The organism is Nostoc sp. (assembly GCF_041747015.1).
In the GTDB taxonomy this organism is placed as follows: domain Bacteria; phylum Cyanobacteriota; class Cyanobacteriia; order Cyanobacteriales; family Nostocaceae; genus Nostoc.
The window spans coordinates 1-56,413 of the sequence record NZ_JBGTFY010000001.1; the positions used below are offsets into that span (position 1 = coordinate 1).

Annotated in this window: 52 protein-coding genes; 21 read left to right on the forward strand and 31 right to left on the reverse strand. The window is 41.2% G+C overall.

Annotated elements, in window-relative coordinates; all coding sequences use genetic code 11:
• Positions 1-381: 381 nt before the first annotated feature.
• Together ACEW80_RS00005 and ACEW80_RS00010 are read left to right on the forward strand one after the other, a co-directional pair.
• On the forward strand, positions 382-1,821 hold the full coding sequence (locus ACEW80_RS00005; protein ID WP_373524664.1) for a 16S rRNA (cytosine(967)-C(5))-methyltransferase: 1,440 nt from the start codon (positions 382-384) through the stop codon (positions 1,819-1,821).
• 57 nt (positions 1,822-1,878) lie between these two features.
• Complete coding sequence (locus ACEW80_RS00010; RefSeq protein WP_373524622.1) at positions 1,879-2,301, forward strand: TerB family tellurite resistance protein; 423 nt, start codon at positions 1,879-1,881, stop codon at positions 2,299-2,301.
• Between the two features lie 54 nt (positions 2,302-2,355).
• Here ACEW80_RS00010 and psb35 read toward each other — a convergent pair whose 3' ends face one another.
• Both psb35 and ACEW80_RS00020 read right to left on the reverse strand, forming a co-directional pair.
• The gene (gene psb35 / locus ACEW80_RS00015) at positions 2,356-2,583 is read right to left on the reverse strand and encodes a photosystem II assembly protein Psb35 (RefSeq protein WP_373524623.1); all 228 of its coding nucleotides are present in this window, start codon (positions 2,581-2,583) and stop codon (positions 2,356-2,358) included.
• A gap of 237 nt (positions 2,584-2,820) precedes the next feature.
• Complete coding sequence (locus ACEW80_RS00020) at positions 2,821-5,091, reverse strand: transglycosylase domain-containing protein (RefSeq protein ID WP_373524624.1); 2,271 nt, start codon at positions 5,089-5,091, stop codon at positions 2,821-2,823.
• A 432-nt stretch (positions 5,092-5,523) separates the two neighbouring features.
• On the opposite strand from ACEW80_RS00020, the gene folK reads away from it, so the two are divergent.
• The 3 genes from folK (at position 5,524) to ACEW80_RS00035 (ending at position 9,347) form a co-directional block, all read left to right on the forward strand.
• Complete coding sequence (gene folK, locus ACEW80_RS00025) at positions 5,524-6,057, forward strand: 2-amino-4-hydroxy-6-hydroxymethyldihydropteridine diphosphokinase (protein ID WP_373524665.1); 534 nt, start codon at positions 5,524-5,526, stop codon at positions 6,055-6,057.
• A 47-nt stretch (positions 6,058-6,104) separates the two neighbouring features.
• On the forward strand, positions 6,105-6,653 hold the full coding sequence (locus tag ACEW80_RS00030) for an NUDIX hydrolase (RefSeq protein ID WP_373524625.1): 549 nt from the start codon (positions 6,105-6,107) through the stop codon (positions 6,651-6,653).
• A 450-nt stretch (positions 6,654-7,103) separates the two neighbouring features.
• On the forward strand, positions 7,104-9,347 hold the full coding sequence (locus ACEW80_RS00035) for an HAD-IIB family hydrolase (protein ID WP_373524626.1): 2,244 nt from the start codon (positions 7,104-7,106) through the stop codon (positions 9,345-9,347).
• Positions 9,348-10,146: 799 nt separating this feature from the next.
• On the opposite strand, the gene ACEW80_RS00040 is transcribed toward ACEW80_RS00035, so the two are convergent.
• On the reverse strand, positions 10,147-10,986 hold the full coding sequence (locus ACEW80_RS00040; protein WP_373524666.1) for a prephenate/arogenate dehydrogenase: 840 nt from the start codon (positions 10,984-10,986) through the stop codon (positions 10,147-10,149).
• A 70-nt stretch (positions 10,987-11,056) separates the two neighbouring features.
• Between ACEW80_RS00040 and ACEW80_RS00045 the strand changes: the two genes are divergently transcribed.
• From ACEW80_RS00045 to ACEW80_RS00060, 4 genes are all read left to right on the forward strand, one after another.
• Complete coding sequence (locus ACEW80_RS00045; RefSeq protein ID WP_373524667.1) at positions 11,057-12,622, forward strand: pentapeptide repeat-containing protein; 1,566 nt, start codon at positions 11,057-11,059, stop codon at positions 12,620-12,622.
• Between the two features lie 53 nt (positions 12,623-12,675).
• A complete protein-coding gene (locus ACEW80_RS00050) occupies positions 12,676-13,269 on the forward strand; it encodes a DUF1517 domain-containing protein (RefSeq protein WP_373524627.1) in 594 nt (197 codons plus the stop codon).
• A gap of 70 nt (positions 13,270-13,339) precedes the next feature.
• A complete protein-coding gene (locus tag ACEW80_RS00055; protein ID WP_373524628.1) occupies positions 13,340-14,230 on the forward strand; it encodes a hypothetical protein in 891 nt (296 codons plus the stop codon).
• A 264-nt stretch (positions 14,231-14,494) separates the two neighbouring features.
• Positions 14,495-14,902 (forward strand): hypothetical protein, encoded by a 408-nt coding sequence (locus ACEW80_RS00060; protein WP_373524629.1) that lies wholly within the window; start codon positions 14,495-14,497, stop codon positions 14,900-14,902.
• 687 nt (positions 14,903-15,589) lie between these two features.
• On the opposite strand, the gene sppA is transcribed toward ACEW80_RS00060, so the two are convergent.
• The 9 genes from sppA to ACEW80_RS00105 all read right to left on the reverse strand — a co-directional run bounded on the left by sppA (position 15,590) and on the right by ACEW80_RS00105 (position 22,910).
• Positions 15,590-17,425, reverse strand: a complete 1,836-nt coding sequence (gene sppA, locus ACEW80_RS00065; protein ID WP_373524630.1) for a signal peptide peptidase SppA — start codon at positions 17,423-17,425, stop codon at positions 15,590-15,592.
• 96 nt (positions 17,426-17,521) lie between these two features.
• Positions 17,522-18,592, reverse strand: coding sequence for a type 2 isopentenyl-diphosphate Delta-isomerase (gene fni, locus ACEW80_RS00070; protein WP_373524631.1), 1,071 nt, complete (start codon positions 18,590-18,592; stop codon positions 17,522-17,524).
• A 53-nt stretch (positions 18,593-18,645) separates the two neighbouring features.
• Complete coding sequence (locus ACEW80_RS00075) at positions 18,646-20,103, reverse strand: glycoside hydrolase 100 family protein (RefSeq protein WP_373524668.1); 1,458 nt, start codon at positions 20,101-20,103, stop codon at positions 18,646-18,648.
• A gap of 518 nt (positions 20,104-20,621) precedes the next feature.
• The gene (locus tag ACEW80_RS00080) at positions 20,622-20,987 is read right to left on the reverse strand and encodes a hypothetical protein (protein ID WP_373524632.1); all 366 of its coding nucleotides are present in this window, start codon (positions 20,985-20,987) and stop codon (positions 20,622-20,624) included.
• A gap of 298 nt (positions 20,988-21,285) precedes the next feature.
• Entirely contained in the window at positions 21,286-21,513 is a 228-nt protein-coding gene (locus tag ACEW80_RS00085; protein WP_373524633.1) for a hypothetical protein, read from the reverse strand.
• Positions 21,514-21,701: 188 nt separating this feature from the next.
• Complete coding sequence (locus ACEW80_RS00090) at positions 21,702-21,914, reverse strand: type II toxin-antitoxin system HicA family toxin (protein WP_190911600.1); 213 nt, start codon at positions 21,912-21,914, stop codon at positions 21,702-21,704.
• On the reverse strand, positions 21,911-22,117 hold the full coding sequence (locus ACEW80_RS00095) for a type II toxin-antitoxin system HicB family antitoxin (RefSeq protein ID WP_292764672.1): 207 nt from the start codon (positions 22,115-22,117) through the stop codon (positions 21,911-21,913). Before ACEW80_RS00095 ends, ACEW80_RS00090 begins: the two co-directional genes overlap by 4 nt.
• 58 nt (positions 22,118-22,175) lie before the next feature.
• Positions 22,176-22,316, reverse strand: coding sequence for a hypothetical protein (locus ACEW80_RS00100; protein ID WP_373524634.1), 141 nt, complete (start codon positions 22,314-22,316; stop codon positions 22,176-22,178).
• A gap of 393 nt (positions 22,317-22,709) precedes the next feature.
• Positions 22,710-22,910, reverse strand: a complete 201-nt coding sequence (locus tag ACEW80_RS00105) for a hypothetical protein (RefSeq protein WP_373524635.1) — start codon at positions 22,908-22,910, stop codon at positions 22,710-22,712.
• 145 nt (positions 22,911-23,055) lie between these two features.
• Here ACEW80_RS00105 and ACEW80_RS00110 point away from each other — a divergent pair, with 145 nt between their 5' ends.
• Complete coding sequence (locus tag ACEW80_RS00110; RefSeq protein ID WP_373524636.1) at positions 23,056-24,255, forward strand: Coenzyme F420 hydrogenase/dehydrogenase, beta subunit C-terminal domain; 1,200 nt, start codon at positions 23,056-23,058, stop codon at positions 24,253-24,255.
• A 32-nt stretch (positions 24,256-24,287) separates the two neighbouring features.
• On the opposite strand, the gene ACEW80_RS00115 is transcribed toward ACEW80_RS00110, so the two are convergent.
• Positions 24,288-24,665, reverse strand: coding sequence for a GxxExxY protein (locus ACEW80_RS00115; protein ID WP_373524637.1), 378 nt, complete (start codon positions 24,663-24,665; stop codon positions 24,288-24,290).
• Positions 24,666-24,753: 88 nt separating this feature from the next.
• On the reverse strand, positions 24,754-25,983 hold the full coding sequence (locus ACEW80_RS00120) for an aminotransferase class I/II-fold pyridoxal phosphate-dependent enzyme (protein WP_373524669.1): 1,230 nt from the start codon (positions 25,981-25,983) through the stop codon (positions 24,754-24,756).
• Positions 25,984-26,068: 85 nt separating this feature from the next.
• Here ACEW80_RS00120 and ACEW80_RS00125 point away from each other — a divergent pair, with 85 nt between their 5' ends.
• From ACEW80_RS00125 to ACEW80_RS00140, 4 genes are all read left to right on the forward strand, one after another.
• The gene (locus tag ACEW80_RS00125) at positions 26,069-26,887 is read left to right on the forward strand and encodes an acyl-CoA desaturase (protein WP_373524638.1); all 819 of its coding nucleotides are present in this window, start codon (positions 26,069-26,071) and stop codon (positions 26,885-26,887) included.
• Between the two features lie 231 nt (positions 26,888-27,118).
• Positions 27,119-28,180 (forward strand): fatty acid desaturase, encoded by a 1,062-nt coding sequence (locus tag ACEW80_RS00130; protein WP_373524670.1) that lies wholly within the window; start codon positions 27,119-27,121, stop codon positions 28,178-28,180.
• A gap of 214 nt (positions 28,181-28,394) precedes the next feature.
• A complete protein-coding gene (locus ACEW80_RS00135) occupies positions 28,395-29,474 on the forward strand; it encodes a fatty acid desaturase (protein WP_373524639.1) in 1,080 nt (359 codons plus the stop codon).
• A gap of 246 nt (positions 29,475-29,720) precedes the next feature.
• Positions 29,721-30,416, forward strand: a complete 696-nt coding sequence (locus ACEW80_RS00140) for an NYN domain-containing protein (protein ID WP_373524640.1) — start codon at positions 29,721-29,723, stop codon at positions 30,414-30,416.
• Between the two features lie 93 nt (positions 30,417-30,509).
• Here ACEW80_RS00140 and ACEW80_RS00145 read toward each other — a convergent pair whose 3' ends face one another.
• The 6 genes from ACEW80_RS00145 to ACEW80_RS00170 all read right to left on the reverse strand — a co-directional run bounded on the left by ACEW80_RS00145 (position 30,510) and on the right by ACEW80_RS00170 (position 36,180).
• Positions 30,510-31,271, reverse strand: a complete 762-nt coding sequence (locus ACEW80_RS00145) for a phosphatase PAP2 family protein (RefSeq protein ID WP_373524641.1) — start codon at positions 31,269-31,271, stop codon at positions 30,510-30,512.
• Between the two features lie 36 nt (positions 31,272-31,307).
• Positions 31,308-32,549 carry a hypothetical protein gene (locus tag ACEW80_RS00150; RefSeq protein ID WP_373524671.1) on the reverse strand — a complete coding sequence of 414 codons (1,242 nt, stop codon included), beginning with the start codon at positions 32,547-32,549 and terminating at the stop codon, positions 31,308-31,310.
• Between the two features lie 475 nt (positions 32,550-33,024).
• Positions 33,025-33,759, reverse strand: coding sequence for a glutathione peroxidase (locus ACEW80_RS00155; protein ID WP_373524642.1), 735 nt, complete (start codon positions 33,757-33,759; stop codon positions 33,025-33,027).
• 69 nt (positions 33,760-33,828) lie between these two features.
• Positions 33,829-34,788 carry an alpha/beta fold hydrolase gene (locus tag ACEW80_RS00160; RefSeq protein ID WP_373524643.1) on the reverse strand — a complete coding sequence of 320 codons (960 nt, stop codon included), beginning with the start codon at positions 34,786-34,788 and terminating at the stop codon, positions 33,829-33,831.
• 22 nt (positions 34,789-34,810) lie between these two features.
• Positions 34,811-35,632 (reverse strand): SDR family oxidoreductase, encoded by an 822-nt coding sequence (locus ACEW80_RS00165; protein ID WP_373524644.1) that lies wholly within the window; start codon positions 35,630-35,632, stop codon positions 34,811-34,813.
• A gap of 62 nt (positions 35,633-35,694) precedes the next feature.
• A complete protein-coding gene (locus ACEW80_RS00170) occupies positions 35,695-36,180 on the reverse strand; it encodes a glutathione peroxidase (RefSeq protein ID WP_373524645.1) in 486 nt (161 codons plus the stop codon).
• Between the two features lie 314 nt (positions 36,181-36,494).
• On the opposite strand from ACEW80_RS00170, the gene ACEW80_RS00175 reads away from it, so the two are divergent.
• Positions 36,495-36,977, forward strand: a complete 483-nt coding sequence (locus ACEW80_RS00175) for a hypothetical protein (RefSeq protein ID WP_373524646.1) — start codon at positions 36,495-36,497, stop codon at positions 36,975-36,977.
• A 322-nt stretch (positions 36,978-37,299) separates the two neighbouring features.
• On the opposite strand, the gene cysK is transcribed toward ACEW80_RS00175, so the two are convergent.
• Positions 37,300-38,262 (reverse strand): cysteine synthase A, encoded by a 963-nt coding sequence (cysK, locus tag ACEW80_RS00180; protein WP_373524647.1) that lies wholly within the window; start codon positions 38,260-38,262, stop codon positions 37,300-37,302.
• Positions 38,263-38,280: 18 nt separating this feature from the next.
• Positions 38,281-38,751: an Rrf2 family transcriptional regulator gene (locus ACEW80_RS00185; protein ID WP_373524648.1), complete on the reverse strand. Its 471-nt coding sequence runs from the start codon at positions 38,749-38,751 to the stop codon at positions 38,281-38,283.
• 223 nt (positions 38,752-38,974) lie between these two features.
• Between ACEW80_RS00185 and cysE the strand changes: the two genes are divergently transcribed.
• Both cysE and ACEW80_RS00195 read left to right on the forward strand, forming a co-directional pair.
• Positions 38,975-39,703 (forward strand): serine O-acetyltransferase, encoded by a 729-nt coding sequence (cysE, locus tag ACEW80_RS00190; protein WP_373524649.1) that lies wholly within the window; start codon positions 38,975-38,977, stop codon positions 39,701-39,703.
• 129 nt (positions 39,704-39,832) lie between these two features.
• On the forward strand, positions 39,833-40,423 hold the full coding sequence (locus tag ACEW80_RS00195) for a Crp/Fnr family transcriptional regulator (RefSeq protein ID WP_373524650.1): 591 nt from the start codon (positions 39,833-39,835) through the stop codon (positions 40,421-40,423).
• 1 nt (position 40,424) lies between these two features.
• Here the strand turns inward: ACEW80_RS00195 and ACEW80_RS00200 are convergent, their stop codons facing one another.
• On the reverse strand, positions 40,425-40,829 hold the full coding sequence (locus ACEW80_RS00200) for an NIL domain-containing protein (RefSeq protein WP_373524651.1): 405 nt from the start codon (positions 40,827-40,829) through the stop codon (positions 40,425-40,427).
• 171 nt (positions 40,830-41,000) lie between these two features.
• Between ACEW80_RS00200 and ACEW80_RS00205 the strand changes: the two genes are divergently transcribed.
• The 3 genes from ACEW80_RS00205 to ACEW80_RS00215 all read left to right on the forward strand — a co-directional run bounded on the left by ACEW80_RS00205 (position 41,001) and on the right by ACEW80_RS00215 (position 45,784).
• The gene (locus ACEW80_RS00205; protein ID WP_373524652.1) at positions 41,001-42,992 is read left to right on the forward strand and encodes a hypothetical protein; all 1,992 of its coding nucleotides are present in this window, start codon (positions 41,001-41,003) and stop codon (positions 42,990-42,992) included.
• Between the two features lie 96 nt (positions 42,993-43,088).
• Complete coding sequence (locus ACEW80_RS00210; RefSeq protein ID WP_373524653.1) at positions 43,089-43,823, forward strand: type I restriction enzyme HsdR N-terminal domain-containing protein; 735 nt, start codon at positions 43,089-43,091, stop codon at positions 43,821-43,823.
• A 449-nt stretch (positions 43,824-44,272) separates the two neighbouring features.
• On the forward strand, positions 44,273-45,784 hold the full coding sequence (locus tag ACEW80_RS00215) for a hypothetical protein (RefSeq protein WP_373524654.1): 1,512 nt from the start codon (positions 44,273-44,275) through the stop codon (positions 45,782-45,784).
• A 148-nt stretch (positions 45,785-45,932) separates the two neighbouring features.
• Here ACEW80_RS00215 and ACEW80_RS00220 read toward each other — a convergent pair whose 3' ends face one another.
• The 6 genes from ACEW80_RS00220 to ACEW80_RS00245 all read right to left on the reverse strand — a co-directional run bounded on the left by ACEW80_RS00220 (position 45,933) and on the right by ACEW80_RS00245 (position 51,049).
• Positions 45,933-46,199, reverse strand: a complete 267-nt coding sequence (locus tag ACEW80_RS00220; protein ID WP_373524655.1) for an NIL domain-containing protein — start codon at positions 46,197-46,199, stop codon at positions 45,933-45,935.
• Between the two features lie 177 nt (positions 46,200-46,376).
• Positions 46,377-47,255: a sulfate ABC transporter permease subunit CysW gene (gene cysW, locus ACEW80_RS00225; protein WP_373524656.1), complete on the reverse strand. Its 879-nt coding sequence runs from the start codon at positions 47,253-47,255 to the stop codon at positions 46,377-46,379.
• Complete coding sequence (gene cysT / locus ACEW80_RS00230) at positions 47,242-48,099, reverse strand: sulfate ABC transporter permease subunit CysT (RefSeq protein ID WP_373524657.1); 858 nt, start codon at positions 48,097-48,099, stop codon at positions 47,242-47,244. Before cysT ends, cysW begins: the two co-directional genes overlap by 14 nt.
• A gap of 88 nt (positions 48,100-48,187) precedes the next feature.
• On the reverse strand, positions 48,188-49,351 hold the full coding sequence (locus ACEW80_RS00235; RefSeq protein ID WP_373524658.1) for a sulfate ABC transporter substrate-binding protein: 1,164 nt from the start codon (positions 49,349-49,351) through the stop codon (positions 48,188-48,190).
• A gap of 177 nt (positions 49,352-49,528) precedes the next feature.
• On the reverse strand, positions 49,529-49,738 hold the full coding sequence (locus ACEW80_RS00240) for a hypothetical protein (RefSeq protein WP_373524659.1): 210 nt from the start codon (positions 49,736-49,738) through the stop codon (positions 49,529-49,531).
• Positions 49,739-50,119: 381 nt separating this feature from the next.
• Positions 50,120-51,049 carry a carbohydrate ABC transporter permease gene (locus ACEW80_RS00245; protein WP_373524660.1) on the reverse strand — a complete coding sequence of 310 codons (930 nt, stop codon included), beginning with the start codon at positions 51,047-51,049 and terminating at the stop codon, positions 50,120-50,122.
• 142 nt (positions 51,050-51,191) lie between these two features.
• On the opposite strand from ACEW80_RS00245, the gene ACEW80_RS00250 reads away from it, so the two are divergent.
• The gene (locus tag ACEW80_RS00250; protein ID WP_373524661.1) at positions 51,192-51,854 is read left to right on the forward strand and encodes a GIY-YIG nuclease family protein; all 663 of its coding nucleotides are present in this window, start codon (positions 51,192-51,194) and stop codon (positions 51,852-51,854) included.
• Positions 51,855-52,287: 433 nt separating this feature from the next.
• Here ACEW80_RS00250 and ACEW80_RS00255 read toward each other — a convergent pair whose 3' ends face one another.
• Positions 52,288-54,642: a ComEC/Rec2 family competence protein gene (locus ACEW80_RS00255; protein ID WP_373524662.1), complete on the reverse strand. Its 2,355-nt coding sequence runs from the start codon at positions 54,640-54,642 to the stop codon at positions 52,288-52,290.
• A gap of 561 nt (positions 54,643-55,203) precedes the next feature.
• Positions 55,204-56,103, reverse strand: coding sequence for a glycine--tRNA ligase subunit alpha (gene glyQ, locus ACEW80_RS00260; RefSeq protein ID WP_373524663.1), 900 nt, complete (start codon positions 56,101-56,103; stop codon positions 55,204-55,206).
• Positions 56,104-56,413: the final 310 nt, after the last annotated feature.

Consider the following 56,413-nt stretch of genomic DNA (forward strand, 5'->3'; position numbering starts at 1 on the left):
TTAGGGGGGATCTATAAATGTGTAAAATCACAGCCTAATACTTTTCAAACATCCTCTAACGTTGTAGGGTTTGATTTAAGGTGTGCGATCGCTTTTTCAAAGTTGTCAGTCGATGCAACAGAGTTGTCAGTCAATGCAACAAAGTTGTCAGTCGATGCAACAGAGTTGTCAGTCGATGCAACAAAGTTGTCAGTCGATGCAACAAAGTTGTCAGTTGATGCAACAAAGTTGTCAGTTGATGCAACAAAGTTGTCACTCAATGCAACGAGTAATAAATTAGACTTGTTCATTCATCCTGTAAAGCGATCGCTTACAATTGTTATTGATTGTTTAAGCTTTGGTAAGATTACTTTGTCTGATATTGGCGTAAAAAACATCGATTTGACAAACCCCCGTCAAGTAGCATTTGTTGCCCTGCGAGATGTTCATAAGGGAGCTTATGCTGATGTTGCCCTAGACAGAGTGCTGCAAAAAGTTAATTTGCTTGATAGCGATCGCCGTTTAGTAACAGAATTGGTTTATGGCAGCGTCAGAAGGCAGCGTACCCTCGATGTTCTCATTGATCAATTTGCCAAAAAGAAATCTCACCAACAACCACAAGACCTCCGCACCATCTTGCATCTAGGCTTTTACCAACTGCGCTATCAACAGCGGATTCCCGCCTCGGCTGCTGTTAATACCACCGTCCAACTCGCTAAAGAAAATGGTTTTTCTGGACTTACGGGTTTTGTTAACGGTCTATTGCGCCAGTATCTGAGAACAGCAGAAGCGCAGGGGGACAAAGAGGCAGGGGGCAGGGGGCAGGGGGCAGAGGAGAAAAATTCATTGTTACTTCCCCAATGCCCAATCCCCAATCCCCAATTTGATCCGTTACAACTCCCAGAAAACCCGGTGGAACGCTTGGGTATTTTACACAGCTTTCCTGACTGGATTATTCAGGTGTGGTTAGAACAACTCGGTCTAGCTGAAACAGAGCAACTGTGTGAATGGATGAACCAATCTCCAACAATAGATTTGCGGATCAACCCACTTCGCACTTCAATCGAGGAAGTTGAGATGGCGTTGCAATCTGCTGGTATTTTGGTCAGGCGCGTTCCTTATTTACCCCAAGCTTTACGATTGATTGGTAGCGCTGGGTCAATTCAAAAACTACCTGGTTTTGGCGAAGGTTGGTGGACTGTACAAGATAGTAGCGCCCAATTGGTAAGTCATTTGCTCGACCCCCAACCAGGTGAAGTGGTAATTGATGCTTGTGCTGCACCAGGAGGTAAAACAACGCACATTGCCGAGTTAATGGCAGATAAGGGGAAAATTTGGGCATGCGATCACACTGCTTCTCGTCTTCGCAAACTTCAAGAAAATTATCAACGCTTAAGTTTACAATCTATTCAAATTTACACTGGCGACAGCCGCAACTTAGGTCAATTTAAAAACACCGCCGACCGCGTATTATTAGATGCTCCATGTTCTGGCTTGGGAACTATGCACCGTCATGCTGATGCACGGTGGCGACAAACACCAGAATCTGTCCGGGAACTTTCAAGGCTGCAAAAAGAATTGTTAACACATACATCAAGTTTTGTAAAACCTGGTGGTGTAATAGTTTATGCCACCTGTACATTGCATCCAGCAGAAAATGAACAAGTGATTGCGGCATTTTTAGCTGAGTCACCAGATTGGCAAGTTGAGTCTACCAGCAGCGTTGAGTTACCTGATTGCGCTCAGATCACACCTCAAGGTTGGTTTAAAGTTTGGCCTCATCGACAGGACATGGATGGCTTTTTTATGGTGCGCTTAAGAAAAACCAACAATTCCGAGTGAATACTGTTTAGGATTGTACGATTTGGTGGAGGTCTGAATCTACCAGAGGAGGCAGCAATGGTGACTGATTCAAATGTGAAAAACTTAATTAAAATATTGATTGGAGCAGCCTGGATCGATGGCAAAATCCAACCAGAAGAACGGCAATATCTACGTGAAATCGCTCAAGCAAAGGGTTTGGCTAGCGATCCAGAGATTAAACCTTGGTTGCAAGAATTAGTTCCTGTACAGCCAAAAGAGTGCTATGAGTGGGTGCGGGAGTATTTAGGCGATCGCCCCAGTATTGAAGATTGTGAAAATCTGATTGAAGCCATCAGTGGCTTAATTTATAGTGATGGTGATGTTGCGATCGAAGAAGCTAGACTTCTGACAAAGTTGCAGGATATAGCAAAGCCGAATGGTTCAACTCAACCACCTCACACTGTACTGCTTAAACAAATTCAAAAGCTTTACCGTCGTTGGGTTGAAGTGCAAAACTAATCATAGTCAAAAGTCTATAGTTTAATGACTAATGACTAATGACTAATGACTAAATTATGACTTCGGTTCACCCAGACCCGGAGTTTCTTCTTTATCAACTTTAGGCACAATATCAGGACGCTCTTTGCTTTCCCAACCTGCGGGGCGTTTCGAGTTGTACCAAGCTATTGAACCAATGGTTACAGCAGCAATAAAACCAACGACATACACCAAGGTAAAAGCCAAGGGAAAATGATTACCACCTGTTGCGACTGAATCTGCTGCCTGCATGAATATATGCATATTATCTTCTCCAATGTTAAGTAACACTACTTGACACACTATAAAATGAGCGTATCACTTAACATCCCCCTAGAGTTTAATTTAACAAAAGAGGCAGGGGGCATGGGACAAGAAGACAAGGGGGACAAGAGAGAATAACTAATGCCCTTCAGGAGTGCTGAGTAATGAGTGGGGAATCTCATTTCTTTACTCAGCACTCAAAACTGGGAACTCGGAACTGTTTTGCCCAATGCCCAATTACTGAGGAGGTCTAAGTCTATCCCGCCACGATGGCTGTGATGATGAAGAACCAGAAGAACCGGAACTATTTGCGGGAGGAGAAGAGCGCCGACTTCTTCGAGGCGGGGGAGAATCAGATTCTACTCTTCTTCTAGAGCGCCGCCGTGGACGAGATGATTCTGAAGAAGAGTTACTCGAACTTGATTCTTCGGTGCGTAGGCGTAGCCCGCCGTAGGCATCGCGCCTTCTCCGTCTTCGGGTATAATTTTCTGGTTGCTGTTCTTCTTGAGAATATCTTCTTCTCCGTCTCCTAGATGAACCGCTATCCTCAGAATTTCTAACACTTTCTGAGTCATCATCAGAAGAGATAGAACGATTGATCACTTGTTTGGGCTTAATAGCCTGGGCTTTAATGGTGCCTTTGCGACCTTCTAACTTGGGTCGTTTGGGAAACTTTTCTACAGGCATCCCCTTTACCGCTTTTTCCATAAACTCATGCCAAGTGTAAGCGGCACTGCTACTGCTGCCGTATGTGGGGCGATTATCATCGTTACCTAGCCAAACCCCTGTCACCATCTGGGGAATGTAGCCAATAAACCACAAATCGCGGGCTTCGTCGGAGGTGCCAGTCTTGCCGGCAACTTGTCTATTACCTAATTGGGCAGCAGCACCAGTCCCTCCTTCGACAACGTTGCGTAACATCCAAGTCATGATGGCGGCACTGTCAGCGTCAAGGGCGCGTTTAGACTGAAATTTAGCTGACCAGATCACGTTACCTTGACGGTTAATGATGCGGCGAATACCATAAGGCTCTCTGTGCAATCCAAGAGTTGCAAAGCTGCCGTAAGCGCTGGTCAATTCTAGAAGATTTACTTCATTTGATCCCAGAGCTAAGGAATAGGTGGGTTTGAGTTCAGATTTTATCCCCATATCATGGGCAAGTTTAATCGTTGGCTTAAATCCTACATCAATCAACACCTTTACCGCAATAATATTAACAGAGCGAGTAAGGGCATCTCGGATGTTCATTGAACCCCGGAAGTTTTCACTATAATTTTTCGGTTCGTAGCCATCTACAACAAAGGGTGTATCTTGGTAACTATCGTAGGGGCTTTTACCGCTAGCGATCGCAGTGGCATAGACAAACCCTTTAAATGTCGATCCTGGCTGCCGCTGTGCCTGGGTAACGCGATTAAACTGGTTTTTACCAAAGTCTTTTCCCCCAACCATTGCTTTAACTTCACCGTTGCGGGGGTCAACAGCGACTAAAGCTGCTTGCTTAAAGTTTTCCCAGCGTCCTTGATTTCGCAGTGTTTTAGCTACAGCCTCTTCTGCCACCTTCTGCCAAGTTGGATTCAACGTGGTTTCTACTACTAAACCCCCACTTGCTAGCACATCAGAGGAAACGTACTTCGGTAATTCCTTCTGGATGTAGCTAGTAAAGTAGGGTGATTGTACTTGCATTCGCTTGGGTAAACTGCTTTTGAGGGTTAGCGGTTCTTGGATTGCTTCTCGCCTTTGCTCTGGTGTAATTACTTTATCTTCTTGCATCCGTTGTAATACTAAGTCCCGCCGCCGTTTGGCAGATGCTGGATTCTTGTCTGGGGCGTACAAGCTGGGGGCGGGAGCTAGTCCGGCAATCGTTGCCATTTCTGCTAGGGAAAGTTGATTTGGCGATTTACTAAAATATACCCAGGCTGCATCTGCCACACCGTAAGCTCCAGCTCCCAAATAAACCAGATTTAGGTAACGCTCTAGAATCTGATCTTTGGTTAATTCTGACTCGATTTTTTGGGCGAGACGGACTTCCTTGAGTTTGCGCCAGACTGTCTGTTCTTGTTTTAAGAAGAGAATCCGCGCTAGCTGTTGGGTGATGGTACTACCACCTTCTACCACACCTTGCGATCGCAAATTATTCAAACTCGCTCTGGCAATCCCTTGAAGATCAACTCCGTTGTGTTGCTGAAATCTTCTATCTTCTGAGGCGATGAAAGCTTTTTTTAAATTATCTGGTATTTGCTCCAGCTTTAACTGTTCTCTAGTCGCTTCACCTTGTTGTTGTAATATGGTGCCATCAGCAGCTTTGATGGTCAGTGTTTGCTCTCTAATCACGGCTTTGAGTTCAGCTTTATCTGGCAAAGTGCGATCTATTAAACCAATGCCGTAAACCAAGGCAACTATCCCACCACCTACACCTACACCCAAGCTTGCCCACAACCATATGCGACGATAAAGTGGTTTATTATTATTTGCCAGATTGGCTGTCATCCTAGATGGTAAGATTTTCATTTTACTTAGTTAATTGCCTCGCCTATGCCAGATGTGCTGGTGGTAAGCTTTCATTTGTAAATTTCTTGTGTTGATGATGACCAGGCGGTTATCATCGTTTTTTCTTGTGAGAGTCAGTCAAATTAGTTGATCTTCCCTTGAACCACAAGGTAAGTTTTATCAAATCGGTTCTGCACTCAAAATAGTAATCACATAACCACTATAAGTTAGCTTTAAGGTTAGCGCAGCCCTGTGTGTTAGTATAATATCCTATAAATAATTAACTAAATTCTTCATCAAATAATGTTTTTTAGATTCAGTTAATTTAGTTTTGTAAAAACACTGCAATTTTGATAACTATTCGGAATATAAAGTCCATTGACATTTTCTGAAACAGGTGCGGCGAAGTATCCGCAAGAACAGCCTGAAAACGGTTTGCTGAGGACGGGTGTGATGCCCATCCTGAAAAGTTCAGAGTGGCGAGGGGCGGCAGACATAGCTGTAGCCAAGCCTGCAAGAAGCGCCCTTGCCCTTGGTAGTAATATAGGTGATTCAAGGACAATTTTAGAAGCAGCTATAGAGACTTTAGCCCAAACGCCAGGTATTTTCTTAGAAACCAGATCCAGTTGGTATCGAACAAAAGCCTTGGGACCACCGCAACCAGATTACTTAAATGGCTGCGTCATATTGCAAGTAGAAATTCTACCCCAGCAGTTATTAGCAGCTTTATTAGAAATTGAGGAGCAATTTGGGCGTGTTCGTCAGGAACGTTGGGGACCGCGAACCCTAGATTTAGATTTGTTATTATATCATGACTTAATCCTGGATACACCAAACCTCCAGATTCCCCATCCCAGAATGCGGGAGCGGGCTTTTGTGTTAGTGCCACTAGCAGAAATTGCCCCAGATTGGATAGAACCAGTTTCTAAGTGTGTTATTAAAGAACTGCTCAAAGAGGTAGACTGTTCTGACGTACATTTAACGTAGAAAAACACTGATTTCACCTCTGTAGTTACAGATAGTCAAATATTACTATGCCATTAGGTAGAGAATTACCACAACTGCTGAAACAACGCTTGTTTTATAAAGGACGCAAGTTTGATTTTGAAGTTAATCGCTTGCGTTTGCCCAATAAAGCAGAAGGCGAATGGGAGTGTATTCGTCATCCTGGTGGCGCTCTAGCTGTACCAGTGACACCAGAAGGAAAACTTGTACTCGTGCGCCAGTACCGTTTTGCAGTTCAGGGACGGCTATTAGAATTTCCGGCGGGAACTGTGGAACCAAATGAAGATCCCCTAGAGACAATACAGCGTGAAATTCAAGAAGAAACTGGCTATAGCGCCCAAAAATGGGATAAATTAGGTGAGTTTTTCCTAGCTCCAGGTTATTCTGATGAGATTATTTATGCTTTTCTCGCTCAAGATTTGTCAAAGCTGGAGACACCACCCGCCCAAGATGGAGATGAGGATATTGAAACTGTATTTATGACTCCCGAAGAACTGGAGAAAGCTATTCTTCAGGGAGAGCCAGTAGATGCTAAATCAATATCGAGCTTTTTTCTAGCGCGTCCGTTTTTAGTTTAATCGCAATATGCTGCTAGAGTTAGCGCGCACATACTTAGGTGCAGGCTTTGAATATGTTGATGAGATGTACTTTCTTTAATAAATAATTACTTGGAATATTCAGTTTTTCCGGGGCATTTGCCAAAGCAGAAATCCACAAAAAAACCCATAGTTTGTTTTTACTACAAGCTGCGATCGCTACGTCCATTACTGATAAAATGAGCCTATTTTATAATCTGGAGTTAACTTTGTTGCTGATGATGATAAATAATTAATTTTGGTCATTGAGATTGATTTAAACCTAACAAAGTATTGACACTGCCTTATTTTTTGATGTACTCAGATGTTTATTTGACAAGGATGTAGCACTGCTCCATATGTATGGATGTTGACCTGTAAAAATCAACGGTCATTCGGTGCAAGGAACATAGAAATCGCAAGTGTATACAGTAAATTACTGAGGAAGACACGATGTCACATAGTCCAGGGTTGTATATTTTACTGGTCAGTGTTCATGGCTTAATCAGGGGACAGAATATGGAGTTAGGAAAAGATGCTGACACAGGTGGACAAACCAAATATGTAGTCGAACTTGCTTGTACATTAGCCAAAAACCCACAAGTAGAACGAGTTGATTTGGTAACTCGTTTAGTGAACGATCCAAAAACCAGCCAAGACTACGCTCAACCGATAGAAATTCTCACAGACAAAGCTCAAATTATTCGCCTTCCCTGTGGCCCACGTCGCTACCTTCGCAAAGAAGTTCTCTGGTCGTATTTAGATACCTTTGCAGATGAATTGCTCAGATACATTCGCAAAGTTGGAAAAATCCCAAATGTTATTCACACACATTATGCCGACGCTGGATATGTAGGCTGTCGGGTTGCTGGCTGGTTAGGAACGCCGCTTGTCCATACTGGTCACTCCCTGGGACGCATTAAGCAGCAACGATTACTAGAACAGGGAACTAAACTGGAAGTTATTGAAGATCACTTTCACATTAGTACACGCATTGATGCCGAAGAAACCACACTTGCCAGTGCAGCACTAGTCATCGCCAGTACTAATCAAGAAGTTGAGCAGCAGTACAGCGTTTACGACCAATATCAACCTGAACGGATGGTAGTGATTCCTCCTGGTGTTACTCTAGAGCATTTTTACCCAGCACCAGAGGATTGGCAGAATCCACCCATTTACCAGCAATTGCAGCGGTTTCTCAAAGATCCTCAAAAGCCCATAATTATGGCGATTTCTCGCCCGGCTTTTCGTAAAAATGTGAGTAGTCTGATCAAAGCTTATGGCGAAGATCCTGAACTACGTAACCTGGCAAACCTGGTACTTGTGTTAGGAAAACGAGAAGACATTATGACGATGGAATCTGGCCCACGCCAGGTGTTTATAGAAATCTTGCAATTAATTGATCGCTATGACCTTTATGGTTACATTGCCTATCCCAAACATCATAACTCTGAAGATGTGCCTGACTTATATCGGCTGACAGCTAAAACACGAGGAGTTTTCATCAATCCAGCGCTAACAGAGCCATTTGGACTGACCTTGATTGAGGCTGCGGCATCTGGTGTACCAATCATTGCTACATCTGACGGCGGACCACAAGATATCATATCAGCTTGTAAGAATGGTCTGCTGATTGATCCTCTAAACATTAAACAAATCCAAGATGCACTGCGAACAACTTTGACAGATAAAGAACAATGGCAAACCTGGTCTAGCAATGGCATGGTTAACGTCTGCCAACATTTCTCTTGGGATAGTCATGTCGAGCAGTATCTAAAGAAAGTACGTCTATTTCCAAAACGACAAGTTCAATCTTTCCTCAGTCCTCTGCGCGAATCTCCAGCAGTCGAACATCCAGACTGGAACGTACCTGATACTAACCGCCTGCCAACAGCTGACCGCTTCCTTGTAGCTGAAATTGACAACACATTATTGGGGAACCAAGAAGCACTGCACAAGTTGATTCAGCGCATCCATGACGAAGGACACACAACCGGAGTTGGCATTGCCACAGGTCGAAGCCTAGAAAGTACCTTGAGTATGTTGGAAGAGTGGCGTTTCCCGATGCCGGACTTGCTAATTACATCAACAGGCAGTGAAATTTATTATGGGCCTCAGGTGGTAACAGACACAAGTTGGCAAAGACACATTAGAGCTAATTGGCAACCTGAGGCAATTCGGGAAGCGATGAAGGATATACCCGGAGTTGAATTGCAGCCACCAGAGACTCAAGGCAAGTTTAAGATCAGCTACTTTGTTGATACAGACAAATCGCCTACCTACCGGGAAATCATCCGCCATCTGCGTCAGCAGCAGCTATCCGTCAAAGGAATTTACAGCCATAGTAGATATCTTGATTTAGTGCCTATCCGGGCTTCTAAGGGAGATGCCATTCGTTATGTTGCTTTGAAATGGGGATTACCCGTGAAACGGTTTTTAGTGGCAGGGGCATCTGGTAATGATGAATCAATGTTGGCTGGCAATACACTGGCAGTTGTAGTTGGAAATTACAGCAAAGAAATCGAAAAGTTACGGGGCTGTCCACAAATTTATTTTGCTCAAGGACAAAATGCCTGGGGAATTTTGGAAGCGTTAGATTACTATGATTTTTTTGGCAATCTGTCTCAATCTCAGTCTGAGATATTGAACGAACCACAGAGGCAGAGAGAAGCTAGTGCATTGCGCGGGTTTCCCTAGTTGTAGCAACTGGCGCGACTCAGAGAGGAGGAAGAATAATTGAAGAAGAATTCAGAAGTCAGAAGCGGAGCCGGAGACGCTCCGCCTCCGGTCAGAATCAAGACGCTCTCTACGAGACGCTGCGCGAACGCGGACTCGTTAACGCTTCGCTATCAGTGGGGGATTGCGCAAAGTGCGGTCTTCTCCCAAGGGGAGAAGACCGCAGTGGCTCCCCTTAAAAAGGGGGAAATAGAGCTATTCTTAGTCCCCCCTTTTTAAGGGGGGTTGGGGGGATCAAGTCTTATCCAAACCGTATTGACTCCTGAATTCTGTTTCGATAGATCCAAAGCCTCTCATTGCGACTTCCACTACGGGAACGCCTGCCGTAGGATGCCCGTTCGCGTAGCGTCTCCCTTAGGAGAAGGGCTGTAGGGCGAATGCAATGACAATTAGCATTTTTTTACTTGGATTACTCTAACGGGAGCGGTATCTGTTGTACCGGGAGCGGTCTACCTCGTGACGGGAGCGGTATCTGTTGTAACGGGAGCGGTCTACCTTGTAACGGGAGCGGTATCTGTTGTAACGGGAGCGGTCTAAGTCAAAAAGAAGAGTTGCAGGTCTAGGGCAATACAGTTCAGTTAAGCATTTCTTCCTTACTGTATTGCTTTAAAACCTTGTTTACAGCTTTAGTCTGGAAATGCTGCTGATCAATCAGGGAAGCAGAGCCTCAATTAAGGCGTTCCCAGTCGGAGACTAGGAACGAGATAAAAGCTTGTTCTAGAGTGGCTTTTAGCTTAAAGTTGACACCAATATCATTTTTTTACTTAACAAAATTACGTCGTGCTTGGTGCGTTAATTTCAACTTCTCCTCTAAAACTGCCCAATTTTCCTGCTCAATTATGTTAGTCAACTCGTCGAGATGATGACGATACTGTTGAAGCGATCGCAGTAATGCTTGACGATTATACCGCGCCATCATCACGCCCAACTCGGAATTGCCACCACCTACACGACTGGTATCCCGAAAACCTGAACTAGCTAACTTTTGGGCTAATTGCAAAACATCGGGGTCAGTTTCACTCAAACAAGCAGCAATCAACGAGGAACTAACCATCACCGGTAAATGGGAAATCCAACTAACAGCGTAGTCATGTTGCTCAGGTTGACAATGATAGATAGTCGCCCCAAGCGATCGCACAATATCTTCGACAATTGTAATTGCAGTGGTTGGTGTTGTAGTTATTGGTGTTAATACATAAGGCTTACCAACAAATAAATGCCGTTGTGCTGCTTCTATCCCACTCTCTGTTCTTCCCGCCATTGGATGACCGCCGATAAAATTCCTCCATTGAGGCGAAATCGCCTTGACTATCTCTGCTTTTGCCGAGCCCACATCAGTCACCACCGTAGTCACAGGCAAATGAGCGATCAACTGCTCCAATTGGGGCACAATAAGGGCTAGGGGTGTACAAATAAATACAACCTCTGCGGTTGCCAATAAGCTTAGATCAACTGATGCTTGATCAACGCTGCCGAGGGCAACTGCCTTTTCACAAGTAGATTCACGGCGACTGACTCCTAAGATATGATGTCCTTGCGATCGCAAATCAAAACCCAAAGATCCGCCTATCAGTCCCAATCCTAAAATCCCAATATTCATTTTTGATTTTGACATTCCGTTTTTTATGACTTTACCAACTATTAAAGTTGGCATCCAAGGGGTAGCATCGATGACTGTAGAGGAATTACTGGAACAATATGCGGCAGGAATCTTGGACTTTAGTGGTATTGACCTCGCGGAAGCTAACCTTAGTGGGGTTAAATTAAGTGGCGTAAATCTTAGCAATGCCAATTTGAGTATAGTTAACCTAAGTGGCGCGAATCTGAGTGAAGCCAACTTAAGCAATGCCAAGCTGAATGTAGCTAGACTCAGTGGGGCAAATTTATCTAACGCCATCTTGAACAACGCTAGTCTCAACGTTGCTAATTTGATTCGAGCGGATCTTAGTCACGCTCAACTTAGAGGAGCTACTTTGATCCGCGCCGAGTTAATTCGCGCTGACCTCAGTAGCGCCGACTTATTGGAGGCTGACCTCACCGGTGCCGATCTGCGAGAGGCGACACTCCGCCAAGCGAATCTTCGTCATGCTAACTTGAGTGAGGCTGTCTTGAGAGGCAGTTTTCTCACGGGAGCTAACTTAGAGATGGCTAACTTAAACGCCACTGACCTCAGTCGTTCTGACATTAGCGGTGCAAATTTGCGAAATGCCGAACTCAGACAAGCGAATCTCAGCCATGCTAACTTGAGCGGAGCAGATTTGAGCGGGGCGAACCTCCGTTGGGCAGATTTGAGCGGCGCAAATCTCCAGTGGACAGATTTGAGTAACGCAAAATTAAGCGGGGCTAATTTAACTGGCGCAGATTTAAGCAATGCCAATTTAACAAATACAATTTTAATTCACGCCGATTTAACTCAGGCAAAATTAATTAAAGCAGAATGGATTGGTGCTGACCTAACAGGAGCAACTTTAACTGGGGCAAAAGTTTATGCCACCTCCAGATTTGGTTTAAAAACCGAAGGCATGATTTGTGAATGGGTTGATCTTAGCCCGACAGGCGATCGCTCCATTATCCAAAAGTTCCATTCAGAAGACTCACGAGATTTTTTTAACGAAACACCACCAACAATCCGGATTATTGTTGATTCAGCCATAGAACATGATGCTAACTTTGCCCTTGCTGGCGCTTACTACCAAATTGCTCAGGAATGGCGGGGACTAAAACAACCCCCAAGTATAGAAAGTGGTCGTCGTCGAACTGTTTTCACCTTTTATGTAGATAGCGATGAAGCATTATTTCCCACTGCTTATATTACGATTCTGCCTTTTTTAGATGCGGCATCTACCCAAAAGAATATTTCCAATATGCTGGAAATGATTAATAGTGAAGTTGTGGCAAACCAAGATTTAAAATCGCCCCAGATGGTGAAACAATTAAATATTCTTGTAGAGCAAGCCATCAGTCAGGTTACAAGAATTAAACAGATGAAGAAAAACATCGAAGTAGCTGCAAAGTTAAATTTTTGTAAAGCCCCAACTCAAATAGTTTTAACGAATTCTAGCACCCGCACCTTGATTGTGCATGACAATCCCAATTTTGGTAAAAGATTTATTAATCGCTCTGCTATAAAAGCTTCAGCTTATGATGATATATCCAGTGAATCAACAAAATATAGATTGCCTTCGTTAAATATGGTTATGGATTTTATTAAAGGTTTTCATTATATTAGTCATTAGGTATTGGGCATTGGTTATTATACAAATGACAAAAATGAAATTTTGGAGGAAAAATGCGCGATACCTTTAATAAAATGATCGGTCGAACTCGCTATGTGGTCTTTCGGCTATTTCTGCATTTAGGGGGAGGTGAAGTAGCACCAATTTTGGGAGTATTAAATAGTGCTGGACGAGATGCGATCGATGCCGATGGCGACTTAGAAGTTTTGGGAGAAAAATTAGTAGAAATTAGCCAAACCCTGCTTCAATACGATGAATACTGGCTTTCATCTGCCAACGAAGGTGATGTATTTTGGGAAGAAGGCGAGGCGGGAGACTACGTAAATGAATTATTTACTGACTCTGCCCAAAGATATCTCAGTGAACCAGATTACAGTTCTGCCTCTGGATTGAATGAACCTTTATCTATTCCTGTAACCCGTAACGTCATTGTGATGCTTACAGTAGCTTATGAAGGAGAAGTACCAGAGTTAGAAACTGACCTTTCTAACATTCAGGCACTCAAGGAAGGATTGAAAGCATTGATAAATTTGCATTATAAACATAGATTAAAGGCAATCCAAGTGCATTTCTCGCCAGCACAGTTAGGCGATGAACTCACTAGCGATCAGCTCTTGCAATATTACCCAGAATTGATTCCTTTGTAATGTGTTGGGTAGTCCCTACTTACTACTTACCTCGATAAATTGTTAAGCTCAAAGATAGGACAATAATCCAATGATCATGACCATAGTGCGTAAATTTACAGCCGTTTTTTTAGCTATGAGTTTGTGCCTGACAACTGTAGCCTGTGGGGCAGGAGAGCAAAATACCACTACCCCTCCAGCTAAGAATGTTAGCCAAACCTCTACTAACACCAAATTAAGTGACGGTCAGTATCAAATACAACAAGCTACTTATGACGATGCAAGTGGTGAGTACAGCCTGTTTTTACTGAACAATAATCCCCCAACCTTTGCAACAGAAAAGTTGCAAATGGCCCGGTTAACTGATGCTGAAATCAAGGAAGGTAAGAAGACTTATCTGAAAGTAGAAAATGGACAGCCGATTTTATATCTGACGGAAGACTTTAAAATTGAGTATGTCCACAACGTTACTGAGAATAAAACCAATCCTCAAACAGGACAACAAGAGACGGTTGTAGTGCGTCAACAAAATAGCTTTTGGGCACCGTTTGCTGGGTCTGTGGCTGGTAGCTTGGCGGGTCAAGCAATTGGTAGTATGTTATTTAGACCGCAATACTACGTACCCCCTGCTTATCAACAAGGAGGACTAATGACTGGCTACGGTGGATATGGCGGAAGCTATGGTCAAGCAGTTCAAAACTATCAAACTCGCTACAATGCGCCACCCGCAGCCGTGACAAATCGCACTGCGTTCCGCAATACAGGGACAATTAGAAGGTCATATCCTGGTAACTCAACTGTACGCACTACACCCCGTAACACTACAACTAATAACCGTCCTTCTGGTTCTGGTTTTGGTAGTAGTCAACTTAGACCTTCTGGGAACTCCAGCACTACCAGACGCAATTCTGGTAGTAGTTTTGGCAGTGGGCGTAGTTCAGCACCTCGCCGCTCAAGTGGTTTCGGCAGCAGACGCCGTTAATAAATTTCAAATTCTAAGATAGACTGCCTAAGAATTAAAGGTAGTGTATTACATAAAGAAATCGGAGGGTAATAAGCAAACCCTCCGATTTCTGTTTATGACTCAGTGACCATCGTAGACATCGCATCAGCTAAAATCTTTGTTACTTATAATTACTGGCATAGTGTTTTTAAGTTTAACAAAAAATTATTTTAAAAATACTAGTCAACAGTTTGATAGTCACCAAACCGATGTATTATATAAATAAATTTACAAAAATCAACAATGGTAGAACGCCCGATCAAGAAATCGGAACGTCAGTCACAAGCAAGTACTGACAATAATTCCGAAAATTTGGATTCTATACCTCCTATTGAATCCAAACCTTCTATTGAATCCAAACCTTCTATTAAATTGAAAGCTTCTATTGAATCCAAACCTTCTATTGAATCTAAACCTTCTATTGAATCCAAGCCTTCTATTGAATCTAAACCCAATACCTCAAAACCAAGCCATAATCGCTCGTCTGATACAGGAAGGAAAGCGTCTTTTGGTGATGAAAATAGGCACCAGGGTAATCCTGCACTAGCGCGTGGACCAAAACCCGCTAAACCTCCAGCCCCTGTCCAAACCGAACCAGAAATCGAAACCGAACCAGAAACCGAATCTGTTTCTGAGGAATCGCAAGATTAACAGTTTGCAGAAGTCTCCACCATCCGAAGTACACCAGAAAAACGCTGACAGTATTCCGAGTAGGACTTACGCATTGACAAAAAATACCAAATATGGATGTGCTTGAAAGCCACATCTTTCGTAAGGGTTTAGCATTGCTCATAGGTGTCAACTTAACCTGAAAGCTTACTCTGATAAGAAGAGTGAAAATTTTTCCATGTACCGCCTAGCTTTTCGATCCCCCCTAACCCACGCCAGTCACTCATGGGGGAAACCCCCTCTGAGCGACTGGCTCCCCTTAAAAAAGGGGGAACTAGAATCTTATGCCCCCTTTTTAAGGGGGTTGGGGGATCTAAAACGACGATAAATTCTAGTGTTTGAGCTTAAGTTGACACCAATGAGCATTGCTAAACCCCTACAGCGTGATCTATTTACGTAGTTTACCGCCGTAGGCATCATAAGGATAATTAATAAAAGCCTGAAACGACCTATTTTTCTTAATTCACATCACGGTTAATTTGTACAGTGCGTAAGTCCTACCGAGTTGTACTACTGTGAAATACACGCCAGAGACGCGATAAATCGCCGTCTCTACAGGGAATCTATCCGTCAATTATTTCTTGACAGACTACTACATCTGTAGCGGTCATTTTTTTTGTTTGTGTAATTTATTCATGCTGACTACACAGACATAACCTGCAAATGCTTCTACTCAATTTTCAAGTTAAAAGGCAAACGGGCATAAACTCCCTGTGGATCATTCATCTTTTGCAGAATCTCTACTTCTTGTTGCAACTTCTGGAATTCAGCGGCGAGAGGATTGGATTGTTTGAGTTGCACCCCCTCAATCCCTAAAGCAGTCCGCGCCTCTTCAGTTGCACGCCCAAAAAAGCGTTCTCCGAAGCTGCTAGTGCGGGGATACTCTTGCAATTCCCAGTCTTCTCCTAGTTTCGCCTGTTTGGCAGCATAGGCGATCGCACTATTCAACCCGCCAATTTCATCTACTAAACCAATTTCCTTCGCCGCCACACCCGACCAAACCCGTCCTTGGGCAATTTCTGCCACTTTTTGTTCTGGGAGTTTCCGACCTTGAGAAACTTTATTTAGAAACATATTATAAATTCGGTTAACACTGCGCTGGTAAAGGGCTAACTCTTGGGGCGATTTCGGACGTGAAACTGTTTGACTATCAGCATAGCGGGCGGTTTTCACTGAATCCCAGGTGATGCCATTATCATTCGCCAGTTTTTGCCCATTAAATAGCACCCCAAATACCCCTATAGAGCCTGTAATGGTATTTGGTTCTGCAAAAATGCGGTTAGAGTCGCTAGCAATCCAGTAACCACCAGAGGCGGCGACATCACCCATCGACACCACAACTGGTTTCGCCTCACGAGTTAATTTAACTTCTCGCTGCATGACTTCAGATGCGGTAGCGCTACCACCAGGACTATTAATTCGCAATACGACTGCCTTGACATCTTTATCTTGTCGCAATTTGTTGAAGATTTTCGCAAAGCGATCGCCTCCTACTTGCCCATCATCACCTTTACCATCGACAATTTCGCCCTCAGCATAAACAACGGCAATTTGATTTTTGGAGTTGCGTTCTACACCGAAAGCTTTGCCGGGAACTTCTGCGTAGTTATTCAGATTAATTTGCCGAAATGTTTTGTCTTCTTTGTCGCTATCTGTCAACTTTTTGAGGTCAGTCACCACTTGATCGGGGTATGCTATTTGATCAACTAAACCGTTGGTTTTGGCTTGTGTTGCTTCCAGTAGCGCTTGATTATCAGCGATCGCTTGCAACTTGTCAGGTTGAATTTTCCGACTTGTACCGACAGCAGTGCGCCACTCTCCCCAAACATCATCCAATAACTTCTGAGTCTGTTCGCGGTTTTCTGGACTCAGCTTTGTGAGGATAAACGGTTCAACAGCTCCCTTAAATTTCCCCACTCGCACGACTTGAACACCAATGCCATATTTTTGTAATGCTCCCGTTAAAAACATTGGTTGTGAACTCAAACCGTTGACTTCCATCATTCCTAGAGGGTTAAGAATGATGGAATCTGCCACTGAACAAACGTAATATTCCTTTTCACTCCAATCGCTACCATAGGCGACAATCTTTTTACCAGCAGCGCGAAACTCCTCCAGCGCTTTCCGAATTTCTTTAAGGGAGGCATAGCCAACGTTACTAGATTCGCTTGTACGTGTTGCATCTAGATAGATTCCGACAATTCGCGGATCGCGCCGCGCCTTTTCCAAAGTTTCCACAACTTTGCGGAGTGCCATTCTCTCATCATCCACACCTGATATTGTGTTTTGAAACAGTTCGCCTGAACTAGGTTCGCTATCAGTAATTTTCATCGACAAGTCAAAAACCAGCACTGACTTATCCTTCACGTTTGGCCCAGGATCTTTAGAGGAAGTAGCAGCCAATATCAGCAAGAACAGTCCAGTGGTTCCTAAACCAGCAAAAATAATTAGTCCTAGTAAGGTGCCAACTAAACTAGCAAAAGTTTGTTTGATAAAATTAGTCATTGGTCATTAGTCATTGGTCATTGGGTATGGGGCATTGGGCATTTGCCCTTTGTCATTCACAAATGACAAAGGACAAGTGACTAATAACCTATTTATTTATTCTATGCGTTGCAAACTACCAGAGTGCTGTAACTGATACAACGTGGCGTTGCCAGTGCAGAATAATACTGTGGTGATTTCGGCGATTAACACTTCAGCCAGTTCGGCAACTGCTGTCTCTGATGCTGCTGCTGCTTGCAAGAAAGGCATTGCTAAACCAGCTATATCTGCTCCCAAGGCGATCGCTGTTGCCACATCCAATCCATGACGCAACCCCCCCGAAGCAATCAAGGGGACATTTGGTGCTGCATCTACCCCCGTCGTAGACATCGCTTTAATACTTGTAATGCACTCTGCCGTCGGTAAACCCCAATCGGTAAATGTCTTTCCTAAGCGACGTTGCAAGGCATTTTTGGCTCGTTCGCTTTCCACCTTCGCCCAAGAAGTACCACCCGCACCAGCGACATCAATTGCCGCTACCCCAGCAGCCATGAGTTTCTGGGCGATCGCTGCTGAAATGCCATTACCAACTTCCTTAGCAATAACTGGTACTGGCATTTGATGGCATAAATTATGAATTTTGTCAAGTAACCCTTTAAAATTAGTATCACCTTTAGGTTGAATGCACTCTTGTAGGGGATTAATGTGTAAAATCAGAGCATCAGCCTCTAGCATATCAACTACGCGCAAACATTCATCTAAACCGTACTTATAGTTAAGTTGCACAGCGCCCAAATTGGCAAATAGAAGAACATCAGGAGCATACTTACGAATAGCAAAAGTATCAGCCACCTGGGGTTTTTCTACAGCTACTCGCTGGGAACCAACACCCATTGCAATTTTGTAATGTTGTGCGACTTGGGCCAAGCGTTGGTTAATCATTCCTGCTTGTTCCGTTCCCCCAGTCATGGAAGAAATTAACAGGGGTGCGCCAAGGCGTTTTCCCAGGAAAGTTGTAGTGATATCAATGTCGTCAAAGTCTAGTTCGGGTAAGCAACAATGGGTAAAGCGATAGTGTTCTAGTCCATTGGTGATTTGATGGCATTGCACATCTTCCTCTAGGCAGATGCGAATATGATCTGCTTTGCGATTCTGAGTTTGGGCAAAGATGTTGGTAGGGGCATTCACTGGTGGGTATGACTCAAAGTATTTGCGATCGCTATTGTTACATTGTATATTTGCTATCGAGTCATAGACCCATCTAGACTGGCAATTTCAAACTCACACGCTCTAGAAACCTGTTCTGCTGGTAATTTCCCAAAGCTGATTAATGGTAAATAACTAGGATTTGCCATCAGTTCTTTTGCTAATAAGAACCCAGTAATTGTCCAAGTTTGATATTTCCTAGCTTGTTTCCCAATCAGTCGCCCTTTCTTGCCGTCGTAATACTCTGGCCATTCATCTTCACTAAGGCGTGTTTGGGCAATTTCAATCGCCTTTTGTGCAAGACTTGTTTTATTAGTTTTCACAGCCGCCGCCGCCAACATCCACATTAAGACTGGCCAACTACCAGCATTATGATACGACCAGGGGATATTTTTGGGGTCACATCCAGTTACAATTCTGTACTCTTCATTTTGCAAAGCTGGGAAACAAATTTTCATGGGCATATCTCCCACCAAGTCTTCCCATCGTTCCTCAATGAGAGTCATAATCGCTTGTGACTGTTCTTCGGTAGCTAAATCTGAAATGATTGCCATTAAGTTTCCGAGTGAAAAGAAGCGAGTATCTAGCTGCGACGGACCGACATTACCTGCTAGATAACCACCTTTTCTTGGCAGCCACTTATCTAATTCATAATAGGGAACAGAATCTACATATATATTGAACAGATTAACAGCAGCCTTGCCATATTCTTCACTTTTGAAGCGATAAATTGCATTTAGGCGATTAATATCTATCCAATAATGCTGGCGAATATGAGCACATAAAAGAGGCAAACGGTTATCAATGGCTGCAACAATATCATTATTCCCTTGACAAATTAGCAGTTCACGAGATGCACGCAATGCCGTGTAAAAAAGAACTTGTAGTTCTAGAGGATGCCCATAAATGCCCATACGACGATCAATCATACAAGCACCATCTGGAACCAGCAGCGTTGGGTACATATCAAAACGGTTCGCTAGGCAGATTTCCATGATTAACCTGATGCCATTTTGGAATTCAGGTTGATAGGCTAAAGAAAAGTCGTCTGTGGCGACTACATAAGCACGTAATAAAATAATCCACCATAGGCAAGAATCTACAGGTGTAACTCTAGCGATCGCGTGTTCACCAAAATCTGCTTCTAAATATTCTTGCCCATTGTCTGATACAACTTTAAAGCTAGCTGGTATTAATCCACGTCCAGGCTTATAGGCATCTAATGCCCTTTCTTTAGGTTGTAATTTTAAGGTTTCTTCTAAGAAATTGCGAACAATATCTTTTCTGCCTTTGATCAGAAAAATTAGACCCGCAGAGACAAAATCCCGAACAAAGCACTGGTCATAATTAAGCGCCTCTACAGATGCATCATAAGCGGCTACAGTGCCAACCGGACGCCCTTGATAGTAGAGTATTGTTTTTTCTAGTGCTTCCCAGGCTTCTTCTACTTCTTTAGATATATTTTCAGTAGTTTCAAATTCGTTTAGCTGCATCGCCAGAATAACTCCATTTAGATCGTGAATTTGTGGTAGATGCGTGTTCATTTGTGCTTTTTGCTATTTTGATCATAACAAAAACAATTCTTGGAATAGCAAGTATAATTTGGAGAAAAATTAATCAGTTAACATTGGTAAATTACTCAGTTATTTATTCCTTTTCTTTTTGGAATGTATATAATATTTTCAACTTCTTATATGTAAAAAACTGTAACTTACTGCACCAATGTCTGCATTCAATAAATGTAGTGGGTGTAGTGAGAGGAGCGATGCCTAGGTTGGGCTGCGCCTACGCCCTTGAGTTTCTCTAATAGTTTATTTGTGGAGATTGAGGAGAAACGAACCACAGAGGCGCAGAGAACACTGAGGAAGAAAGAAGAGGTACAGCAGGTTTTTAAATAGTGAAAGCCCTTCGATAAGTTTACCAAAGGGCTAAAAATAATATTTGTCTCAGAGGTCTTGTGCAAAGTTTAGTATTTAATCCTGCACACCGTTGCAATTAATGAGGTCGAAGGCTATGGCTGGCTGTTCCGATGGGCTTTCCACAAGCGATGTGCACCATAGCTAACAACTGCTGTTACCGCTAGTGGAACTACTACTGGAGCTGCTGCTGTTATGGCTGCGTGTCCAATTGCAGCTACAGCCACTGCTTCTAAACTTCCACCGCTGCCGGCAGCAAGTGTTACCGCGCTACCTGAGGCCACCCCCGCAGCAAATGCCGTCATATTGCCACATTCTGACTCACACTTAAAAATTTCTACATTGAAATCTCCTAGTGCCTGAGCTGGAGCAGGTGAAATCGTCAGAGCGCTAGTCACTATGAGCAGTGTAAGTAAGCAAATTGAAATTAGTCTTTTGGCATTCTGAAATATAGATTGCATGGCAGTTGTGTCTTAACTTTAATGTTGATAAATTACTTAAGCTAACTTCCTCATATTAAGTAACAAAATTTACGATAGCATCAGAAAATTCCGCAAATATCTAAAACTCTTATTAGGTTAGTTGAGAAAATATACCCAAGAAAAACCCCAGAACAATACCTAAAAATCATTCTTTTCAGTTATTGTTTGCGTAAGTCCTGAATAGTTGAGATAAAGTCTTTTGAGAATACAAAATACCCTCCAGTAAATTCCCTGAAGGGCTATCTATAATATTTGACCAGTTTTTACCATCTACAGCTTAGTTACAAAGGACTGTTGTTACTCCAAAAACAGCAAGTCCCACTGTGGCTACAATTGCTGCTGCTGGCAATGCTACAACCGTCGTTGTTGTAAATCCCAAAACACCTAAAATTCCAGGAGCGGTAGAAGTAACTGTAGCTAGTGTAATTGAGCCTAGACTAGCAGCAGCAGATGAAGCAGCTGCAATAGCACCTATAATAGCCGTAGAGTCATCAGGGTTTAGCATTTGTTTATTTCCTGTATTATTTAGTCTAAAAGCTTCTTCAAGTTAATAGATTTATAACAAAAGTAACAAAATATTTTTTATGATCACATTTGTACTTTTACTGAAATATTGAATGAACTTTTCGTAAAGTAGAAAAAGCCAAAATACTCAAATTAACCAAGCTTATTTTTATAAAATTCAAACTGCGATCACAAATCTTCAGGTGTTAAACCTGTCACTTTGGCAATTCTTGCTAACATCCGAGGCCCAATCTCTTGACCATCGTGAAAGGCAAACACAAAATCAGCCCAATCAGGGCGTGTCAGAATTTTATGCGAACCTGACTGGCGTTTAATTTCCCAACCAATACGCAGCAAAGCAGCTAGGACACGCTTTGCTTTTGTGCTAGACCACTCACTCATGCTGCGGCAAATGAAACGCTGACTAGCTCTGGAGTTACTTCTCCATGTTCCAGCTTATCTGCTAGCACACGCAGAGCTAATGCTTGAACTCTAGCAACTGCTTCCTCTCGTGTCTGTCCATAAGCCAGTACACCAGAAAAACCAATCACTTCAGCTAAAAAGCGTCCATCCTCTTCTTGTTCAATCTCTATCGTGAAGTTCATAGCCAGTAAAGGTATTGTAATAAAAACGATTCCTACAAAAAGCTTTGCTAAATCATTGCTAAATAATCGGAACTAATCCTGATGCGGTTATATTTGAGTCACAGGTTAATAGTTGCACTTCATCACCTTTACTTGCTAAAACTAGCGCAGTTGCTGTAATTTGTCTATCGTGCATTTCATTAATAGCGGATAAGCTCATAGTTGTTTCAATTACATCTTTGTCAAGTGGATAAATTACCACACGCGGATCAGATTCAACTGCTAAAAGTAAATTCTTGGCAGAAGGAATAGATGTTCTTCCTCTTTCAACAATCCAAACAGCTTCGGCAAAAGTTACAATAATACGGCTTTCTGATACGATACATCAGATGGTAATTCTGAAAGTTGTATATTACCGTTGTTATACACTCCTTCAATGGATTGCAACATTAGTGTTTACCAAATTTGTACTTAATATAAATTATAAAGTTAATACTAAAAAGATGCTGATTTGCTTAAAAACATCAAAAGTTTATTCTAGCAAGCACAAAAAAATGATCCTCTTCAGGCAGAATATTGTAACGTTCCCAAAAACGATGAGTTGTGTAATGCATCAAATTGATCGACAGTTTCCCGCCTCGAACTCAGCGATCGCCTCCTGTGCAAAAGCTTCCAGTTTGCCATCAGCAATGTCTTTCTCTAATTGTTCATCCCACCGTTGATAGTCTAAATCAGCAAACCATTGAATGAGCTTCTGATACTCGTTGGGTGGCAGTTGAAGAATCGCGGACTCAATTTGCTCAAGCGTCAGCATAAGGATACATCACCTTTACTCTAAGCAAATTATAGCTTGCTCAACTAATGCTCTTTATCGTGCTTGTTGAATCTCTATCGTGAAGTTCATAGCCAGTGAAGGTATTGTAATAAAAGCGATTCTTAAAATAAAACAAAAAATTTATATGACCTCAGTTGATTCTAGCAAGCACAAAAAAGCTAAAGCCCTCAAACCTACCAGCCGCCGCCCTGCGAAAGAACTCTGTAGCGAGTGCGGACTATGCGATACATACTATATTCACTATGTCAAGGAAGCGTGCGCTTTTATTAATCAACAAATAGGTGAACTTGAAGAAGAAACACACAGGCGATCGCGCGATCTTGACAACCCCGATGAACTCTACTTTGGTGTTCATCAAGACATGATCGCAGCGCGAAAACAACAGCCCATAGAAGGCGCACAATGGACGGGGATTGTTAGCAGCATTGCCATTGAAATGCTCAATCGCGGCATAGTTGAAGGTGTTGTCTGCGTGCAGAACACCAAAGAAGATCGCTTTCAACCCATGCCCGTCATCGCCCGTACCCCAGAAGAAATACTAGCAGCGCGGGTAAATAAACCAACACTTTCCCCGAACCTTTCCGTATTGGAACAGGTAGAAAAATCGGGTATGAAGCGACTATTAGTAATTGGTGTTGGTTGCCAAATTCAGGCATTACGAGCCGTAGAAAAACAACTAGGCTTAGAAAAGCTGTATGTTTTGGGTACGCCCTGCGTAGATAATGTTAACCGCGCCGGACTGCAAAAATTCTTAGAAACCACCAGCCGATCGCCTGATACAGTTGTACATTACGAGTTCATGCAAGACTTCCGGGTTCACTTCAAGCATGAGGATGGCTCATCAGAAACCGTGCCTTTCTTTGGCTTGAAAACAAACCAACTCAAAGATGTTTTTGCCCCATCTTGTATGAGTTGCTTTGATTACGTCAACTCCCTAGCCGATTTAGTCGTTGGTTATATGGGCGCGCCCTTCGGTTGGCAGTGGATTGTAGTTAGAAATGACACTGGTAAAGAAATGCTAGATTTGGTGAAAGACCAGTTAGACACACAGCCAGTAATGTCTAAGGGGAACCGGAAGGAAGCTGTACAGCAAAGTATTCCCGCTTACGATAAAGGGGTGACTCTGCCGATGTGGGCAGCAAAACTGATGGGTGTGGTGATCGAGAAAATCGGGCCAAAGGGTTTAGAATATGCGCGGTTTTCGATTGATTCGCACTTTACTCGGAATTATTTGTATGTGAAGCGGAATTATCCAGAGAAGTTAGAGGCGCATGTGCCGGAGTTTGCTAAACGGATTGTTGGGCAGTATAAGTTACCGGAGTAGTATCACGCAGAGGCGCAGAGGCGCAGAGAGTTTTAGAGGTTATTGACTACACGGGAGATACCGTCTTTGATTAGTGAGACGTTAAAGTTGATCAGTAATCCAACTCGTTTATCAGTGAGGCGGAGGTAGGTTAACAGCTGCTTCTTGTGTACTGGATGAACAGATTCCACTGATTTGAGTTCAACAATTACTTTATCTTCGACTATTAAATCAGCGCAAAAACCTTCCTCCAAAAGTACACCCTCATAGACTATTGAAACCAACACCTGTCTTCTAACCTGTAACTTCCGCCTCCGTAACTCAAAATCCATCACCGTCTCATAAACTGATTCCAGCAAACCAGGACCCAAAGTAGTGTGAACCTTATAAGCAGCATCCACAATTGCACCCGAAACTTCATTCTCAATCATGACTCTCTGCGCCTCTGCGCGACGCCAGGTGCTTCAAGTCGGCGGAGCCGCCCAACGCACTGGCGCCTCTGCGTGACACAATCCTAACTCATGTTCTTTCCACCGCTTCGATCGCAGCCTCTAACGCGATCGCCACATGAGTCCAATGAGTCCCTCCCTGGCAATAAACTACATACGGCTCACGCAAAGGACCATCTGCCGATAACTCCAAAGTACTCCCCTCAATAAACGTCCCTCCAGCCATGACTACCAGGCTCTCATACCCCGGCATCTCATCTGGAACTGGGTCGAGATAAGAACCAATTGGAGAATGCTGTTGTATAGCTTTACAGAAGGCAATTAGCTTTTCAGCAGAACCGAGTTTAATTGCCTGAATTACATCCCCACGGGGCGCAAGAGGTGCAGGATTTACTGGATAACCGAGTTTGTCAAATACATAACCAGTTAAGTATGTTCCTTTCATCGCCTCCCCCACCATCTGCGGCGCTAAAAATAGTCCTTGGAACAGAAGACGATTTTGGTCAAAAGTAGCACCACCATAACTACCGATACCGGGAGCCGTGAGGCGACAGGCGGCGGCTTCTACTAAGTCGGCGCGACCAGCAATATAACCGCCAGCGCTGACAATGGTGCCACCAGGATTTTTAATCAATGACCCAGCGATTAAATCAGCACCTACGGCTGTGGGTTCCCTGGTTTCAATAAACTCGCCGTAGCAGTTATCCACAAAGCAAACTGTGTTCGGGTTTTGCTGTTTGACCAAATGGATAATTTTTTCAATATCGGCAATTGATAAACTCGGACGCCAAGAATAGCCACAAGAGCGCTGAATTAACACTAAACGAGTATTTTCAGCCACACTAGTACTTAAAGCTTGCCAATCTATAGTTCCTTGGGGAGTTAGCTCCAATTGGCGGTAATTTATGCCAAACTCGATAAGGGAGCCTTGACCTTGACCCCGTAAACCAATGACTTCTTCGAGCGTATCGTAGGGAGAACCGACCACTGCTAACATTTCATCTCCAGGACGGAGTACACCAAACAAAGCACAAGCGATCGCATGAGTTCCCGAAACAAACTGCACTCGCACCGCCGCAGCCTCGGCACCCATAACTTCGGCAAAAACTTTATCTAAAGTTTCTCGTCCTAAATCATCGTGACCATAGCCACTTACACCAGCAAAGTGGTGTGCGCCCACACGGTGATTACGAAAGGCATCCAGCACTCGTTTTAGATTATGCTTGACCTGAGTGTCAATTACAGAAAAAATTTCTAACAGTGCCTCTTCTGCTTGCCGCAACTGCTCCAAGGTATTCATTAGTTTCTCGTTCACAAAAAATTATAGATATGCGGATTTTAAGATCGCGCAGACTAGGCTGGAAAACTCAAATTCAGGTTACTGCATGACAATTGCTACCTCAACCAAACCTCAAATTAACTGGGTTAATACCCTGTTCTTCATTGGACTGCACATCGGCGCTTTATTTGCCTTTGTTCCTGGTAACTTTAGCTGGACAGCAGTTGGTGTGGGTTTCTTGCTGTATTGGGTAACTGGTGGTTTAGGCGTTACTCTGGGATTTCACCGCCTTGTCACCCACCGCAGTTTTCAAACTCCCAAATGGCTAGAGTATCTCTTGGTTTTCTTCGGAACACTCTCCTGTCAAGGAGGGCCAATTGAGTGGATAGGGACACATCGTATTCATCATTTAAACTCTGATACAGACACTGATCCCCATGATTCTAATAAGGGCTTCTGGTGGAGCCACATGGGTTGGCTGACTCATTTTTGTCCGGCTCACGCTGATGCTCCTCGTTTCACCAAAGACATTGCCGAAGACCCAGTTTATCAGTTTTTAGAAAAATATTTCATTTTGATCCAGGTTGCTCTGGGTGCGTTGCTTTTGCTTCTGGGTGGCTGGTCGTTCGTTGTTTGGGGAATTTTTGTTCGCATTGTCTGGGTTTACCACTGCACTTGGTTGGTGAACAGCGCTACTCATAAATTTGGCTATCAGAGCTATGATTCTGGTGATAAATCGACTAATTGCTGGTGGGTAGCCGTACTAGTTTTCGGTGAAGGCTGGCATAATAACCATCATGCCTTTCAATACTCAGCTCGTCACGGGCTGGAATGGTGGGAAATCGATTTAACCTGGATGACAGTTCAATTGCTGCAAGCCGTTGGTCTAGCTACTAATGTGAAGTTAGCCCCAATAAAGCAGTAAGATTTTTGTCCTTTGTCATTAGTCATCCGTCCTGAGTAAATGACTAACGATGAAGGACTTTGTGTAGTAACCAAATCCATAGGCCAATTTTGAAATGGCTTCCAAAATCTATTTACGGGTGCGCTTGTATAGGTTAGGTTGCTATAATTCAAAGCGCTAATGTTAAGAAATTTTGCGGCAAGCCACTTTTTTGGTGACTTGGTGGAGGAGTTTGTTGTTTTTCAGGTGTTCATGACTACATCAATAATTAATAGCCAGAAACTAAGTGACGAGCCTAGTAATTCCGACCTAAGGCTTAAAGATATTGTCAAAACTCTGCCACGGGAATGTTTTCAACAAAACCGTCGCAAAGCTTGGACACAAGTACTGATTAGTGTCTTGACAGTTGCCTTAGGCTACTACAGCCTGACGATCGCTCCTTGGTTTCTCTTGCCCCTAGCTTGGATTTTTACTGGCACTGCTTTAACAGGTTTTTTTGTAATTGGCCATGATTGTGGTCACAGGTCATTTGCCAAACGTCGTTGGGTAAATGATTTGGTGGGACACTTTTTTATGGCGCCGTTAATTTATCCTTTTCATAGTTGGCGGATTAAGCATAATTATCACCATACTCATACCAACAAACTGGATGAGGACAATGCTTGGCATCCAATCAGATCAGAAGTGTTTGAAAGTTGGGATAAAACCTTGCAGTCTGCTTTTGAAGTGTTCATCCGTAAACGCTTCTGGTGGGTAGGTTCCATTGGACATTGGGCTGTGGTACATTTTGATTGGCGGAACTTCAAAACTAAAGACCAATCTAGTATTAAGCTTTCTGTGGCTGTAGTAGTGGTGTTTGCAGCGATCGCTTTCCCGCTTCTAATCGCCACAACTGGCATCTGGGGATTTGTCAAGTTTTGGCTAATACCTTGGATGATTTACCATTTTTGGATGAGTACTTTTACTATTGTTCACCATACTGCTTCAGATGTTCCTTTTATGGCAGAGAACAAGTGGAATGAGGCTCTAGCACAGCTATTTGGGACTATTCATTGCGATTATCCGCGTTGGGTAGAAATCCTCTGCCACGATATTAATGTTCACGTCCCTCATCATATTTCCACTGCTATTCCTTCTTATAATTTGCGGCTAGCTTACAGCAGCATCAAAGAAAATTGGGAGCCTTATTTGCATAATGAATGTCAGTTTTCTTGGTCTTTAATGAAGCAGATTACAGACGAATGTCAACTGTACACAACTGATGTAGGTTATAAGACTTTCACCGAACATTACACTACACAGAGCAATAAATAGTGCTGTGATTACACTCACGCTCTTGAACCAACGAGAGCGTTTTTTATGCTGTGTTTAAACAGAAGCTGGCAATTATTTACTTACTAAAATTTTTAGGTAAATTGCCATAAATTATCTTCTTGTATGGTGCGATCGCTAGTTTCGTGGGCATCCTAGAAGTGAGATGATCTTATCTCAAATAAAGTTCCGATTTATATCCAATCAAAAGAATCCAGTGCAATCAAATATCATCACATTCAACAATCCTCCTGGCTGTGAAACGTCTGAGGATGCAACTAAATTGCCTTTCACACTTGGGGACTTAAAAGCTGCAATTCCTGCTGAATGCTTTCAGCCCAATGTGACGAAATCACTTTTTTACTTCTTTCGTGACATCCTAATTATCGGTCTACTTTATGCAGTTGCTCATTACCTAAATTCTTGGCTTTTCTTCCCGATTTTCTGGCTAATGCAAGGAACGATGTTTTGGGCTTTGTTTGTAGTCGGACATGACTGCGGACATCAATCTTTTTCTAAGCATAAATGGCTCAATGATTTGATTGGACATCTTTCTCACACACCAATACTTGTTCCTTATCATGGCTGGCGGATTAGCCACAGAACTCATCACAAGAATACTGGCAATATTGATAATGATGAAAGCTGGTATCCTGTGACTGAATCACAATACAAGGAAATGCCTTTAGCACAAAAGATAGGCCGATATTATGCTTTTCTATTGGCTTATCCTGTGTATCTATTTCAGCGTTCTCCTAATAAGGAAGGCTCCCACTTTTTGCCCAGCAGTTCGCTTTTCAAACCATCAGAAAAATGGGATGTGATCACTAGCACTGTACTTTTGATTGGCATGGTAGGTTTACTGGGCTTTCTTACCTACCAATGGGGTTGGATGTGGTTGCTGAAATATTACGCTGCGCCCTACATTGTGTTCGTAATTTGGCTAGATTTGGTAACATTCTTGCACCATACTGAGCCAGATATTCCTTGGTATCGGGGAGAAGATTGGACTTTTCTAAAAGGCGCGATTTCTAGTATTGATCGTGATTATGGTTTGATCAATCATATCCATCACGATATCGGTACTCATGTTGCTCACCACATATTTCTTAATATCCCTCACTACAATTTGCTGAAGGCAACTGAGGCGATAAAACCTGTGATGGGTGAGCATTTCCACAAATCTGAAGAACCAATTTGGAAGTCATTATGGCACTCATCTCTCAGTTGCCATTTTGTACCGGATACTGGCAGTCAGGTTTACTACACATCTAAAAATAAGTTAGCTAAAGGTTAAGGCTCACATTCCCGACTTCTTAAAAAGGTCGGGAATCTTGTATTTTCAGTTGTAAATGGTTTATTTATTACTTTTGACTGATATCGCTCGCTAATTAAGATAAAATTTTGCAAAAATTGGATTAAAGATTACCCACATTCCTTGTTAGAGTTTTTCTTTTGAGGTGCGATCGCATATAATCAGCACAGACTATAATAAAGACAATTTACTCAAAACCTTTTCTAACTTTAAAATCCAGAGGTATCAATGATTATAACTAATTTTAGCAAACAAAGAAGTGAATTAAATGAATCTAAAATACTCAAAGCTAAACCACATTGGCAAGGGCAAAATTTGAGCGATTCTGCTGCGAAAGGTAAAGATACCAAGATGCGAGATACTGCACCTGATAGTTCCATTTTCAATTGCTTGAATCGCGGTCGAGTTGCTATTTTTATTGATGGCTTAAGCCTATTTCATACAGCTTTACAACTTGGCATAGAAATTGACTATGTTAAATTGCTTTGTTATTTAACCAACGGTTCGAGACTGTTGCGTGCTTTCTTCTATACTGGAGTTGATATCACCCATGAAAAACAGCAGGGTTTTCTATTATGGATGCGTCGTAATGGCTATCGTGTAGTGGCAAAAGATATCGCTTTGCCAGCAGATAATTTTAAGAAATCAAATTTGAACGTAGAAATTTCTGTAGACATGATAACTTTAGCTCCTTACTATGATACTGCGGTCTTAGTCAGTGGGGATGGAGATTTAGCGTATGCTGTGAATGCTGTCAGCAGAATGGGAGTTCGGGTAGAAGTGGTCAGTCTACAAACAACAACTAGCGAAAGTTTGATTGATGTTGCTGACTGCTTTATTGACCTCGATAGTATTAAAACACATATTCAAAAAGATTCTAATCTTGGTTATAGTTACCGCACGCCATCAAATTCAAATCTTTAAAACCTAATCTAAAATCTATCGAAATCTAACAGCAAAAGAGCGAATTTTAGCAGTTATAAAAACTAAGTTTAACTGCGCGTACTTTTTGCTAGTTTAATCTTCAGTTCTCAACTTTGTTTCTTCGGGAAGTAAGGTAGTTTCATCTCGTTCGCCATCTACGGATTTGGCTGTAGTCATATACGGTTTGATAATTAGACTGACACCAATTGCCCAAGCTAATGCAACCATCCAACCTGCGAGAATATCGCTGGGAAAGTGAACCCCCAGATAAAGACGACACCACGCAATAGCGATTACATATAAGCTGCCGAATATGAGAACTAACCAGCGCCACCGGGTAGCCCAACTTAAGATTAGCAAAATTGCTACCAAAGTGATACTCGTCATGGCATGAGCGCTGGGAAATGCAAAACTCAACTCAGGCGCAATAGACTGCCACAATTGCGGACGCACTCGATGCATTAATGCCTTTGCTGTGCGGTTGATGATCACACTTCCCACTGAGGTAGTGACTAAATAAGCTAACGATCGCCAGCGTTTTTGAAGTAATAATATTAATGCGATCGCACCTAAAATTGGTATTGCCGTCCAAGGCAACCCAACTCTAGCTAGCGTCACTGCTAAAATATCTAATTGTGGGTTTGCTGTAGAGTGAACAGCTAACAAAATAGGTACATCCCACGGGAAGCCAGCTTCATTTTGCCATATCTTCACTGTCAGGATTTCAAAAACCTGCAAAGGTAAATATACTCCGATCAAGAGGAGTAAGAGCGATCGCCAACGGGCAATCAACAAGTTTTTGAGAAAATCAAGAGGTGACTGACTCTTTTTATTGGCTTTTTCCGTTCTTTCCATATCTAAGTTAAAAAGACTAATAAACAACTTCACCGATTATAAATTACTGGAATCTTGAGAAGTCCCACAATGTTTACAGTATGACAAATGTTTATAAGTAAGATTATGACAGTTTTGGCATTCAACGTGCTGATAATAGCCGCAGTGTGGACAGTAACTATCATGATGCCGAATTGTTTTAGCACAATTTACACAGTGTGATTTTTGAAATCTGTTAGCTGCTTGGACTTTAGCATTAAAGACAAATTTTTGAAAAAACTGGATAATGCCAAAACCAATAAGTGGAATCAGCAAGATATAAACATAATTTATCAGGAAAAGTAAACCGCCAAAAAGGGCGCTAACTATATCAAAGAGGAATTGAAATATTACGCCGACTTGAAGAAATTCAAATATTTTAAGAATCAGTGGGATAAAAAAGATAACTAGCAAATGCCAGCTAATGAGCGAGATTAGTCCGTATCTCCTTCGCTGAGTAAATTTATGAACTAATAAAGCAACGAGAATTAGCGGTAGAAGAAAGAGCGACTGAAAAGCAAGCTGGATACTTGGATACCAAAATGATGCCTGTTTATAGCCTTTCTCAACCGAACTGAATTGATTTTGATCCTGAAGAAAGGTTATAAAACTAACGCTTTCCGGTTTAGAAAGAAGTTCATTTTTAAGAGTAGAAATTTCCGCTTTCCGTCTAGAAATTTGGCGGTTATTTTGTTCTAATGCCTGTTTGGCTTTTTCAGCACCGACTTGATTAATTGACTGCTCACGACCCTGACCTGCAATTTTTTCTAGAAGCGTTGAGTCATATTGAGTTCTAATAGTGCGATTGGTTTGTTCAAGGGTACTGATTTGCGATTGTTTTTGATCAATAATTTTTATAATTTGCTGCTTTTCAGGATTGTTAATCTTATCTTTGTAGTCGGCATATTGCAAGCACGTTTGAGAAACCTTACCCAGATGTCCTACTTCAGCTTGTTGATAGTTTCGCTGAAGACTGAGTTGATTGTTTGTATTATCTAGTAATGAAAGTCTAACAATTTCATAGTCTTTATCTTTAGTGGTTTTTGTCTGGTAATTTTGCCATTCTGAATAACATGGATAAGTCTGGGTTGGACTGATATGCCATCTGCTAATATCATCCAGACCCGTAAAAACATTAATCAAGATAAAAATATCAATCAAAATAATAACAATTAAACTCACTTTATTCAGTGGTTCATTGTTAATTGTTCTTGACTTACTAAAAAATTGGCTCAAAAGTCGGCGGATTCTGGCAAGCATATTGTTTTTTAAATAAGTATTGTAGGGTGTGTTAGAACGAAGTTCGTAACGCACCATTATCAAGGGTTTGCTGCGTTACGCTGTCACTAACACACCCTACTTATCTTTTTTCTCTGTGTCTCTGTGGTTCGTTTATTTGGGTAATTTATTTCTTCTTGGAAATCCCTAAGATAGTGGTTCCCCAACCTACTAACTCGTAAATCAAGTTTTTTAACTCAAAAATCTACTTTCCAACCTCTAAATCAAGTTTTGAACTTGTAAATCAAGTTTTGAACTCGTAAATCAAGTTTTGAACTCGTAAACCTGTTATTCTCTAAAAATTTCAGCAAATTTACCCACATTTATCTTATGAGCTAATCCCATTAAAAGATTTTTACCTCGTTTCCAGCCAGAGGCCGGAAACGAGGTTTCAAAGGGGTTTTAGCTGAAGTTGATACACATACACAGTTGTGCTATCAACTTAGCAACTGAAACCCTATTTAGCAGCGAAGTAGGCTTCTAGTGCCTCAGAACCACCAATTAATTTACCATCAATAAATACTTGGGGAACTGTTGCCGCACCTGTAACTGCTTTTAATGAGCGTGTGGTGATATCCTTACTCAAGGTAATTTCTTCGTAGTTGATACCACGTTCCTGGAGCATCGTTTTAGCACGAGCGCAGAAAGGACAACCCACTTTTGTAAACAGAGAGACGACTTCGGACTTCACTGCTTGGGGATTTATATATCTGAGCATTGTCTCAGCATCAGACACCTTAAAGGGATCTCCTGGCTCGTCTGGCTCAATAAACATCTGATTAATGACACCATCTTTTACCAACATAGAATAGCGCCACGATCGCTTCCCAAACCCCAAGTCTGATTTATCTACCAGCATTCCCATGCCTTCAGTAAATTCACCATTTCCATCGGGAATTAGTATGATATTTTCTGCCTCTTGATCCTTTGCCCATTCATTCATCACAAAGGTATCATTGACAGAAATACAAATAATGTCATCAACACCATTTTCTTTGAAAACTTTAGCCAACTCGTTGTAACCAGGAAGATGAGTTGATGAACAAGTTGGAGTATAAGCACCCGGTAAGGAAAAAACAACCACTGTCTTATCAGCAAATAGCTTATCGGTTGTTATATCCACCCACTGCTCGTTATCACGAGTATGGAAAGTGACATTGGGAACTCTTTGTCCTCGGCGATTGGGGAACATAATTTTGCTTGCCCTTAGTAATTAATCCCAGTCATAACCTATCACGAGAGGACTGGTTTAATCTAAGTGTCAATCAGGTAAAGAAAGTTCATTGATAAATGGGGCGATCGCTGCGACAAATTCAGCAGTTGATTCATAAGGTAAAACATTGCGCCCAGTTATTTTTATACCTCGACCTTGAGGTAAACAGGCGAGGTAGTCAGCCAAACGTTCATCTGGGGTTTCTTTTTTACCTTCTTGGCTAATACTCGATGCTGTTTCCCCCACAACCACTAATGTTGGTTGCTGAATAGAAGCGATCGCATTACCATAATCATGTCGCCAAAATCCGGCTAAAAAAGAAAACACTGCATGGCGACTAGCAGGATTTTCTGCACCTGCAACCAATGTATTTAACCACTCTGCATCCACAGCATGATCGGAAGCAAAGAGTTGACGAGTCGAGAAAGAACGTAAAAAATTTGGGGTGCGTGCGTAGCGATAAAAAGCACTCCCAAAAGGTGAATCTAACAAATTCCAAACAACTCTTTGTCGCCATTCTGGTGAGTTCTTTGTGATCAAAGGCCATGCTGGAGGTCCAGAAAGTACAAGTCCGGCGATTAAATTTGATTCTTTTTGAACTAATGCGATGCCTGCGGCGAGCAAAGCTAACGCAACTGGTAATAATGCACCTTGGACTACGACAACGACAGGTTTTTGAACTACTATTTGTAAAAAGTACTGCAACTGTTCTGCCCAATCATTAGGAGTGTAAGCTACATGGGGCATATCACTTGCACCACATCCTAATAAATCAGGGTTGTAAATTGAATAATGCTGACCTGTATTGTCCGATTCGCGGCAAAATCGCCACCAAAATTGCCGCGATAATCCCACGCCAATGGGATGAATTAACAGTAAGGGAATGCTCTCAGATGTTGGATTAGTTGGTTGATGAACTTCGTAGGCACAACGATAATTCTGCCAAGTGTAAAATTGGCTAGGAGATGCTGTCAAATCGGTTGTATTAGTTACAGCAAAAGGTTGCATAATTCCTATGTTTTGATACTTGCTAAAAAATTATCTGTGGATGAATCAACTGGTATCCAGCCTCTTTGAGCTTTTCATTCGATACCCAAGCATTATATGGGCGAGTACTCTTGATAGAAGTATCCCATATAACTTTGGGTAAATTATGTTTTTCAAATAAGCTATCTAGCAAGTCTCGACTGCTAAGATGTGCATCATCTACCAGATTGTAAATCCCTTGCAAACGATGGTGACGGGCAAATTCTATTGCACCAACAATATCATCCAAATGAATCCAATTAGTAATATCCTCGCCACCGGGACGGCTTGCACCAGAATATCTACTAAATATTTTTAACAGTTCTCTACCGGGACCATAAATTCCTCCTAAACGGAAGAGACAAACGGAGAGATTTTCGCTAGATGCTGATAGTAAAACATCCTCTGTTTTGCGGAGAATTTGTGCATTTAAATTGGCAGGTGCAAGCGGAGTTTCTTCATCTACCCATACACCATTTCTATCACCATATACTGCATAACTCCCTGTATAGATTAATTGTTTCACACTCTTAATCTGCCGTAAGCATGAAACTAAATTTTGGGCAGTTTGGAGATAAGTTTCCTCATAAACCTCTGCACTTTTTGCACCAACACTCAAAAGTACAACATCTTGATTTTGTAAAACTGATTTTAGACTATCTAGGTCATTACTTCGAGTAACTACAACTTTTTGCGCTACTGATTGTAGTGCAGTAACACGCTCAAAAGAAGTTGTGGTTGCACTGACAACAAAATTCATTTTTTGCTGCCAACATTGAGCAACTGTATAACCAACATAACCACAACCAATGATTGCAACGTTCATGACAACTTAGACAAAAATAATAATTCAAAATTTAACATTCAAAATTTCCATAAATAAAATAACTATTTTGCTAATTCTTTCTCAATTATGGCAATTATCTCTGGTGAGTTTGGCTGGACATTACTATTAAATCTAGCTACCACTTCACCTTGCTTATTAACTAAAAATTTTTCAAAGTTCCAAGCTACAGGTTCCGTTGGCTCAACGGCTTTAGTAAGTCGCTGATAAAGTGGGTGCTGCTGCGAGCCTTTGGCATGAACTTTATCGAATAGTTCAAAGGTAACACCATAATTACTCGTACAGAATTGGATAATCTCTTCATTGCTTCCTGGTTCCTGCGCTCCAAAATCGTTACAAGGGAACCCCAAAATACGTAAACCTGTTTCCCCATATTTATGGTTCAATTTTTCTAGTCCTTCGTATTGGGAAGTATAACCGCAGTAGGAAGCCACATTCACAATTAAGAGTACTTTCCCGGTGTAGTCGTTTAACTGCTTATCTTCACCGTTGATGGTCTTCACTGCGATGTCCGAAATTGTGTTACTCATCTTGAATCTGATTTATAGGGAATATTACCAAGTTTCCCATATTACAGGTACTATAAAGCCGATTTCTTCAAGGAATTTTCCCCGATTGAGAATGATTCCTTTTGAGCGATCGCAACAAACCATCAAAGCAAAACCCTACAGCTACAACACGCGCTACGGGAATTAAAACTTTGGTCATCAGTTTGTACTATGGGGGGGAATATGACCCAAGGCAAGAGGATATTGCTGAACTGCATCAAAATTATTAAAATAATCTATCATTGAGCAGTTTGACTCTTGAGTTTTACTTTTGGACTTGTTGAGGAGTTTATCGAATGAACCATCGAATTTTACTAAACTGGGCTACGATTCCTAAGCTTGCAAGCTCAATGCTAACAATGATACTGATGCCAGGTTTAACCCTTGCGGCTGGAACAAGAACGCCTGCTTCCGTTCAAACCTCATGCAATGTACCTGTAGATTCTGGTATGAGTTTCTTAGAAACAAGGCTAGCGTTCCAGAATGGTGAAACCAATGCCGCATCTTCGACTGAAAGTTTAATCGAAGACCCTTTGATGGATTTCAGTGCAGCTGAAAGCGATGCGGCGGTTGCACTATTTGGTTGTGACTGTCCACCTTGCATGAATGTATTACGCCAAGTGCGAAGCCAATTATCCAGTCAAGTTTTGTTAAGCAGTAGTCAAATTTTGCCGAGGAATAATCAAGGGCATTGCTGGACAGCGCTACAGCAAGAAAACTCTCCACAAGAAGTGCAAGAGGTACTACAAAACCTAGTAACAGAGGAAACGAATCAATGATAGCTAGATATATAACTTCCTCTAAGTTGCCTGGGCTTTCTTCCATCGTTTAGAAGCCTTTATTTTATTATTGCGGTTTGACGCTCTTTTGCGTCTTTTATCGGAAAGATGTTTTATTAATTAAATGCTCTCATTCCTTTAAGGCTTAAGAGCATTAATCTATTGGTGATTTATCCCGTCTGTAATCGATAGTACTGACTACAGTTGCGATATAGCCGAAAAGTCATTCTGCTTGTTGTCACTGCTCACTATTCCATTGTTTTATGGCTAGATATAGCAATAAATATTGTTTTGCTCCTAGTGGGGGTTGCTAAATCAGGAATCAAACTTTGCTCAACCACTCATTTTCCTCTGGATCTTTGAACAGTGAGGTACTGAGGTAGCGTTCGCCGAAGCTAGGCTGTATCATCACGATTAGGCGGCCGGCATTTTCTGGTCGCTGTGCCACTTGAATCGCCGCGTACAAAGCTGCGCCAGTAGAAATACCTGATAGCAATCCTTCTTCTTTTGCTAGGCGACGGCTATAGACGATCGCTTGCTCATCCGCCACCTGAATCACTTCATCTACCAATTCTGGACGGTAAATTGCTGGAATAAATCCCGCACCGATACCCTGTATTTTATGAGGCCCTGATTTACCACCCGCTAATACTGGGCTGTTGCTTGGTTCAACTGCGATCGCTTGAAAACTTGGCTTCCGTCCTTTTATAACTTCAGATACTCCCGTAATCGTCCCACCAGTCCCCACTCCCGCCACCAAAATATCCACCTGTCCATCGGTATCATCCCAAATTTCTTCTGCGGTGGTTTCGGCGTGAACTTTCGGGTTAGCCGGGTTACGGAACTGCTGCAACATATAAGCATTGGGCGTTTGAGCTACAATCTCTTCTGCACGAGCGATCGCTCCTCGCATCCCTTCTACCCCTGGCGTTAACTCTAGTTGAGCGCCATAAGCTTTGAGCATGGATCGTCTTTCCTGGCTCATTGTGTCAGGCATTGTTAGAATGAGATGATAACCCTTAGCGGCTGCCACCATTGCTAAGGCAATTCCCGTATTCCCAGAAGTCGGCTCTACTAAAACAGTTTTTCCTGGGTGAATCAAGCCTGCTTCTTCCGCCGCTTCCACCATGCTCGCGCCAATCCGGTCTTTCACAGAAGACGCTGGATTCATACTTTCTAGCTTCACTACAATCTGAGCAACTGCTCCAAAAGCTTGGGGAATTTTGTTTAATTGGACTAAAGGAGTTCGTCCGATTAACTCTGTGATATCTTTCGCTATCCGCATATCAATACTCCTTTGTGACTAAATATAATACATCGGACTTTGCTGTGCGCGAGTTTCTCTTTCCTGGCACAAGTCTTGAAGTGTATAGCGAGCCAAAACTTCAAGTGAGGCAGCGTTAGCTTGCTCCCAAACTTCATAAACCAAAGTCTTTTCTAGAGTAAGAGAGTCAGAGCTATCTTTTTCTTTCCTCTCACCTTCGACCAAAGTGACAATTTCCAACAAGGTGATCTGCCAAGGTTCACGAACCAAAATGAAACCTCCTTTAGAGCCGCGTTGACTCTGCACCACACCACTACGCCGGAGGTTGGTCAAAATTTGTTCCAAATAGCGTTCGGGTATGGGCTGTTTAGCAGTAATCTCGCTCATGGTTAAGGGAAGTTTTTTTCCGTGGTGGCTTGCCAGTTCTAAAAGTGCCAGCAGCGCATATTCCACTTTGGCAGACAAATCTAGGAGAGCGTAGTTTTGGCTATTCAAGACTGTACTCAACATACTACGGTGAATCGATGAATTTATTGCATTTTGTGGGAAATTAATTTTTCTCAAGGTATTGGATGTGATAGCATCCCACTTACTAACAGCATAAATCCAAAAAGTCTATCGACTTACCGTAGATTATCTTACACAATTACCAAAAATAAGTCATTTTTTGCAGGAATTATCTTGCATTGATAGTTTCACAGCCTCACCTACCAAAGATGATCTCAACTGAATTATGCTAATAACTGATTTGCGAACTATTTTTGAGCGTGACCCAGCAGCTCGTAACTGGCTAGAAGTATTGTTCTGTTACCCTGGACTCCAAGCTCTAATATTCCATCGCTTGGCGCACTGGCTGTATAAATTAGGGATTCCCTTTATACCTCGATTTATCTCCCATATTAGTCGGTTTTTAACTGGAATTGAAATCCATCCAGGGGCATTAATTGGCCAGGGAGTGTTTATTGACCACGGGATGGGAGTGGTGATTGGTGAGACAGCAATCGTAGGTGATTATGCCTTAATTTATCAAGGTGTAACCTTGGGTGGTACAGGCAAAGAAACTGGTAAACGCCATCCAACTTTAGGCGCTCATGTAGTTGTGGGAGCGGGTGCAAAGGTATTGGGAAATATTCAAATTGGCGATCGCGTCCGCATTGGAGCCGGTTCTGTGGTGCTGCGAGATGTGCCCAGTAACACTACTGTAGTCGGGATTCCAGGGCGCGTGACTCGTCAAAACAACTTACCAACCAATGTTCTGGATCATGATAAAGTACGCGACGTAGAAGCTGAAGTCATCCGCGCTTTATTTGAACGCGTGAAGGCTTTAGAGAAACAGTTTGAGCAGTTGCAAGATCAATCAAGTTTGTGTGCAACTGAGCTTGGCGACGAACAAACCGACAACCCTAAGTGCAATAATTCTGATGGAGTAATTGAAGATTTTCTCGATGGTGCGGGAATTTAGAGAATGGGGCATTGGGTATTGGTTATTTTCCTTTGCCCCCACTCCCCTCTTTGAAATACTCAGAAGCTCTCATAACCTGATATAAATATAGTACTACGGTTAGTTTATCGGAGAATAGTCTTATTAAATATGGTGTCTTTGTACACAAGCTTATCTAGCTCAAACAGTAATAATACTAAGCGATTTTTTGCCCGTCGGTCATTTCTGCCAGAGCATCAAAACGGCCTTTGGAAGATTGAAAGGGGTTTTGTCAGGACTTTTACTTATCTGGAAGATGGTACAACCGTCGCCCTGGGATTGTGGGGACCCGGAGATATAGTTGGTAAAAGTTTATCAAAATTGGAACCTTATCAGATGGAATGTTTAACTAAAGTGGAGGCGACAGCCTTACCTTTAGAGGAATGGACTCAATTAACAGAAACTTTACTTTCTCATATTCAACAGGCTCAAGAATTAATGGTTATTCGTAGCCATAAAAAAGTGGATATCATGCTTATCAAGCTGTTAGCATGGTTATCTAAAAAATTTGGTTTGGAAGTTGACAAAGGACGTTTAATCGATATGCGTCTGACTCATGAAGACTTAGCCCAAATGCTTGGTTCAACTCGTGTTACTATCACTCGTGTTCTTGGGCAATTTGAGCAAGAGGGCTTGATTGATCGCCTCTCTCTGCATAGAATCGTGCTGCGAGAAGAAGATATTTGGTATTATGAAATTTAGATTATTTCAGCATTATGAATTCTTCCCTTAGCGATTGTTGGAATTGTTCTTGCCATTGATCTGTCTGCCATCCAGAGTCTTTGGGACTCAGTTTGTTAGCTGGATTTGGGAAAGGTAGAGAATACTGGTTAAGTTGAATATGGTTAGCGATCGCTAATTCCAGCAAATTCACTCCCAATCCTTGCAAGTAAGATAGGCTATTTGTCAGTTTTTGGGGATTTCCTGAAAGTTCCAAATCAAACCAGCCGTCGCTGTCACTCTCTGATGTCAGGGATGCGGCTTTGATATTAACGGTTAAACCATAACGAGACACCAGTCGGGAAATTACAGGTTGCCTGTGATAGCGCTGAGGCATGAGAATTCGGCTGTGCACAGAAGCGGGTTCTACAGATTTACTCTGATACATCAGATTAATTCTCCATTGCGATTTATGTAAAGTAATTTAACGCTAAATTAATTGTGATTAAAGGGTTCCCGAAGTCAAGTTAAGGGATGTTGTAAGAATTTTGTTAGATTTTAGATCATAGTGGGCATACTGCAAGTATCAAGTAAGTAGCATTGGAACAGGGAAAACAGTATGTTGACGACACTGCCGCAAGAAGAAATTACATCATTGAAGCAAAATTTAAGACGTGAAATCAAAAAACTATCAGGTGCTTCAGGCATTAATAACCTGAAATCAAAGCTAGAAAGATTAGAAGAAATCGAGAAAATTCTTAGTATAGATAAATATAAAATTGTTTTTATAGGTACTATTGGCAAAGGAAAAACTACAGCAATCTGTCATCTTTTTAACTTAATAAGCGATTTCAAGGTTTCTAAGACAATTAATGGCAAAACTAAAAATGTAATCGAAACTAAAGAGCTACTCTCAACGGGTTCAGGCAAAACTACTATATGTGAAGTAATTATTAAGGCATCTGAAAAAACTTACATAGAGATAGAGCCTTATACGGTTGATGAGATGGAAAATCTTATTTTTGAATTCTGCGATTCTATTGCTAATAGAGATAATAGCCAGTCAGAGGAGAAAATAATTATTTCCGAAGAAATTGAGAGAGTTATTAGGAACATTACAGAACTTAAAAAGACTGCTAAAACAGTCTACGCTGGTGAAAAGAAGGACATTTTAATAACTGATCCAGCGAAAGAATTACTTAATGAATCAGGAGTAGACTTTTTGAAAAAGACTGCATTGAATAATGCAAATATCGAAGCTAGAACTACTACTAAAATTGAGTTTGACAACCAGAATAATGAGCAAGAATGGATAAAAAACACCTTTGCTGCTATCAATAATGTTCAGTTAAAGAAATTTGCTATTCCAAAGAAAATATATCTTTATCTAAGCGATGATATTTTATCTGGTTCCAACTTGTCTCAATTCGATTCAGTTATTGATACCAAAGGACTTGATGAGAATCCAATTCGTAAAGACTTGCAGAAATATGTTGATAGTCAAGATACCATCTGTATCTTTGTAACTCCCTTTACTGATGCTCCTGAAGCTAATATTAGAAAACTAATAATTTATCATCTTACATCTAAATCCAAAGACTTTCATCATAGATTTGTAACCTTGGTATTACCTCGCAAAAATGAGCCTGAAAAAGTGCATGGCTCTGATGAAGATAGAGATTTAGGAATTAGAATCAGACAAGACGAAGTTCAAGCTACATTTAAAAAGTTGAACTTAGATTTTTTCCAAAAAAATATCTTATTCTATGATTCCTTAAGATACTATCGTGAGGATATAGTTAAGCTAAATGAAAACTATGATGAAGAAGATGTACAGGCAGATAAAAATGAATTTATCGAAGCTATAGCAGGTGTAGTAGAACGTAGGCGAAATATTTTATTAGATGAAATCAAGGCTATCAAACAAAGCTCTGCAAAAATCAAAAATATTGATGATTTAAAGGAATCAGAAATCAAGGCAATTCAAAATGCCATTCAGAAGATAAAGGATTTACGGGATTTGAGTAAAAGAGTGCCTGGTTTTGTTTATGAAGATTTTATTGATGAATATATTAATAAATACTATCGCAGGGTTTATCCAGCATGGAACACTAAACACGCTATCCATAGAAATTTCGGTTACTATCAACCAAGAGATATAGATATATATTACGATGCGAGGGTTGTTGCTGGGGGAATAGATGAAGATAAAATGCTGAAAAGATTTACCAAAGAAGTAAAACAGGAATTAGAAAATATCCTTAATGAGCTTATATCTGCGAATGAACCTTTAAAGATACTAATGCCTGAATTAGTTAAAAAGTTTTACGGATTATATGACGATTTTATATACGAAGTAGGCAAAGAAGTTGAAGAAGAAATCACGAGAAAACTATTACCTCGAAACGAAGATTCGGCTTTTTGGAAGGCTCTGTTTGATGAAAAAGGTAAGGAGAGAAAGAGGGGAGAAACATTTGTCGATAATGTATGTCTGATATTTAAGCGAGAACTAGAAAAAGATACAAACTTAAATACATTCTTAAAAAGTAAAGCTGAAATCCATTGGAAAGAACTAGTTACTAAAATACTAGGCTTTTTTGGCGAAAAATAGACAATTTAAATTGCACATTTAATATACAGTTGAGGCCGCAATCTAATTGTGTCCCTAAAGCTATTTTATCCACCATTAGTTGCTATCAAAAGATATATGACTGATTTACAACAAGAAATAGACACAAAACTCATCAAATATCAAAAAGATTATCAAGAATATATAAAATGTTTGATTAGGGGAATACAAATTCCAATTAATGCAAGACCAGAGGAGTTAGTTAGACAAATATTTATTCATTTTCTTATTAAAGAAACTGAGTTATTTCCAGATATCATTAATGTTAAAGTTGAGGCGAATCATCATGATGTAGAAATATATAAAAAGCAAAAAAATGATAATTTTAAGCCACATCAGTCTCCTCTAATAATTGTGGAAGTAAAACGAGAAGATGTGAATTTAAAAAATCATTATAACCAGATTCAAAGGTATCTAACAAAAGCTGGTTGCGATATGGGGATTTTATATAATTATAATGAGATTATTGCTTTCACTAGAAGAGATGATAAGTTTGAAATTAATCATCTCAAAACTCTTACAGACATAAAGGTATTAATTTTACAAAAAAATAATAATAATGATGATTTACTAAAATTTGAAAAAGCTCAAAACGGAAATTTTGATACTTTTGCTTACCTGACTAGCAAATATGGTAAATATACAACTAACAAAGTAGTTTTTAAACTTAAGCAACAGCAATCTGAAATAGAAGGATATTTCTTCACTATCCAAGGAAATAAAGTATACTATGATCTATGTGGTAAATATTCTCAAAAACAACAAAATTTTGATTGCCAAGATTTTGAAAAACTAATTTCTATCGCTTATTAAGAAGCGTCTAGTGTCTTGATAGGTGAGATAATTGCAAACTCCCAAGCATAATTACATCAGAATATATCGCTACATAAGGTAGTTGTACAAGGTTCATAACCCTGGGGCTAATCCTTAATAACCCATGCTGGGTAAGATTTCTAGCCAACGAATCGCACTCATCTTACACAATCGCGTTTCTCTATACTCTGGTAGAATATTAATCAGTGTTAGGATGGCCGCTTGAGTTTAGATTAGGACTTACGCATTAACAGAAAAGCCTAAATGACAGATATGCTTTTCAAGGCTTTTATCTGGATTTTTCAATTACCTTTTTGCGATGCCTGGGTCGGGCTACGCCTACGCAATTAACAAAGGATGGTTTGTAAAAACCTGAAACAACCTATTCACGTTAACACACAAGATGAGTCATTTGTACAGTGCGTAAATTTTATAATCTATAAAATTTCATGATTAGTATTCCTAAATTAAATAGAATTGATTTTCTAGTTTTAATTGTGATTGTCGTGATAGGTCTTATACATTTGCCTTTTCCATTTGATGGAGATCAAGCATTTTTTAGGCTAGGTGCTTTGGAGATGCAACAAGGAAAGATACTCTATCGTGATTTTTGGGATATAAAGCAACCGGGGATTTTTTATTTTTATTTTTTGGCAGGAACTTTGTTTGGTTTTAATGAGATTGGTATCCATGTTTTTGAACTTATTTACATGGTGTTTTTTTCTATAATATTGTTGCTGAGTCTCAAAAGTTATTTTCGGCATCAGATAATCGCAAGTCTAGTACCTTTGTTAACGGTTGGCGTTTACTATACGGTTTCAGGGGCTTGGCATCTTACTCAAGTGGAGGCACTGGTTGGTTTTCCTTTATTCATTTGTCTTTGGCTGACTTATCAATCTTTTAAATATGAAGGGAAGCAAAGATTTTTCCTACTTGTACTGTCAGGCTTTGTTGGTGGAATTGTCCTCATATTTAAATTTATATTTTTGTTAATATTACTTTCGTTTTGGCTAACTCTTTTAATATATTCTCTACTAATAAAACGGCAGAAAATTAAAAAAGCCTTTGTAGAAATCTGTCTCGCAATTTTTATAGGGATTATATTTCCGATTATATTTGTTGTTAGTTACTTTGCCTGGTTTAATAGTTTATCAATTTTGTATGAGACATTCTTTTTATATCCACCTCGGATTGTTGCTAATTTTCCCTTTGATCTAAGTAGGTTTTTTTCAGGAATAAAATGGTTTTTATATGGTTTTTATCCTCTAGTTTTAGCAACTACTGTTGCAGTAGATGCATCATTGCGTAAGTCTAAGAATATATTGACTTTACTACTTGTTGTTTGGTGTATTTTTGGTTCGGGTGTTATTGTTCTACAACGTGGGGCATTGTGGGAGTACCATTATTTACTATTGTTTGTACCTATAGGTATTTTAGCAACTAAAGGATTAGATGTATTATGGGAGTCTTTAAAAAAATTGACTTCCCCATTTACTACAATTCTGCTCATTTTTTTATTTTTCTTACCTTTATCTTACACTCTTACAAAAAAGAGTGTTTTTCTGGTTAATAACAGTTTTGCTTTAACTGAAGATACACGATTGAAATATCAAACTTTATTTAGAGAAAAATATCCATCCCTTCATTCAGAGGCTGACTTTATCTCCCAACCAGGAAGTCTTTCTGGTGAGATTTATGTAGCTGGCGATCCATCTATTTACTACTTTTCTGGTCGTACTCAGGCAACATCACTACGTGGTTGGGCGCTTGAATATTTTCTACCTGAACAATGGCCAAAACTTCTAGAGCAGTTAGATTCATCAAAGCCTGTTTATATCTTTATTGATTATATTCAGCAAGCTACCATCAAAGAAAATTTCCCAAAAATGCTGGAATTTATTGAGCAAAGATACAATATTTTAAGAGAAAATAATAATGGGATTTGGTATATCCTTTTGTAAATAACCTACAAGAAATTGCAAAGAGGAGTATGGTGGAGGCTTTTTAAAAGCCCTAGTTTAACCGAGAACTTGAGCTTACACTATTTTTTGTACAAATCTTTGGTAGGGGGCTTACAACTAGCTGTGCGCCCCCTGTGTATTGAGCTACTTACCAATCACTTGCTTTAGTGTCGTCCCAGACTTGCAACTCCAAGTCGTGGAGATAAGTTAACCCACTTTGAATTTGTGCGTCTGTTCCTTGTAGTTCAAGGTCAAACCAACCATCACCGATCGCATTTGCTCCCAAAATTGCTGCCGTGATATTTACAGTCAGTCCATAGTCAGACACCAGGCGAGAAATTACAGGTTCCTGGTGATAATCCTTAGGAATTCTGAGGCGAATCCGTTTATTGGTAAGTGTATTGTCACTAGCCATATCTGAATTATTTCAATCCCTGATCGGAATTGGTACGTAACTAACCTTAACCCTAACGGTAATTTCCTGATAGGTAGTAGGTAGATCGTACCATGTCCCATAATTTGCTTGTATCCTAGTTTAAAGGATAACTGTTCTAACCGCTTGATTGATTCTGAATTCTGACTTCTGAATTCTTCAATCAATATCTTTAATGCGGGTTTTTCGTTCCAGGATCTCCTTTAATACCAAGGTTACTACTGCTAGCAGCGCCAACAGTACAGCCGCAGAGAAGGCAGCTTCGGTTTCATATTGTTTGTAAGCCTCTTCTACAAACAGTGGTAGGCTCTGAGTTTGGTCAGCAATGTTGCCAGATACTACCGAAACTGCCCCGAATTCACCCATTGCTCTGGCATTGGTCAAAATTAAGCCGTAGAGTAAGCCCCAGCGGATACTGGGCAAGGTGACGCGCCAAAATATTTGCCAATCTTTCGCACCTAAAGTTCTAGCAGCTTCTTCTTGTTCTTTACCAAATTCTTCTAAAACAGGAATCACTTCCCGCGCCACAAAGGGCATACTTACGAAGGCTGTAGCAAGTACCATACCCGGAAAGGCAAAGATAATCTTGATATCATGAGCTTGGAGCCAAGGGCCAAACCACCCATTGCGTCCGTAAAGTAGCACAATCATCAATCCTGCGACTACGGGCGAGATTGAAAAGGGCAAGTCAATAATGCTCAAAACTATGGCGCGTCCAGGAAATTTATGACGAGCGATCGCCCAAGCTGCACACAATCCAAATACAGTATTTACAGGTAGAGCAATCAAAGCTAGCATCAGTGTCAGCCAAGCTGCATGGAGAAAAGCTGGTCGAGTTAGGTTTGACAGAAATGGCGCAAATCCCTTGCTGAAGGCTTGGACAAAAACGTTAATTGACGGGATGTATTGAACCAGAGCCAAATAAGCGATCGCTATACTAATTAAAACTATTGGCACCCAACTCTTCTGCTCTGTAACAGGCTTGGCTGTATCTGTATCCGATGCAGATGAATGAAAACTTGGCTTATCTACTGTCATATCGCCTTGCCCATGCTTGTAAGAAATTAATTGCCAATAGCATTACTAATGAAATTAATAGTAAAACTATGCCAATTACTGTTGCACCAGAATAGTCATACTGCTCTAATCGCTGGAAAATCAGCACAGGTGCGATCAAATCTTGGAATGGTGTATTGGAAGAGATAATTACAGTCGAACCATACTCTCCAACTGCACGGGAGAAACCCAAGGCAACACCAGTTAGAATTGTCGGAAATAAAGGCGGCAAAATCACTTTCCAGAAAGTTTGCCATTGAGAAGCACCTAGACACCAAGAGGCTTCTTCAATTTCACGTTCCATTTCCTGAAGTACGGGTTGCACAGTTCTCACAATAAAAGGTAGCGAGATAAATATCATTGCTACCGCTACTCCGGTGCGGGTGAAAGATACCTTAATTCCCAGTGGTGCTAGTAGTGAACCTATCCAGCCATTATCGCTGTAAACTGTTGCCAGAGTTAGCCCTGCTACCGATGTTGGCAGTGCAAAGGGTAAATCTACTGTGGCATCAATCAAGCGTTTTAAGGGAAAGTCGTAGCGAACCAAAACCCAGGCAATCAAAGTACCAAAAACACCATTGAGTAAGGCAGCAAATATTGCCGTGACAAAGGTGACATTATATGTTGCTAATGCGATATCACTGGTTGCGATCGCCCAAAATCTTGCCGGAGTTTCCGTACTCGCTTTTAGGAACATGGCAATTATCGGGATAAATAACATCACCGTCAGGTATGCAATGGTGATTCGCCAAGTCCAAGGAACTCGCTGCAATGTTTTCCAGAATGGCGTTTTGCCTTCAACTTCCACAGAAGGAGATACAGTCATAGTCAAAAATATTTACAAGAAGTTTTTCATCAGTATTCGTAATTTGTAATTAAATTAGTTGCTCTGTCCTTCAATTACGAATTACGAATTACTTTTTCTTGGCTTGAATCTGGTCAAAAATTGCTCCATCTGCGAAGAACTTTTTATTGATTCCATCCCAACCACCAAATTCTGCAACAGTACCTAGAGTTTTCACCTTGGGAAATTTATCTGCAACTTCCTTAGTTAGGGTTAAAGTCTGCTCCGCAGTTCGGAATCCCAATTTGGCAAACTCTTGTTGTGCCTCTGGAGTATATAGATATTTGACAAAACCTTCAGCAACTTCCCGGTTGCCGTGCTTATCAACGTTTTTATCTACCACGGCGATGGGATTGTCGATGGAGATATTCACATCAGGGACGATCGCAGTTAACTTTTGACCCTTTTGTTCTGCTAAAATAATCTCATTTTCATAGTTAATCAGGACATCACCTTGACCCTGCTTGAAAAATGCATCAGTAGCCTCACGGGCATCTTTAGTCAGTAATGGTACATTATTGTAGACTTTGGTAACAAACTCAGTCGCTTTAGCATCATCTCCACCGGTTTTAATCACTGAATTCCAAAGAGCTAAGAAATTCCAGCGAGCAACTCCTGATGTTTTAGGATCAGCTGTAATTAGTTTTATACCGTCTTTAGATAAATCTTCCCAAGTCTTGATGTTTTTGGGATTTCCTGGACGTGTGACTAATGCTGCCACAGATTTGGAGACAATACCATTATTAGGAACTTCTTTCTCCCATCCTGGCTCAATCAATCCAGCCTTCTCAATTTTTGTAGTGTCTCCAGCTAATGCCAAATGGACAATATCTGCTTCCAAACCATCGATAACAGCGCGAGTTTGGGAACCAGAGCCACCATAGCTTTGCTTGAAGGTGACAGTTTGGTTATGATCTTTTTTCCACTGTTCAACAAACTTGGGAATGATCGCTTCGTGAGCTGCTTTGGTAACTGCAAACGACACAAGGGTTAGTTCAACATTATCCTTGGTTGCTGCCACAGTACTAGCTGTAGGGTTTTCTGTGGAAGAATTACTTTCATTTCCACCAGAGCAGGCGGCAAGCGCTACACTCAAAACAGTACTTGCCAAAAAGAGCGATGCAAAGCCTTTGAGCGAATTTAGTCTGAACCCATTGGTTCTATGTTCAGCGTAGGCGTAGCCCGCTGGAGGCATCGCTTGTAACCTTTTAAGTGAACGTTGCCACAAATTCATTCCCTTTCCTCCACTAAATCTACAGTTAGTTGATGTGAATACAGTTATATACTGTTTATCATACTGGATGAGTACATATATCTAGTTGCAAACACCCAAAAACCTCACATTCTTTATCAAGAATATGGTGATTCTACCAGTTCTGCGAGGAATTACATATACTTTTATCTTTAACTATCAAGTTGCGTAGGCGCAGCCCACCGTAGGTATCGCAATTAGGCAAGATGAAGCCACTGTGCTTTTTTCTTCTGAGACAACTAGGCGATCGTCTAATATAGATTTTAACGTGAGCATCAGAAAACCTAACAATTGGAAGTCACGGCTAACGAAGTTTGCCTGCGCGGACTTTGGAAAATTAAGGGTTTGGTAGCCTGTGGAGGTGTTCACTGAGCTTCTCGAAGTGCAGGCTTTGCTTTCCCGCGATTTTAATTGTTTGGTGCAAGACGTGCAGAGAGGTCTTTTGATTCAGCAATAAATTAGCAAACAAGCAAATTTAGTAAGTCAAATGTCATTTTGCTTGCAGAAAACACCGAAATGAGTAAGTCAAACACGATTTTGAGTAAGTCAAATGCCATTTTGCTTATTAAAACGGTTCAGGGGATTCTAGTAAAAAGCTTATCTTTTAAATTACCATCTGTTTCTTCTTTCACCACTAGCTAATTAAGACTCAAGTAGCTTTCACTGCTGTTGCTTTCATGCAAGCAATCGTAAAATGCTAAATCTACACCTAAATTCGTACCTTATTATGCAACGCCAATTAAATCAATATCAGATTGTGATATTATCGCCTTCCTGCTGATTAATAACTAATCGCAAAATCGATAACCCTAAAATTATCAAAAATAGCACTAGCCCAATCGTACAAGCGTAGCTAATTTCCAAATTATTGAAAGCTTGCTCATATAGATAATAAACAATCGTTTTCGAGCTATTGAGTGGGCCTCCTTGGGTCATAATGTATACTTCTTCAAACACTTTAGTTGCGGAAATAGCCGAAATCACCGCGACTAATGCTAAATATGGCTTCATTAAAGGTATGGTAATATCCCAATGTTTGCTGATACCATCAGAGCCATCGATGGCTGCGGCTTCGTACACATCAGCGGGAATTGATTGCAACCCTGCTAAATAAATCACCATGTAGTAGCCTAGTCCCTTCCACACAGTTACAGCTATGACGCTGGCAAGCGAAATTGGTACAATACCAAAAATTTTTTCTGGGCTAGTTAGCCAAGGAATACCTTCTGGAAAAATACCCAAAGTTTTAAAGAACTGATTGAGTAATCCATTTTCTGCATAGAGCCATTTCCAAGCTATTCCCGCAACCACCATTGAAATTACCACTGGAGTGTAGTACGCTGCTCTAAACCAATTCATCCCTCGCAGTTTTTGATTTACCAAAATTGCCAGCACTAAAGGAGCAATTACTAAAATTGGTACTACACCCACAAGATATAGAAAAGTGTTTTCTAAGGTTTTCCAAAAAACTGCATCCTTCCAAAGCTTAAGAAAGTTGGCGAAACCTATCCATTGTGGCGACTGGGCAATATCTTCATAGCTAGTAAAGCTGAGGTAAAACGCTTGCAGTGCAGGCCAAAAGACAGTTAACCCCAAAAGAACTAAGGCGGGTAGTAAAAATAAATAAGGTGTTAGTCGCTGTTTGATGAATAGACAATTTTTAGGCGTTAGTTGATTCATACGAAGTCTAATAGTTGTTTTTGCTAAGTTAGAAAGGATTTAGAGATGTGAGTAAATTTAAGCTTCAATATTCTAAAGGCATATATTTGCGCTTCGCGCTTGCCATTGGCATCGTTAATTAATAGCTTGGAGATAAACTGCGATGGAAACTCAGCACAACCCGCCAATTGAACATCAAAATGTCCCCATAAACCACCGTGGACTACATGACTTTTTGTACAGTTCTGACGACGAACACGCTGCCATTGAGGTGAGTATAACTCCTGAACTGGCAAACAATGGTACTGAAATCGTTGACCTTAATGGTTGGTGTACGTCTCCTCAGAACGCTAAAATTGCAGGAGTTTACGCAATACTGGACGCAGAACGTTGCACACAGTATGTTGGCTATTCTCGAAATGTGTTGCTTTCCCTAAACGGTCATTTTCGCCAAAATGGTGAGCGAAAGTGTACTTTTGTGCGTGTGCAAGCATTCAAGTTCCCCAAACGTCAAGAAATGGAAGATTTGCGAGATGCGTGGATAGCAGAACTCGAAAATACGCCACTTGGTAATGCAACCGATTGCGGAATGTGGGCTAGCACGGTAGGCGAAGCTGCGAAAGCGATAATGTCAGAGGTGGAACGTCAAGCTTACGAAGAGAAAAAGCTAAAACTGCGGAAAGCAATGGCTGACACAACCCTTTCTAAAGAGTTAGAAATAATTGATGCAAGTGAAGCCGAACGTCAGCGTCAACTTGAAGCTGCTGTGAAAAACGATGACTGGAGTGTAATTATTGACGCACAGACACAAGAAACTAAGTCATAGGTGTCAATTAGATTCGTTGTTTTGTCGGTATTGACAGATTAGTATCCATCCAGTAGAGGCGCACAGATGTGCGTCCCTACCCCTTATTCAATCCAAAAAACTACTTTTTCAGCAATGCCTAATTTTTAAATTGCTGTATATCTTGAATCTTATTAAAGCCAATTTGTTGCAATTATTCAAAAGAACCAGAAATGTAACAATGAGTTATAGTGTTTCTCAGATTGATTATAGCGTTTCCTAAAGCGTTTCCTAATCAGATCAGGTACATCATAGCCCCCTCTCGAAGAGCGGGGAGGGGGTTGGGGGTGGGGAACTTGAGTACCTCACTCAACCGAGAACCGCTATAGATAATTTTTAAGTATTAAGTATGGCAATGGAATATTCGCATTCACTAGTTTATAAGGACTTTTTAATTTACTTATTTGTGAGTTATTTATAAGATTGAAGATTTGTTTTCTGTTGCCTCAACAAACGTCTCAAACTGACCATTGGGCGTCCATTGAATAGCCCCATCTCTTCCTGTAAAAAATAGTTTTGTTTGGCTTTGATTTAGTTCAGATAAAGTTTTTAGATCAAAGTTAGCTGAAGAAGCGATCGCTACTTTTGGTTGCAGAGCAATAACTAAGTCTTTTAATGACTGAGGGGCACACCACAGCACTTGTGGACGAGGCAAACTCCCACTTTTAACTAGTTGCTGTACCTCTTTAGACTTGATATTACCTACTAATAACCAATTCTGATCTAAAATTTGCAATTGCAAAATGGGTAATTGATCGTTGATTAATTGTGCCATTATTGAACCAGTTTTCACAGCTTGACCAACTGCCAGCGATTGGTAAGAACCTTGATACTTTTGTAATTCTTGTTGAATTGCCTGAGTTGCAATGGAATTTTCTAGCTTCGGAGAATATTCATAAAAATTCTTGATCGGTAAACGTTGCAGTAATTCCAACCAAGCATTACTTTCATTGCCTTGGAAATCAGTTGCGATCGCCCAATTGATTTGATTTATTCCCTGCTGTTGCAAAAATGGTAGGATTGTGAAACGTCCTGTACCTTCATCGCCACTATTAATTACAGTTACAGTACCCCTATCTTGAACAATTACAATTGGTTCCGTACCAGATTCTAATACAGTTATCCTAAACAATGTATTTGTAGAATGCCAAAGAGGGATGAATACTAAACCAATCACAATCACATTTGCAAACCACCACCGTCGCTGCCACCAAGGGACTAACCAAACCAATATAATCAATACATAAATCGCCACAAGCTGCCAACTAGATATGCTGCCTACAGCAACAGAATTTCCTGGCAACTTGCTAAAAAATTCCACCAGTTTAATTAACCAATCAGTAGGGTAATGCAACACCCCAGCGAGGAAACTTCCTGCCTGAGTCCAAATTAATGCTGCGATCGCACTAATGATTCCACCTATACTAATAATCGAAATTAACGGAGTACTAAGCACATTCAGCAACAAACTATAAGATGGTACAACCCCAAAAACAAAAAGTTGCACAGGTAAAGTCCAAATAGTAGCAGCTAGGGGAACAGCAATCAAAGCAGCGATCGCAGGTGGCAACCATGCTAGGCGATTGATTAATGCGGGTACTGTTACGACTAATCCCAGTGTTGCTAAAAAACTTAATTGAAAGCCTAAATCCCAAATCCATAAAGGATTAAATAGTAATAATATGGTTGCTGCTAATAGTAATGATCCGAACTGTTTTACCTTCCTTTTTAATAGCAAACCAACTAATGCCGCAAAACCCATAATTACGGCTCTGAGTACCGCAGGTTGAAAACCTGTTAAACTCAGAAAAATGATTAAAGCTAAAAAGCCAAAGGTAAATTGCGTTCCTTTTTTTGTCCGCTTCGTTAACTGTAATATCACACTCAAAATCAAAGAAGTTTGAAACCCAGAAGCTGCTAAAGCATGAGCTAATCCTGCTTGTATAAATAAGTCGCGGATATCGTAGGGTAAATCAACAGCTTTGCTACCTAAAACCATTGCACTAACAAGAGGACCTTCAGGGACACCCAACCAACGAACTTGCGATCGTACAATTCGCTCCCGAATTTGCCACCATCCCCATTTACGTTCCTGATCCAAAACATTTACTTGTCGCCCAATTAGACCAGCAAACGTTCCTTCTTGCTTGAGAAACTTTTGAAAGTCGAAACCACCAGGATTGGAAGCCGCCTTTGGTTTGTACAAAATTCCAGTCACAGCAATTTGTTGACTAGGGTATAACCCAGTAGCTTGAAGTATAGGCACTGTCACATATAATTTACCTGTAACCCCTTTTGGTACACTTGCTGAACCTTTTTCATTTTTAACCTCATCTAACTGAGTCGCTTCCAGCCAAAATTGTCCTCGCTGGCTGCGAGTTAAGCGGGGATTACTTGCCACTTCGCCGCGAACAATTACAAGTTGTTCTTGATTACTGCTATTTCCAGGCGGGACGAACTGACTAATATCTTTTATACCCGGTTGCGGCATTCTCCATTGAAGATATAGAGCTGCTAACAACCCCACCAAGCCAGCAGCTAGCCATATTCGAGGATGGGGAATAGTTTGCCAGTTATTAGGCATCGCCTTTGTTTTGCTTCCAGCATTTTCCGGTTTCTGAGCAAATTGTCGTAGGATGGTGCGTCTTCTAAAAATAATTGCTCCCACTATCCCCAGAGCTAAAATCCACACACCACCCCCAGGGACTGCTGTAAACAGCAACCCGAAAATGTAGCCAAGACAAATAATTACGCCACTGCTTTGAATCATAAGATTTTTTGTAAAAACACCTGACAACCCGAATTTGCATCTGACTTAAAAATAAGGGAGCAATAGAGAAAAATCAGAATTGCTGAATTCGGCTATGAAATTCAAAAATCCAATATTCCAATCTCTTATTATCTGCGCCAGGAGCGCCTCTGGGTAATATCTTCATCTCTTTAATTCAGCAACGCTAAATAATTTTTATCCTTGTCGTGAAGTATAGTCCATCAAGTTTATACAAACAAAGCCCGCACAGGCGAGCTGCGAGCTTTGTCTTTGTAAACTTAATCTTGTAGACTCAAGACTTAACGGGATTTCTGGCCTTTAGCAATAGCCACATCATAAAGATATACCTAGCTTAAACGCCAGCACCACATAGAGAAACAGAACACAGAGTGCTGTACTGACCAAATATGCAATTGTTCCTAGCGGACTTAGTAGAACGTTTCATTAATTCGTAGCGAATTAACTTTGACAAGACTCTGTGTACCTTTGCGTTCCTCTGCGTTTAAAAACGCTACGATTTTACGCAAAGCTGTACTTAGTTTATGTAGCCGTACCATTTATTTAGGATATCGGGCTTGCTTCTAAACTCACAGCATCTTTGAGCAACGGAAAACCCAACTTCTCCCTTTGCTCAACATATAAATGAGCCACCTTCCTAGCCAAATGCCGAATCCTGGCAATATAGCGAGTTCTCTCCGTCACCGAAATCACACCTCTAGCATCCAGCAGATTGAACGTGTGCGAACACTTCATTACATAATCTAAACTAGGCAAGACTAATCCTAGCTCCGTCAATTGGGTAGCTTCCTGCTCATATAAATTGAATAGTGTCAGTAGCAACTCAGGATTTGACGCCTCAAAGTTGTATGTACACTGCTCAATCTCACCCTGGAGGTAAACATCACCATAAGTAATGTTGTCCGTCCTATGAATCCTAGTAATTGCCTCCACTTCCTGGAGGTACATCACCAATCGCTCTAACCCATAAGTAATCTCAATTGACACAGGGCGACAATCAATTCCCCCACACTGTTGGAAATAAGTAAATTGAGTAACTTCCATCCCATCTAACCATACTTCCCACCCAGTACCCCAAGCTCCCACCGTCGCATCTTCCCAGTTATCCTCTACAAACCGAATATCGTGGTCTTCAGGACGAATATCTAAAACCCTTAACGAATCAAGATAAATCTCCTGGATATTATCTGGCGACGGTTTGATTAGGACTTGATACTGATAATAGTGTTGGAAGCGGTTGGGGTTTTCGCCGTACCGTCCATCCGTTGGACGACGACATGGTTCAACATAGGCAACAGCCCAGGGTTCCGGCCCCAACGCTCTTAAAAATGTATGGGGATTCTTGGTACCTGCCCCCTTCTCAATGTCATAAGGTTGGGCAATCAAGCAACCGCGATCGCCCCAAAACTCATGCAATAAACCTATTACCGACTGAAAATTCACGCTTCACCCTTCCTTACTCAGCACAGTCCATAAACCATTGTTGCCTACAACCCGGCACTGTGGGCAGTTTCAAGGGACACCAAAGCGTTCCAAAAGATATTTTGGAAAAATAGTTGACAAGATAAAGGAGGTTCGCTATATTGAATATGTGCCTGATGCGAAGCTAAATAAAAGCGACGCTGAGGGGACACCGAACCTTGAAAATATTATAGTTTGAAAGCGATTAGACAGCAAGTGAATTGCGTCAAGCAAATAGATAAAACTAAGCTGAAGTTAAAAAAGAGCAGCTATTGAGCTAAAAAGCTTTCCA

Coding starts and splice junctions, on each gene's coding strand:
- ACEW80_RS00010 (WP_373524622.1), top strand. CDS start 1,879: ATGGTGACTGATTCAAATGTGAAAAACTTAATTAAAATATTGATTGGA.
- psb35 (WP_373524623.1), bottom strand. CDS start 2,583: ATGCATATATTCATGCAGGCAGCAGATTCAGTCGCAACAGGTGGTAAT.
- ACEW80_RS00020 (WP_373524624.1), bottom strand. CDS start 5,091: ATGAAAATCTTACCATCTAGGATGACAGCCAATCTGGCAAATAATAAT.
- folK (WP_373524665.1), top strand. CDS start 5,524: ATGCCCATCCTGAAAAGTTCAGAGTGGCGAGGGGCGGCAGACATAGCT.
- ACEW80_RS00030 (WP_373524625.1), top strand. CDS start 6,105: ATGCCATTAGGTAGAGAATTACCACAACTGCTGAAACAACGCTTGTTT.
- ACEW80_RS00035 (WP_373524626.1), top strand. CDS start 7,104: ATGTCACATAGTCCAGGGTTGTATATTTTACTGGTCAGTGTTCATGGC.
- ACEW80_RS00040 (WP_373524666.1), bottom strand. CDS start 10,986: ATGAATATTGGGATTTTAGGATTGGGACTGATAGGCGGATCTTTGGGT.
- ACEW80_RS00045 (WP_373524667.1), top strand. CDS start 11,057: ATGACTGTAGAGGAATTACTGGAACAATATGCGGCAGGAATCTTGGAC.
- ACEW80_RS00050 (WP_373524627.1), top strand. CDS start 12,676: ATGCGCGATACCTTTAATAAAATGATCGGTCGAACTCGCTATGTGGTC.
- ACEW80_RS00055 (WP_373524628.1), top strand. CDS start 13,340: ATGATCATGACCATAGTGCGTAAATTTACAGCCGTTTTTTTAGCTATG.
- ACEW80_RS00060 (WP_373524629.1), top strand. CDS start 14,495: ATGGTAGAACGCCCGATCAAGAAATCGGAACGTCAGTCACAAGCAAGT.
- sppA (WP_373524630.1), bottom strand. CDS start 17,425: ATGACTAATTTTATCAAACAAACTTTTGCTAGTTTAGTTGGCACCTTA.
- ACEW80_RS00075 (WP_373524668.1), bottom strand. CDS start 20,103: ATGCAGCTAAACGAATTTGAAACTACTGAAAATATATCTAAAGAAGTA.
- ACEW80_RS00080 (WP_373524632.1), bottom strand. CDS start 20,987: ATGCAATCTATATTTCAGAATGCCAAAAGACTAATTTCAATTTGCTTA.
- ACEW80_RS00085 (WP_373524633.1), bottom strand. CDS start 21,513: ATGCTAAACCCTGATGACTCTACGGCTATTATAGGTGCTATTGCAGCT.
- ACEW80_RS00090 (WP_190911600.1), bottom strand. CDS start 21,914: ATGAGTGAGTGGTCTAGCACAAAAGCAAAGCGTGTCCTAGCTGCTTTG.
- ACEW80_RS00095 (WP_292764672.1), bottom strand. CDS start 22,117: ATGAACTTCACGATAGAGATTGAACAAGAAGAGGATGGACGCTTTTTA.
- ACEW80_RS00100 (WP_373524634.1), bottom strand. CDS start 22,316: ATGAGCTTATCCGCTATTAATGAAATGCACGATAGACAAATTACAGCA.
- ACEW80_RS00105 (WP_373524635.1), bottom strand. CDS start 22,910: ATGCTGACGCTTGAGCAAATTGAGTCCGCGATTCTTCAACTGCCACCC.
- ACEW80_RS00110 (WP_373524636.1), top strand. CDS start 23,056: ATGACCTCAGTTGATTCTAGCAAGCACAAAAAAGCTAAAGCCCTCAAA.
- ACEW80_RS00115 (WP_373524637.1), bottom strand. CDS start 24,665: ATGATTGAGAATGAAGTTTCGGGTGCAATTGTGGATGCTGCTTATAAG.
- ACEW80_RS00120 (WP_373524669.1), bottom strand. CDS start 25,983: ATGAATACCTTGGAGCAGTTGCGGCAAGCAGAAGAGGCACTGTTAGAA.
- ACEW80_RS00125 (WP_373524638.1), top strand. CDS start 26,069: ATGACAATTGCTACCTCAACCAAACCTCAAATTAACTGGGTTAATACC.
- ACEW80_RS00130 (WP_373524670.1), top strand. CDS start 27,119: ATGACTACATCAATAATTAATAGCCAGAAACTAAGTGACGAGCCTAGT.
- ACEW80_RS00140 (WP_373524640.1), top strand. CDS start 29,721: ATGATTATAACTAATTTTAGCAAACAAAGAAGTGAATTAAATGAATCT.
- ACEW80_RS00145 (WP_373524641.1), bottom strand. CDS start 31,271: ATGGAAAGAACGGAAAAAGCCAATAAAAAGAGTCAGTCACCTCTTGAT.
- ACEW80_RS00150 (WP_373524671.1), bottom strand. CDS start 32,549: ATGCTTGCCAGAATCCGCCGACTTTTGAGCCAATTTTTTAGTAAGTCA.
- ACEW80_RS00155 (WP_373524642.1), bottom strand. CDS start 33,759: ATGTTCCCCAATCGCCGAGGACAAAGAGTTCCCAATGTCACTTTCCAT.
- ACEW80_RS00160 (WP_373524643.1), bottom strand. CDS start 34,788: ATGCAACCTTTTGCTGTAACTAATACAACCGATTTGACAGCATCTCCT.
- ACEW80_RS00165 (WP_373524644.1), bottom strand. CDS start 35,632: ATGAACGTTGCAATCATTGGTTGTGGTTATGTTGGTTATACAGTTGCT.
- ACEW80_RS00170 (WP_373524645.1), bottom strand. CDS start 36,180: ATGAGTAACACAATTTCGGACATCGCAGTGAAGACCATCAACGGTGAA.
- ACEW80_RS00175 (WP_373524646.1), top strand. CDS start 36,495: ATGAACCATCGAATTTTACTAAACTGGGCTACGATTCCTAAGCTTGCA.
- cysK (WP_373524647.1), bottom strand. CDS start 38,262: ATGCGGATAGCGAAAGATATCACAGAGTTAATCGGACGAACTCCTTTA.
- ACEW80_RS00185 (WP_373524648.1), bottom strand. CDS start 38,751: ATGTTGAGTACAGTCTTGAATAGCCAAAACTACGCTCTCCTAGATTTG.
- cysE (WP_373524649.1), top strand. CDS start 38,975: ATGCTAATAACTGATTTGCGAACTATTTTTGAGCGTGACCCAGCAGCT.
- ACEW80_RS00195 (WP_373524650.1), top strand. CDS start 39,833: ATGGTGTCTTTGTACACAAGCTTATCTAGCTCAAACAGTAATAATACT.
- ACEW80_RS00200 (WP_373524651.1), bottom strand. CDS start 40,829: ATGTATCAGAGTAAATCTGTAGAACCCGCTTCTGTGCACAGCCGAATT.
- ACEW80_RS00205 (WP_373524652.1), top strand. CDS start 41,001: ATGTTGACGACACTGCCGCAAGAAGAAATTACATCATTGAAGCAAAAT.
- ACEW80_RS00210 (WP_373524653.1), top strand. CDS start 43,089: ATGACTGATTTACAACAAGAAATAGACACAAAACTCATCAAATATCAA.
- ACEW80_RS00215 (WP_373524654.1), top strand. CDS start 44,273: ATGATTAGTATTCCTAAATTAAATAGAATTGATTTTCTAGTTTTAATT.
- ACEW80_RS00220 (WP_373524655.1), bottom strand. CDS start 46,199: ATGGCTAGTGACAATACACTTACCAATAAACGGATTCGCCTCAGAATT.
- cysW (WP_373524656.1), bottom strand. CDS start 47,255: ATGACAGTAGATAAGCCAAGTTTTCATTCATCTGCATCGGATACAGAT.
- cysT (WP_373524657.1), bottom strand. CDS start 48,099: ATGACTGTATCTCCTTCTGTGGAAGTTGAAGGCAAAACGCCATTCTGG.
- ACEW80_RS00235 (WP_373524658.1), bottom strand. CDS start 49,351: ATGAATTTGTGGCAACGTTCACTTAAAAGGTTACAAGCGATGCCTCCA.
- ACEW80_RS00245 (WP_373524660.1), bottom strand. CDS start 51,049: ATGAATCAACTAACGCCTAAAAATTGTCTATTCATCAAACAGCGACTA.
- ACEW80_RS00250 (WP_373524661.1), top strand. CDS start 51,192: ATGGAAACTCAGCACAACCCGCCAATTGAACATCAAAATGTCCCCATA.
- ACEW80_RS00255 (WP_373524662.1), bottom strand. CDS start 54,642: ATGATTCAAAGCAGTGGCGTAATTATTTGTCTTGGCTACATTTTCGGG.